Annotated in this window: 49 protein-coding genes and 1 pseudogene (1 of these 50 running past the window's edge); 4 read left to right on the top strand and 46 right to left on the bottom strand. The window is 73.5% G+C overall.

Features of this window, described 5'->3' with window-relative positions; genetic code table 11:
• The 12 genes from ACFQRF_RS26490 to argC form a co-directional block, all read right to left on the bottom strand.
• Positions 1-50, bottom strand: partial view of a GTP-binding protein gene (locus ACFQRF_RS26490; protein ID WP_379874046.1) — the start only. Its footprint begins 550 nt before the window's first position; the window shows 50 of its 600 coding nt (coding positions 1-50); its start codon is at positions 48-50; its stop codon lies beyond the left edge, outside the window.
• A complete protein-coding gene (locus ACFQRF_RS26485; protein ID WP_379874060.1) occupies positions 31-339 on the bottom strand; it encodes a DUF742 domain-containing protein in 309 nt (102 codons plus the stop codon). The genes ACFQRF_RS26490 and ACFQRF_RS26485 overlap by 20 nt, the downstream gene beginning before the upstream one ends.
• A 185-nt stretch (positions 340-524) precedes the next feature.
• On the bottom strand, positions 525-959 hold the full coding sequence (locus ACFQRF_RS26480) for a roadblock/LC7 domain-containing protein (protein WP_379874045.1): 435 nt from the start codon (positions 957-959) through the stop codon (positions 525-527).
• A complete protein-coding gene (locus ACFQRF_RS26475; RefSeq protein WP_379874043.1) occupies positions 959-3,685 on the bottom strand; it encodes a sensor histidine kinase in 2,727 nt (908 codons plus the stop codon). Before ACFQRF_RS26475 ends, ACFQRF_RS26480 begins: the two co-directional genes overlap by 1 nt.
• A gap of 448 nt (positions 3,686-4,133) precedes the next feature.
• Entirely contained in the window at positions 4,134-5,555 is a 1,422-nt protein-coding gene (gene argH / locus ACFQRF_RS26470) for an argininosuccinate lyase (RefSeq protein ID WP_379874041.1), read from the bottom strand.
• A gap of 77 nt (positions 5,556-5,632) precedes the next feature.
• On the bottom strand, positions 5,633-6,835 hold the full coding sequence (locus ACFQRF_RS26465) for an argininosuccinate synthase (RefSeq protein ID WP_379874040.1): 1,203 nt from the start codon (positions 6,833-6,835) through the stop codon (positions 5,633-5,635).
• 73 nt (positions 6,836-6,908) lie between these two features.
• Positions 6,909-7,424, bottom strand: coding sequence for an arginine repressor (locus ACFQRF_RS26460; RefSeq protein WP_379874038.1), 516 nt, complete (start codon positions 7,422-7,424; stop codon positions 6,909-6,911).
• 98 nt (positions 7,425-7,522) lie between these two features.
• On the bottom strand, positions 7,523-8,455 hold the full coding sequence (gene argF, locus ACFQRF_RS26455) for an ornithine carbamoyltransferase (protein ID WP_379874058.1): 933 nt from the start codon (positions 8,453-8,455) through the stop codon (positions 7,523-7,525).
• A 50-nt stretch (positions 8,456-8,505) separates the two neighbouring features.
• The gene (locus tag ACFQRF_RS26450; protein ID WP_379874036.1) at positions 8,506-9,720 is read right to left on the bottom strand and encodes an acetylornithine transaminase; all 1,215 of its coding nucleotides are present in this window, start codon (positions 9,718-9,720) and stop codon (positions 8,506-8,508) included.
• Entirely contained in the window at positions 9,717-10,682 is a 966-nt protein-coding gene (argB, locus tag ACFQRF_RS26445; protein WP_379874035.1) for an acetylglutamate kinase, read from the bottom strand. Before argB ends, ACFQRF_RS26450 begins: the two co-directional genes overlap by 4 nt.
• Complete coding sequence (argJ, locus tag ACFQRF_RS26440; protein WP_379874033.1) at positions 10,679-11,830, bottom strand: bifunctional glutamate N-acetyltransferase/amino-acid acetyltransferase ArgJ; 1,152 nt, start codon at positions 11,828-11,830, stop codon at positions 10,679-10,681. Before argJ ends, argB begins: the two co-directional genes overlap by 4 nt.
• A gap of 103 nt (positions 11,831-11,933) precedes the next feature.
• Positions 11,934-12,962 (bottom strand): N-acetyl-gamma-glutamyl-phosphate reductase, encoded by a 1,029-nt coding sequence (gene argC, locus ACFQRF_RS26435; protein ID WP_379874032.1) that lies wholly within the window; start codon positions 12,960-12,962, stop codon positions 11,934-11,936.
• Positions 12,963-13,078: 116 nt separating this feature from the next.
• On the opposite strand from argC, the gene ACFQRF_RS26430 reads away from it, so the two are divergent.
• Positions 13,079-14,299: an SLC13 family permease gene (locus ACFQRF_RS26430; RefSeq protein WP_379874030.1), complete on the top strand. Its 1,221-nt coding sequence runs from the start codon at positions 13,079-13,081 to the stop codon at positions 14,297-14,299.
• Here the strand turns inward: ACFQRF_RS26430 and ACFQRF_RS26425 are convergent.
• The 16 genes from ACFQRF_RS26425 to ACFQRF_RS26350 form a co-directional block, all read right to left on the bottom strand.
• A complete protein-coding gene (locus tag ACFQRF_RS26425) occupies positions 14,292-14,819 on the bottom strand; it encodes a hypothetical protein (protein WP_379874029.1) in 528 nt (175 codons plus the stop codon). The two genes, ACFQRF_RS26430 and ACFQRF_RS26425, sit on opposite strands and share 8 nt — an antisense overlap.
• A 46-nt stretch (positions 14,820-14,865) precedes the next feature.
• The gene (locus ACFQRF_RS26420) at positions 14,866-16,308 is read right to left on the bottom strand and encodes an NAD(P)/FAD-dependent oxidoreductase (protein WP_379874027.1); all 1,443 of its coding nucleotides are present in this window, start codon (positions 16,306-16,308) and stop codon (positions 14,866-14,868) included.
• 203 nt (positions 16,309-16,511) lie between these two features.
• The gene (locus tag ACFQRF_RS26415; RefSeq protein WP_379874026.1) at positions 16,512-17,000 is read right to left on the bottom strand and encodes a MarR family winged helix-turn-helix transcriptional regulator; all 489 of its coding nucleotides are present in this window, start codon (positions 16,998-17,000) and stop codon (positions 16,512-16,514) included.
• Positions 17,001-17,144: 144 nt separating this feature from the next.
• Positions 17,145-19,652: a phenylalanine--tRNA ligase subunit beta gene (gene pheT / locus ACFQRF_RS26410; RefSeq protein WP_379874024.1), complete on the bottom strand. Its 2,508-nt coding sequence runs from the start codon at positions 19,650-19,652 to the stop codon at positions 17,145-17,147.
• A complete protein-coding gene (gene pheS, locus ACFQRF_RS26405; protein ID WP_379874023.1) occupies positions 19,652-20,770 on the bottom strand; it encodes a phenylalanine--tRNA ligase subunit alpha in 1,119 nt (372 codons plus the stop codon). Before pheS ends, pheT begins: the two co-directional genes overlap by 1 nt.
• A gap of 119 nt (positions 20,771-20,889) precedes the next feature.
• A complete protein-coding gene (locus ACFQRF_RS26400) occupies positions 20,890-21,963 on the bottom strand; it encodes a sensor histidine kinase (RefSeq protein WP_379874021.1) in 1,074 nt (357 codons plus the stop codon).
• Between the two features lie 523 nt (positions 21,964-22,486).
• Entirely contained in the window at positions 22,487-23,308 is an 822-nt protein-coding gene (locus tag ACFQRF_RS26395) for a TrmH family RNA methyltransferase (RefSeq protein WP_379874019.1), read from the bottom strand.
• 14 nt (positions 23,309-23,322) lie between these two features.
• Entirely contained in the window at positions 23,323-23,700 is a 378-nt protein-coding gene (gene rplT, locus ACFQRF_RS26390) for a 50S ribosomal protein L20 (RefSeq protein WP_114398267.1), read from the bottom strand.
• Positions 23,701-23,880: 180 nt separating this feature from the next.
• Complete coding sequence (gene rpmI / locus ACFQRF_RS26385) at positions 23,881-24,072, bottom strand: 50S ribosomal protein L35 (RefSeq protein WP_379874017.1); 192 nt, start codon at positions 24,070-24,072, stop codon at positions 23,881-23,883.
• A 295-nt stretch (positions 24,073-24,367) separates the two neighbouring features.
• Positions 24,368-25,090 carry a translation initiation factor IF-3 gene (gene infC / locus ACFQRF_RS26380; RefSeq protein ID WP_379874057.1) on the bottom strand — a complete coding sequence of 241 codons (723 nt, stop codon included), beginning with the start codon at positions 25,088-25,090 and terminating at the stop codon, positions 24,368-24,370.
• A 228-nt stretch (positions 25,091-25,318) separates the two neighbouring features.
• A complete protein-coding gene (locus tag ACFQRF_RS26375; RefSeq protein WP_379874015.1) occupies positions 25,319-26,164 on the bottom strand; it encodes a shikimate dehydrogenase in 846 nt (281 codons plus the stop codon).
• Positions 26,165-26,212: 48 nt separating this feature from the next.
• Positions 26,213-28,219 carry an endolytic transglycosylase MltG gene (mltG, locus tag ACFQRF_RS26370; RefSeq protein ID WP_379874014.1) on the bottom strand — a complete coding sequence of 669 codons (2,007 nt, stop codon included), beginning with the start codon at positions 28,217-28,219 and terminating at the stop codon, positions 26,213-26,215.
• Positions 28,212-28,694, bottom strand: a complete 483-nt coding sequence (ruvX, locus tag ACFQRF_RS26365; protein ID WP_379874012.1) for a Holliday junction resolvase RuvX — start codon at positions 28,692-28,694, stop codon at positions 28,212-28,214. Before ruvX ends, mltG begins: the two co-directional genes overlap by 8 nt.
• Before the next feature lie 76 nt (positions 28,695-28,770).
• A complete protein-coding gene (gene alaS / locus ACFQRF_RS26360; protein WP_379874010.1) occupies positions 28,771-31,443 on the bottom strand; it encodes an alanine--tRNA ligase in 2,673 nt (890 codons plus the stop codon).
• Positions 31,443-31,745, bottom strand: a complete 303-nt coding sequence (locus ACFQRF_RS26355) for a DUF6167 family protein (RefSeq protein WP_379874008.1) — start codon at positions 31,743-31,745, stop codon at positions 31,443-31,445. The genes alaS and ACFQRF_RS26355 overlap by 1 nt, the downstream gene beginning before the upstream one ends.
• Positions 31,742-32,134 carry a DUF948 domain-containing protein gene (locus ACFQRF_RS26350; protein ID WP_379874007.1) on the bottom strand — a complete coding sequence of 131 codons (393 nt, stop codon included), beginning with the start codon at positions 32,132-32,134 and terminating at the stop codon, positions 31,742-31,744. Before ACFQRF_RS26350 ends, ACFQRF_RS26355 begins: the two co-directional genes overlap by 4 nt.
• Before the next feature lie 524 nt (positions 32,135-32,658).
• Here ACFQRF_RS26350 and ACFQRF_RS26345 point away from each other — a divergent pair.
• Both ACFQRF_RS26345 and ACFQRF_RS27760 read left to right on the top strand, forming a co-directional pair.
• Positions 32,659-34,251, top strand: coding sequence for a serine/threonine-protein kinase (locus tag ACFQRF_RS26345; protein WP_379874005.1), 1,593 nt, complete (start codon positions 32,659-32,661; stop codon positions 34,249-34,251).
• Positions 34,252-34,738: 487 nt separating this feature from the next.
• Positions 34,739-35,496: pseudogene (locus ACFQRF_RS27760) on the top strand (IS982 family transposase); the annotation flags it as partial.
• Between the two features lie 50 nt (positions 35,497-35,546).
• Here the strand turns inward: ACFQRF_RS27760 and ACFQRF_RS26335 are convergent.
• The 5 genes from ACFQRF_RS26335 to ACFQRF_RS26315 all read right to left on the bottom strand — a co-directional run bounded on the left by ACFQRF_RS26335 (position 35,547) and on the right by ACFQRF_RS26315 (position 42,818).
• The gene (locus ACFQRF_RS26335; protein ID WP_379874001.1) at positions 35,547-36,878 is read right to left on the bottom strand and encodes a replication-associated recombination protein A; all 1,332 of its coding nucleotides are present in this window, start codon (positions 36,876-36,878) and stop codon (positions 35,547-35,549) included.
• Positions 36,879-36,936: 58 nt separating this feature from the next.
• Complete coding sequence (locus tag ACFQRF_RS26330; protein WP_379874000.1) at positions 36,937-37,629, bottom strand: phosphatase PAP2 family protein; 693 nt, start codon at positions 37,627-37,629, stop codon at positions 36,937-36,939.
• Positions 37,630-37,756: 127 nt separating this feature from the next.
• Entirely contained in the window at positions 37,757-39,820 is a 2,064-nt protein-coding gene (locus ACFQRF_RS26325; protein WP_379873998.1) for a SpoIIE family protein phosphatase, read from the bottom strand.
• A gap of 371 nt (positions 39,821-40,191) precedes the next feature.
• Positions 40,192-41,946, bottom strand: a complete 1,755-nt coding sequence (gene aspS / locus ACFQRF_RS26320; protein WP_379873996.1) for an aspartate--tRNA ligase — start codon at positions 41,944-41,946, stop codon at positions 40,192-40,194.
• 188 nt (positions 41,947-42,134) lie between these two features.
• On the bottom strand, positions 42,135-42,818 hold the full coding sequence (locus ACFQRF_RS26315) for an MBL fold metallo-hydrolase (protein ID WP_379873994.1): 684 nt from the start codon (positions 42,816-42,818) through the stop codon (positions 42,135-42,137).
• Between the two features lie 552 nt (positions 42,819-43,370).
• Here ACFQRF_RS26315 and ACFQRF_RS26310 point away from each other — a divergent pair.
• On the top strand, positions 43,371-44,603 hold the full coding sequence (locus ACFQRF_RS26310; RefSeq protein ID WP_379873993.1) for a DUF349 domain-containing protein: 1,233 nt from the start codon (positions 43,371-43,373) through the stop codon (positions 44,601-44,603).
• A gap of 79 nt (positions 44,604-44,682) precedes the next feature.
• Here ACFQRF_RS26310 and ACFQRF_RS26305 read toward each other — a convergent pair whose 3' ends face one another.
• The 13 genes from ACFQRF_RS26305 to pgsA form a co-directional block, all read right to left on the bottom strand.
• The gene (locus ACFQRF_RS26305) at positions 44,683-46,866 is read right to left on the bottom strand and encodes a RelA/SpoT family protein (protein ID WP_379874055.1); all 2,184 of its coding nucleotides are present in this window, start codon (positions 46,864-46,866) and stop codon (positions 44,683-44,685) included.
• 715 nt (positions 46,867-47,581) lie between these two features.
• The gene (locus ACFQRF_RS26300; RefSeq protein ID WP_379873991.1) at positions 47,582-48,112 is read right to left on the bottom strand and encodes an adenine phosphoribosyltransferase; all 531 of its coding nucleotides are present in this window, start codon (positions 48,110-48,112) and stop codon (positions 47,582-47,584) included.
• Between the two features lie 175 nt (positions 48,113-48,287).
• Positions 48,288-48,671 (bottom strand): preprotein translocase subunit YajC, encoded by a 384-nt coding sequence (gene yajC / locus ACFQRF_RS26295; RefSeq protein WP_379873989.1) that lies wholly within the window; start codon positions 48,669-48,671, stop codon positions 48,288-48,290.
• Positions 48,672-48,945: 274 nt separating this feature from the next.
• Complete coding sequence (ruvB, locus tag ACFQRF_RS26290) at positions 48,946-50,049, bottom strand: Holliday junction branch migration DNA helicase RuvB (protein WP_379873988.1); 1,104 nt, start codon at positions 50,047-50,049, stop codon at positions 48,946-48,948.
• Between the two features lie 9 nt (positions 50,050-50,058).
• Positions 50,059-50,667 (bottom strand): Holliday junction branch migration protein RuvA, encoded by a 609-nt coding sequence (gene ruvA / locus ACFQRF_RS26285; RefSeq protein WP_379873986.1) that lies wholly within the window; start codon positions 50,665-50,667, stop codon positions 50,059-50,061.
• A 70-nt stretch (positions 50,668-50,737) separates the two neighbouring features.
• Complete coding sequence (gene ruvC, locus ACFQRF_RS26280) at positions 50,738-51,286, bottom strand: crossover junction endodeoxyribonuclease RuvC (protein WP_379873985.1); 549 nt, start codon at positions 51,284-51,286, stop codon at positions 50,738-50,740.
• A 210-nt stretch (positions 51,287-51,496) separates the two neighbouring features.
• Positions 51,497-52,246: a YebC/PmpR family DNA-binding transcriptional regulator gene (locus ACFQRF_RS26275; RefSeq protein WP_379873983.1), complete on the bottom strand. Its 750-nt coding sequence runs from the start codon at positions 52,244-52,246 to the stop codon at positions 51,497-51,499.
• Complete coding sequence (pdxT, locus tag ACFQRF_RS26270; protein WP_379873981.1) at positions 52,243-52,851, bottom strand: pyridoxal 5'-phosphate synthase glutaminase subunit PdxT; 609 nt, start codon at positions 52,849-52,851, stop codon at positions 52,243-52,245. The genes ACFQRF_RS26275 and pdxT overlap by 4 nt, the downstream gene beginning before the upstream one ends.
• 139 nt (positions 52,852-52,990) lie before the next feature.
• The gene (gene pdxS / locus ACFQRF_RS26265; protein ID WP_379873979.1) at positions 52,991-53,959 is read right to left on the bottom strand and encodes a pyridoxal 5'-phosphate synthase lyase subunit PdxS; all 969 of its coding nucleotides are present in this window, start codon (positions 53,957-53,959) and stop codon (positions 52,991-52,993) included.
• A gap of 145 nt (positions 53,960-54,104) precedes the next feature.
• A complete protein-coding gene (locus ACFQRF_RS26260; RefSeq protein ID WP_379873977.1) occupies positions 54,105-54,671 on the bottom strand; it encodes a hypothetical protein in 567 nt (188 codons plus the stop codon).
• 18 nt (positions 54,672-54,689) lie between these two features.
• Positions 54,690-55,841: a glycosyltransferase family 4 protein gene (locus ACFQRF_RS26255; protein ID WP_379873975.1), complete on the bottom strand. Its 1,152-nt coding sequence runs from the start codon at positions 55,839-55,841 to the stop codon at positions 54,690-54,692.
• A gap of 76 nt (positions 55,842-55,917) precedes the next feature.
• A complete protein-coding gene (locus ACFQRF_RS26250; RefSeq protein ID WP_379873973.1) occupies positions 55,918-56,841 on the bottom strand; it encodes a phosphatidylinositol mannoside acyltransferase in 924 nt (307 codons plus the stop codon).
• Positions 56,842-56,857: 16 nt separating this feature from the next.
• Positions 56,858-57,478, bottom strand: coding sequence for a phosphatidylinositol phosphate synthase (gene pgsA, locus ACFQRF_RS26245; protein ID WP_379873972.1), 621 nt, complete (start codon positions 57,476-57,478; stop codon positions 56,858-56,860).
• Positions 57,479-57,671: the final 193 nt, after the last annotated feature.

Below are 57,671 nucleotides of genomic sequence, written 5' to 3'. Positions count from 1 at the left end.
AGGGGAATGCCGGCGTCGCCGGTTCCAGGGTCAGAGCCTACGGATGCCATCGAGTACCGCCTGGAGTACGTGCTTTTCGGGAAGTTGCGCGGTGGGCAGCGGCGCGCGGGCCAGCATGGCCCCCCTGGCGATGAGGTCGCTCACCAGGACCTTGACCACGGTCAGCGGAATGTCGAGGCGGGCGGAGACCTCCGCGACCGACACCGGGGAGGTGCACAGGTCCAGGATCTCCAGGTGCTCGGGTTCCAGCCCCGTGGTCTCCGGGGGTCTTCGGGCGGCGACCACGACGGTGATCATGTCGAGCTGGGACTGGACCGGCCGGGTGCGGCCGCCCGTCATCGCGTAGGGGCGGACCAGGGGGCCCGCGGCGGCGTCGGTGATGGAGAAGTCGTCGTCGCCGGGCCGCGCCGCCCCGCGGCGCCGCCCGGGCAACCGGTCCACGGGCGTGCGAGGTCGGCGGACCTGGTCACGGGGGGCACGCGGCTCCGGGAGCGGCGTGTTCTCCCAGCCGTCTTCCGCGGCGATCATGCTCCGGTTCCGCCCGGGGACCCGGCGGTCTCGGGGAAGCGCGGGGCGGAGCTGAGGAACTGCCCGACCCGCTTGATCCGCATGTTCATCTCGTAGGCGACCAGTCCGACGTCGGCGTCCTCCGTGGCCAGGACGGCCAGGCAGGCGCCCTCACCGGCGGCGGTGACGAACAGGTAGGCGTGCTCCATCTCGACGATCGTCTGCCGGACGGCACCGCCGCCGAAGTGCCGGCCGGTCCCCCGCGCCAGGCTCTGGAACGCCGAGGCGACCGCGGAGAGGTGTTCGCCGTCCTCGGTGGACAGGTCCCGGGAGCGGCCGATGAGGAGACCATCGGCCGACAGCACGATGGCGTGGTCGGCGCCGACGACGCGGTCCACCAGGTCGTCGAGCAGCCAGTTCAGGTCACCTGTGACGTTGCTCATCTCCACCATTATTCGCTCTCGTGGGAGTGGTCGCCGCTCGGCCGGCCGGTCCGGCCGTCGGCCGGTCCGGTGTCGGCCGGACGGTCACCGCCCCCGGGGCGGTCGGGTGCCGAGTGGGGTCCCGCGTCGGTGCCGGCCGGGACCGGCGCCGGCCACTCCGCCGGCCCGTCCTCGGTCTCGCGGGCCCGCCGGGTTCCGCTCTGGAAGGCGCTCAGCATGCGGCGCACGTCCTCGGGGGAGCGGGCGCTGCGCGCCGGTGCGCCGGCCGTCGCGGTGGGGACGTGGTCGTCCCGAAGCTGGGGGGCCAGGTGCGTCTGGCGGCGGCGCTTGGGGAGCGGGGGCCGGCCGCCGGTGCCCGTCGTGGCCGGGCCGACCGCCGGGCCGACCGCCGGGTCGCCGTTCGTGCCGGGGGTGTCGGCGGGCGCGGGTGCCGGGACGCCGCGGGGGCGCCGGGCGGGCAGCGGCGGCCGGGCGGCGTCCTCGGGCGGTGTCGTGTGCTCGTCCCATGCGGCTGCGGCCTCCTGTTCGCGCCGGGTGGACCGGTCCTCCTCCTGACCGGTTCCGTTATACGGCACGGAGTCCAGCGACCGGGCGGAGTTGCCGGAAGTGCCGGTCACCGGCCTGGCGTGCCGTGGCGGCCGGAGGCCGTCCGGGGCGGGCTCGGCGGAGTCGTCGTGGGCCGGCCGGGGAGGCGTCGCGCGGAGCCGCAGCGGCGCGCCGGGCCGCTGTTCGGCCGCCTCGGCGTCCTGGGGCGCCAGCAGGTCGCCGGCGCGCTCCTCGGCGGCCGGCGCCGGGAGGCCGCCCTCGCGCCACGCCGGCTCGGCCGGGCGGGCCGGCCATGTCGGCGCCGTTCCCTCCTGGGTGGCGATCAGCGCGGCGGGGATGAGGATGACGGCGCGCGTCCCGCCGTAGGGCGAGGGGCAGAGCTGCACGGCGATGTCGTGTTTGGCGGCCAGCCGGGCGACCACGAAGAGCCCGAGCCGGGAGTCCTCGTTCAGCGCCATGACGTCGAATTCGGGGGCGTGGGACAGCGTCCGGTTGGCGGCGGCGTAGTCCTCCTCGCTCATGCCGAGGCCGCGGTCCTCGATCTCCACGACCACGCCCTTGGGCACGATCTCGCTGTGGATGTCCACCTTGGTGTGCGGCGGAGAGAAAGCGGTGGCGTTCTCCACGAGTTCGGCGACGAGGTGGATGATGTCCGCCACGACCGCGCCGCGCAGGGTCAGAGTGGGCACCACCCGCAGCTTGACGCGCGCGTACTCCTCGGTCTCGGAGACCGCCCCGCGCAGGATGTCGACCAGCGGGATGGGGTTGCGCCAACGGCGGCCCGGCTGGGCGCCGCCGAGGATGATGAGGTTTTCGGCGTTGCGGCGGCCGCGGGTGGCGAGGTGGTCGAGCTGGAAGAGGTCCTCCAGGAGGTCGGGGTCGTCCTCCTCGCGCTCCACGCGGTCGAGGAGCTGGAGCTGGCGCTGCACCAGTGACTGGTTGCGGTGCGCGATACCGAGGAAGACCCGGTTGACCCCGGCCCTGATCTCGGCCTGTTTGACGGCGGCGGAGACCGCGGTGCGCTGGGCGTTGTTGAACGCGTCGGCGACCTGCCCCACCTCGTCGGCGCCGTAGTCGAGGGTGGTCAGCTCCCGGTCGACGTCCACGGGCTCGCCGTCCTGGAGCCGCCGCACGATCTTGGGCAGGTCGTCGTTGGCCAGGCTGAGGGTGTCCGCGCGCAGCCGGGCGAGGCGGTGGGTGAGCCGGCCGGCGGACCGGGAGGCGACCGCGTAGGCGAGGGTGCCGGCGATCATCGCGATGACGCCACCGCCGATCGCGACGGTCAGGATGCGCGCGGCGGCGGAGTCGGCCGCGGCGACGGCCGCGTCCACCTGCAGGTCGGCGAGGGCGATGAGTTCGGCGTCGACGGTGTCGGCCGCCTCCCGCCAGCCGTCGACCGCGGCGGGGAGCGCGTCGGAGCGCTCCTGTTCGCCGGTGACCGGATCGGTGGCGATCTCGGGCTCCTGCTCGCTCACCGCCTGCGCCACGGCCGCCAGCTCGGCCCACTGTGGGCTGTCGTGCAGGGCCTCGTGGGTGTCGGCGGTGTCGCCGGTGAGGTCGGCGCCGACGGAGTGGAGGTGCGCCTGGTGGCTGGCGACCAGGCCGGTGAACTGGTTGCGCTCCCCGGGGGTGAGTTCGCCGGCGGCGATGCCGGCCGAGAGCAAGGCGTCGGACCGGGCGAGCAGTTCCTGGGTGTGCATCAGGTCGGCCGCGGTGGCGGCGGCGGCCACGGCGGGGCCGTCCTGAAGGTTGCGGCCGCGGGCGTCGTAGAGCCGGTGGCCGCGCTCGACGAGGTCGCTGTACCGCTCGATGGCCTCGTCGTCCCCGATGCCGCGCCCCGTCACCTCCTCGCGCAGGACGGGACGCTCGTCCAGCAGGGCGAAGAGCGCGTCGGCCTGCTCGGCCTCGGCGCCACCGTAACCGGGCTGTTCCTCGCGGGTCCCCATGGCGCGGATCGCCTCGTCGCTGGCGGAGACCTGCTCCTGGAACGCCTGCTGCCGGCGGTCGGAGGGGGCGGCGAGGTACTCGGCCGCCAGCCGGCGCTCCTGCTGCAGCTCCACCATCGCGTGGAAGAGGAGAACGCCGCTCTCGCCCTCGGCGGTGGCGGCCCGCAGTGAGAACGCCTGCGCCAGGGTGGCGCCGCTGAGGGAGAGGAACAGCAGGAGGAAGGTGATGCTGGGTATCAGCACGATCCCGTTGAGCTGGGATCTGATGCTGCGACCGCTGCCAGCCGACCGGCCCATTCAGCTCCTCCCACCGCGTGGCGTTCCGGCGCCGGACGCGGCTCGACAGGGGGTGACGTCGAACAGGATGCGGAGGAGGAGGGTCAGGGCAGCTCTTCCGTACGCGGCCGTTGGCCGCTGGCGTCTCCCCCGCTCGGCATGGAGCCGTCCTGTCGCCTGTACCGGAGAGCGTGTGCCCTCTGGCCCACAGGACCTGGACGCTACAGCATCGACAGCGCCGATGGCGCCGGTTTTGCCGAAAACCACGCTGAAAGCTTCACAATTTGCGGCATTCGCGTTATCGGCCGGGTTCGACGGCACTTGTCGTCATATCATGGCCCGGCGGGCCGGCGGGCCGGCGGGCCGGCGGCTCCGCGGTGCGCGCGGAGCCGCCGGTGTCGCGTTGCTTGCCGGGTCAGCCGGCGGTGAACGCCCGATGCCGCTCGACGGCCGCGCCCAGGCGGTCCAGTTGCTCGGCGACCCGCTTGGGCGCCGTGCCGCCCTTGCCGGCGCGCGACTCCAGCGACCCTTCGACGGTCAGCACCTCGCGCACCCGTGGTGTGAGGGCCGGGGAGATCGCGGCGAACTCGGCGTCGGAGAGGTCCGGAAGGTCGACGCCGCGTTCCTCGCAGGCGCGCACGCACGCGCCGGCCAGCTCGTGCGCCTCGCGGAACGGCACGCCCTCGCGCACCAGCCACTCGGCGATGTCGGTGGCCAGCGAGAAGCCCTGCGGCGCGAGTTCGGCCATGCGCGGCCCGTTGAAGGTCAGCGTCGCCACCATGCCGGTGAAGGCGGGCAGCAGCAGCTGGAGGGTGTCGACGGCGTCGAACACCGGCTCCTTGTCCTCCTGCAGGTCGCGGTTGTAGGCGAGCGGGAGGCCCTTCAGCGTGGTGAGCAGGCCCGCCAGATCACCGACGAGCCGCCCCGCCTTGCCGCGCGCCAGCTCGGCGATGTCGGGGTTCTTCTTCTGCGGCATGATCGAGGAGCCGGTGGCGAAGGCGTCGTCCAGGGTCACGAAGGAGAACTCCTTGGTGGACCACAGGATGATCTCTTCGGCGAGCCGCGACAGGTCGACGCCGATCATCGCCGCGACGAAGGCGAACTCCGCCACGACGTCGCGCGCCGCCGTGCCGTCGATGGAGTTCTCCGCCGATGTGGAGAAGCCGAGGTCGGCCGCGACCGCCTCGGGGTCCAGGCCGAGCGAGGAGCCCGCGAGCGCGCCCGAGCCGTACGGCGAGACGTCGGCGCGCCGGTCCCAGTCGCGCAGCCGCTCGACGTCGCGGATGAGCGGCCAGGCGTGCGCGAGCAGGTGGTGGGCGAGCAGCACCGGCTGCGCGTGCTGCAGGTGGGTGCGCCCGGGCATGGCGACGTCGATGTTGCCGCGCGCCTGCTCGGCCAGCGCCGCGACCAGGTCCAGGACGCCGTCCGCGAGCAGACGGGCCTGCTCGCGCAGGTACATCCGCACCAGGGTGGCGATCTGGTCGTTGCGGGACCGCCCGGCGCGCAGCCGGCCGCCGAGCTCGGGGCCCACCCGCTCGATGAAGCCGCGCTCCAGGGCGGTGTGCACGTCCTCGTCCTCCAGCACGGGCTGGAACGCGCCGGAGGCGACGTCGGCCGACAGCCGGTCGAGGCCGGCGAGCATCTCGGTGAGCTCGTCGGCGCTGAGCAGCCCGGCCGCGCGCAGCACGCGGGCGTGCGCCCGGGAACCGGCGATGTCGTGCTGGGCCAGCCGCCAGTCGAAGTGGGTGCTCAGGGAGAGCCTGGCCAGCGCCTCGGAGGGGCCGCCGGCGAAGCGGCCGCCCCAGAGCCGGGTCACCGGCTGCTGCGGGTTGGTCATGAAAATGGTCTCGTGTTCGTGTCGTCGGGGCGGACGGCGGGGCCGGTCGCGGCCGGCCCCGCGCACGGTCGTGCGGGCTACTGGGCGAGCTTCTGGTCGCGCAGGCTGGCGATCTTGGCCGGCATGCTCCAGACGTCGATGAAGCCGCGGGCCAGGCTCTGATCGTACTTGTCGCCGGTGTCGTAGGTGGCCAGTTCGTAGTCGTACAGCGACGCTTCGCTGCGGCGGCCGGTGACGACGGCGCGGCCGCCGTGCAGCACCATGCGGATGTCGCCGGAGACGTTCTGGTTGGCCTCGGCGATGAACGCGTCCAGGGCCTTCTTCAGCGGAGAGAACCACAGGCCGTCGTACACCAGCTCGCCCCAGCGCTGGTCGACGCCCCGCTTGAACCGGGCCAGCTCGCGCTCGACGGTGACGTTCTCCAGCTCCTGGTGGGCGGCGATCAGCGCCACGGCGCCGGGCGCCTCGTAGACCTCGCGGCTCTTGATGCCGACCAGCCGGTCCTCGACCATGTCGATCCGGCCGACGCCCTGCGCACCGGCGCGGCGGTTCAGCTCTTCGATGACCTGCAGCGGGGTGAGCTCCTTGCCGTCGACCGCGGTGGGCACGCCGGACTGGAAGGTGATGACGAGCTCGTCGGCCTCGCGCGGCTCGGCCGGGTTGTCGGTGTAGGCGTAGACGTCCTCGATGGGACCGTTCCAGATGTCCTCCAGGAACCCGGTCTCGACGGCCCGGCCCCACAGGTTCTGGTCGATGGAGTACGGGGACTTCTTGGTGACGTCGATGGGCAGGCCCTTCTCCTCCGCGAAGGCGATGGCCTTGTCCCGGGTCATGCCGGAGTCGCGCACCGGGGCGAGCACCTTCAGCTCGGGGAACAGCGCGGCCAGGCCGGCCTCGAAGCGGACCTGGTCGTTGCCCTTCCCGGTGCAGCCGTGGGCGACCATGGTGGCGTTGTGGTAGCGGGCGGCGTCGGCGAGGTGCTTGACGATCAGCGGCCGGGACAGCGCCGAGACCAGCGGATAGCGGTCCTGGTAGAGGGCGTTGGCCCGCAGCGCCGGGACGCAGTACTGGCTGGCGAACTCGTCCCGGGCGTCGGCGACGACCGCCTCGACGGCGCCGCAGTCCAGGGCGCGTTGCCGGACGACCTCTAGGTCCTCGCCGCCCTGGCCGCAGTCGATGGCCACGGCGACGACCTCGGCGCCGGTCTCCTCGGCGATCCAGCCGATGGCGACGGAGGTGTCGAGCCCTCCGGAGTAGGCGAGTACGACCCGCTCGGTCATGACACGTTCTCCTTCGACGATGGTGTGGAGCGCGCCCGGTCGCGGTGCGCGCGATGTCCGGATGTGCCGGCGGTCAGGGCCGCCGGCTGGCCAGCCGCAGCAGGGCGGCGGCGAGTTCGGCCCCGCCCTGGGGGTCGCGGGAGATCACCAGGATGGTGTCGTCTCCGGCGATGGTCCCGAGGATGGCCGGGATGTCGGTGTGGTCGATCGCCGAGGCCAGGTACTGCGCCGCGCCCGGCGGGGTGCGGACGATCACCATGTTGGCCGACGATTCCGCCGAGACCAGCAGGTCCTCGGCGAGGCGGGTGAGGCGTGAGTTGGTCAGGTGCTCCAGGTCCAGGGTGTCGGGGCGCGCCCGCTGGAGGCGCTCGCCGCCTTCGCCCGGCAGGACGTAGACCAGGTTGCCGTCGACGGTGCGGAGCTTGACCGCGCCGAGTTCGTCGAGGTCCCGCGAGAGCGTGGCCTGGGTGACCTGCACTCCGGACTCCGCCAGCAACCGGGCCAGCTCGCTCTGGGAGCGGACGTCGTTGCGGGTGAGCGCCTCGGTGATCCGGGCGTGGCGGGCGGCCTTGGTCAGGGGCGCCGACACCGCGTGGTCGTTGGTCGCGGGCCGTTCTGTCCCGGCACCCGGCGAGGGGCCGTGGTGGCGGTCCCCGTCGCCGTGGTGCCCTCCGGCAGAGCGGCCCGTCATCGTCGCTGGTCTCCGCGGCCGAGCAGGAACGCCAGCAGCGCCTTCTGCGCGTGCCTGCGGTTCTCGGCCTGGTCCCACACGACGCTGTGCGGGCCGTCGATGACGTCCGCCGCGATCTCCTCGCCGCGGTGCGCGGGCAGGCAGTGCAGCACGACGGCGTCGGAGGCGGCGACCCCGAGCAGGAGTTCGTCCACCATGTAGGCGCGGAACGGCTCGACGCGCTCGGCTGCCTCGGCCTCCTGGCCCATGGAGGTCCAGACGTCGGTGGCGAGCACGTCGGCGTGGGCGGCGGCGGTGACCGGGTTCACGATCACCTCCGCGGAGCCGCCGGTCCCGGCGGCGATCTCCTGGGCGCGCGCCAGCACGGCGGCGTCGGGGTGGTAGCCCTCGGGCGCGCTGATCCGGACGTGCATGCCGGCGAGGGCGCCGCCGAGGAGATAGGAGTGCGCCATGTTGTTCGCGCCGTCGCCGAAGTAGGCCAGCGTGAGACCGGCGAGCCGGCCCTTGTGTTCGCGGACCGTCTGCAGGTCGGCGAGGATCTGGCAGGGGTGGAACAGGTCGGTGAGGGCGTTGATCACCGGCACCCGGCTGACGGAGGCCATGGCCTCGATGCGCGCCTGCTCGAAGGTGCGCCAGACGATGGCGGCGCACTGGCGGTCGAGCACCCGGGCGGTGTCCTCGATGGGCTCGCCGCGGCCGAGCTGGCTGGTCTGGGCGTCGATGACCAGCGGCTGCCCACCGAGGTCGGCGACGCCGACGGCGAAGGAGACCCTGGTCCGGGTGGAGGGCTTGTCGAAGATCAGCGCGACGGTCTCGGGGCCGGCCAGCGGGCGGTGCGCGAACCGGTCCTTCTTCATCGCGTCGGCGAGGTCGAGGACGGCGGCCTGCTCGGCGGCGGTGAGGTCGTCGTCGCGCAGGAAATGCCGCACGCCGGGGGCGGTCTCGCCCGGGGATGCGTGCGTGGTCGGCTCGGGCACGGTCAGGCTCCCTTCGTGATGGAGTCGGTGGCGTCGGCGGCCTCGGCGAGGATGGTGGGCAGGGCTCCGGTGAACTCCAGGACCTCGTCCCGGGTGATGGTCAGCGGCGGGGCGATGCGGACGGTGTCGGGCGCGACCGCGTTGACGAGGAATCCGTGCGCGGCGGCCACGGCCTGCACGTCCGCGGCGACGGGTGCGGCGAGCTGCACGGCCCGCCACAGGCCGGCGCCGCGGACCGCGGTGACCAGGGAGGAGCCGATCTCCCGGACCTGCCCGGCGAGCAGGTCGCCCTGCGCGGCGGCGTTGTCCAGCAGCTTCTCCTCTTCGATCACGTCGAGGACCGCCAGCGCCGCGGCGACGGCGACCGGGTTGCCGCCGAAGGTGGACCCGTGATCGCCCTTGCGGAAGGCGCCGCCGAAGGGGCCGAAGCCGACGCACGCTCCGATGGGCAGCCCGCCGCCGAGGCCCTTGGCGAGCGTGAGGACGTCGGGGCGGACGCCGGCGCCCTGGTGGGCGAACCAGTGCCCGGTGCGGCCGACGCCGCTCTGGATCTCGTCGAGGACGAACACCGCGCCCGTAGCGTCGCAGATCTCCCGGACCTCGGTCAGGTAGCCCTCGGGCGGGGTGACGATCCCGGCCTCGCCCTGGGTGGGTTCGACGAAGACACCCTGGCAGCGGTCGGTGACGGCGGCGCGCAGCGCGGCGCCGTCACCGTAGGGGACGAACCGGACGTCCAGCCCGAAGGGGCCGAACGGGTCGCGGATCGCGGGCTTGCCGGTGAGGGCGAGGGCGCCCGTGGTGCGCCCGTGGAACCCGGCGACGGTGGAGACGACGTAGTCGCGGTCGGGGCCCGCGGCGCGCCGGACGAGCTTGAGGGCCGCCTCGTTGGCCTCGGTGCCGGAGTTGGCGAAGAACACCCGGGCGTCGCCGCCGAGCAGGGCGACCAGCCGCTCGGCGAGCCGCACCTCGCCCTCGTGCAGGAACAGGTTGCTGGTGTGGGCGAGCAGTCCGGCCTGGCGGGTGACGGCCTCGACGAGAGCGGGGTGGCCGTGTCCGAGGGCGGAGACCGCGATGCCGGCGATGAGGTCGAGGTAGCGGTTGCCGTCGACGTCCCAGACGTACCGGCCCTCGCCGCGGGCCAGCGCGACCGGCGGCGTGCCGTAGTTGGGCATGAGAACGGCGGCGAATCGGTCCTGGAGTTCGGTCGTGGCGCTCACGCGGGGTCACCTCCGGGGGCGGTGGCCGCCGAGGCGGCCGTGCCAGTGCTGGCGCCGGGGTCTTCGCCGGCGGATTCGTCGGCGTCGGCGACCACCATGGTGCCGATGCCATCGTCGGTGAAGATCTCCAGCAGCATGGCGTGCGCGATGCGGCCGTCCAGCACGTGCGCCTGCGGGACGCCCCCGCGGACCGCGCGCAGGCACGCCTCCATCTTGGGCACCATGCCGGCGGAGAGGGTGGGCAGCAGGCCCTCCAGTTCCCCGGCGGTGAGCCGGCTGATCAGCTCGGTGTTGGCCGGGTAGTCGGCGTACAGGCCCTCGACGTCGGTCAGCACGATGAGTTTGCTGGCCTCCAGCCCCACCGCGAGCGCCGCGGCGGCGGTGTCGGCGTTCACGTTGTACACGCCCTCAGCGGAGCGCGCGATGCTGGAGACCACGGGGATGTGCCCGTCGTCCAGCAGGGTGCGCACGGCGCCGGGCCGGACCGCGACGACCTCGCCGACCAGGCCGATGTCGACGGGCTCGCCGTCCACGATGGCCGGCTTGCGCTCGGCGGTGAGCAGGTGGGCGTCCTCGCCGGACATGCCGACGGCGAACGGGCCGTGCCGGTTGATCAGCCCGACGATCTCGCGGTTGACCTGGCCGACGAGCACCATCCGCACGATGTCCATCGTCTCGGGCGTGGTGACCCGCAGCCCGGCGGTGAAGGTGCTCTCCACCCCGAGCCGGTCCAGGTGGGCGTTGATCTGCGGGCCGCCGCCGTGCACCACCACGGGGCGCAGGCCGGCGTAGCGGAGGAAGACGACGCTCTCGGCGAACCGGGCGCGCAGTTCGGGGTCGGACATGGCGTGGCCGCCGTACTTGACGACCACGGTGCGGCCGTGGAAGCGGCTCAGCCACGGGAGGGCTTCGATGAGCGTGCCGGCCTTGTCGAGGGCCAGCTCGTGCGCGCGGGAGATCATGTGGAATAGGCCGAGTTCTCGTGCACGTATTCGACGGTCAGGTCGGTGGTCCACACCGTGGCGGCGGAGCTGCCGGCGGAGAGATCGACGGTGACGGTGACCTCGCGGGGCTTCAGATCGACCTTGTCGCGGTCGTCGCCCACGGCGCCGCCGCGGCAGACCCACACGCCGTTGATGGCGACGTTGAGGTGGTCGGGGTCGAAGGCGGCGTCGGTGGTCCCCACGGCGGCCAGGACACGGCCCCAGTTCGGATCCTGCCCGTAGATCGCGCACTTGAACAGCGCGTTGCGCGCGATGGCCCGGGCGACGGTGACCGCGTCGTCCTCGCTGGCGGCGCCCACCACCTCGATGGCGATGGACTTGGACGCGCCCTCGGCGTCGGCGATGAGCTGGCGGGCCAGGTCATGGCAGACCTCGGTGAGCAGGGCGCCGAACTCCGCCTCATCGGGGGCGCTGCCCGCTGCGCCGCTGGCGAGCAGCAGCACGGTGTCGTTGGTGGAGGTGCAGCCGTCGGCGTCGACCCGGTCGAAGGTGACGCGGGTGGCGGCGCGCAGCAGGCGGTCGCACTGCTCGGCGGTGAGGTCGGCGTCGGTGGTGATGACCGAGAGCATGGTGGCCAGGGACGGCGCGAGCATGCCGGCGCCCTTGGCCATGCCGCCGATGGTGTAGCCGGAGCCGCGCCGGAACGCGATCTTGGCGACGGTGTCGGTGGTGCGGATGGCGTCGGCGGCGGCGAGTCCGCCGTCGCGGGCGGCGGTGGCGACGGCCTCGTCGGCACCGGACAGCAGTTTGGGCATGTCGAGCCGCTCGCCGATCAGACCGGTGGAGCACACGGCGATCTCGCCCGCGGAGTCGGCCAGGGCGGCGGCCACGCGTTCGGCGGTGGCGTGGGTGTCCTGGAAGCCGGGCGCACCGGTGCAGGCGTTGGCGCCGCCGGCGTTGAGAACGACGGCGCGGACCCGGCCGCCGCGCAGCACCTGCTGCGACCACAGGACGGGGGCCGCCTTGACGCGGTTGCTGGTGAAGACCGCGGCGGCGGCGCGCGACGGGCCGTCGTTGATGACGACGGCGACGTCGCGCGCGCCGCCGGGTTTGAGACCGGCGGCCACGCCTGCGGCCCGGAAGCCGCGGGGTGCGGTGACGCTCACTTTGCTGCCTTTCGCTCGCTGCTTGGCCCGTGCCGGGGCGCAGGCGCGGGGAACGATCGAGGACGTCGGAGGGATCGGAGGGCGCCCCTGCCGGGGCGGGCGGTCACGGCGCGACCGCGCTGACGGGGAGGCCGGTGGTTTCGGGCAGGCCGAGCGCGAGGTTGGCGCTCTGCACGGCGCCTCCGGCGGTCCCCTTGGTCAGGTTGTCGATGGCGGCGACGGCGACCAGCCGCCCGGCGGCCTCATCAACGGCCACCTGCACCAGCGCGGTGTTGGCGCCGAGGGTCATGGAGGTGGCCGGCCAGGTGCCCTCGGGGAGCAGGTGGACGAACGGCTCGGCGGCGAAGGCGCTCTGGTAGGCGTCGCGTACCGCGGCGGCGGTGACGCCGGGCCGCAGCGGCGCGGTGCAGGTGGCCAGGATGCCGCGTGCCATGGGGACGAGCACCGGGGTGAAGGAGACCGTGACGGGCGCGCCGGCGACGGCGGACAGGTTCTGCGCGAACTCCGGGGTGTGCCGGTGCGTGCCGCCGACGCCGTAGGCGGTGGCCGACCCCATGACCTCGCTGCCGAGCAGGTGCGGTTTGGGCGCCTTGCCGGCGCCGGACGTGCCGGACGCGGCGACGATCACGGCGTCGGGCTCGGCGAGGCCGGCGGCGAAGGCCGGGAAGAGCGCCAGCGTGCCGGCGGTCGGGTAGCAGCCGGGGACGGCGATACGCCGCGCGGTGCGCAGCCGTTCGCGCGCCCCGGGAAGTTCGGGCAGCCCGTACGGCCAGGTGCCGGCGTGCGGGGTGCCGTAGAAGCTCTCCCAGGCGGCGGGGTCGGCGAGCCGGAAGTCGGCGCCGCAGTCGACGACCACGGTGCCGTCGCCGAGCTGCTCGGCGACCGCCGCGGACCGGCCGTGCGGCAGCGCGAGGAAGACGAGATCGTGCCCGGCGAGCGAGTCGGCGGTGGTCTCCTGGAGCACACGGTCGGCCAGCGGGAGCAGGTGCGGCTGGACCTCGCCGAGGCGGTTCCCGGCGTTGCCGCCGGCGGTGGCCGCTCCGACCTCGATCTCCGGGTGGCCGAGCAGCAGCCGCAGCACCTCTCCGCCCGCGTACCCGCTGGCACCGGCGACCGCCGCCGTGTATCCCATCGCCGCTCTACCCCCGTTGCTCGTCGGCCGAGGCTTCCATATTGCAGGCTGTCGTAATTTTATGCAAGCCGCTGCATAAGAATTGAGGAGCACGGCGGCCGGCTCTACATCCGACAATGGGACGACGGGTACTGGACGGGAGGGCGCAGGTGCGGCGGATCGGAGGTCTGGACGCGGTCGCGGCCGGGCTGTTCGCCCTCGGTGTGCTCTGCGTGCTGACCGGGGCGCTGCCGTGGGCGGACGCGGCGGAGACCATGCGCCGGACCCTGCCGATCCTGCTGTTCCTGGCGACGGTCATCGTGCTGGCCGAACTCGTCGCCGAGGCCGAGGTGTTCGACGTGCTGGCCGACCGGATGGCGGTCCTGGCGGGCGGTCGCCCCGCCGCACTGTTCGCGCTGTGCGTGCTGCTGGCCTCGGTCACCACCATCACGTTGAACCTGGACACCACCGCCGTGCTGCTCACCCCGGTGATGCTGGCCGTGGCGCGCCGCACCGGTCTGTCCCCGCTCCCCCTGGCGATGACGGCGCTGTGGCTGGCCAACACCGCGAGCCTGCTGCTGCCGGTCTCCAACCTGACCAACTTGCTCGCCGCCGACCGGGTCGCGCTCAGCGCACCGCGGTTCGCCGCCCTGATGATCGGCCCGCAACTCGCCGCGATCACGGTGACCGCGGCATGCCTGTGGGCGGGCTACTGGCGCGGCGCGATCCATGCGAACGCCACCGGTGGCCGGTACCGGTCGCCGCCCGGGCACCGCCCGCGCGACCCGGTGCTGTTCCGGCTGGCACTCGCCACCTGTGCGGTCTTCGCCGCGGGCGCCGTCAGCGGGGTGGGCGTCGCCTGGGTGTCGTCCGGCTGCGTCGCCGTGCTGGCCGGCGCCTTCCTGGTCCGAAGACGCACGGCGCTGCGGGTCCGGCTGCTGCCCTGGCGGCTGCTGGTACTGGTCACCGGCCTGTTCCTCACCGTGCAGACCATCGCGGCCAATGGCCTGGGCGAGATTCTGCGCGCGCTGCTCGGCGACGGCTCCGGACCGGCCGGCGTCATCCGCGCGGCGGCCACCGGAGCCGTCGCCGCGAACCTCTTCAACAATCTGCCCGTCTACCTGGCCGCCGAACGCGTCCTGCCCGCCGGCGACCTGGACCGCCTGCTCGGCCTGCTCATCGGCGTGAACGCCGGCCCCCTCGCCCTGCCGTGGGCGTCGCTGGCCACCCTGATCTGCCTGGGGCACCTACGCCGTCACGGGGTGCGGGTCCCGTGGGCGCGGTTCGTCCTGACGGGCGCGGTGACCGCCACACTGGCGGTCACCGCGGCGACCGGGGCGTTCCTGCTGGTCAGGTGAGGGGCGGCCCGATCTCCACGCTTCGGACTCGTGTCCCCGCTCCCGGCGGCGGGGGAACTGGCCCGAAATCGCCGTGCTCATCGTCGCCGCGCATCAGGATGGCCAGCAGCTCAGGATCCGCGTACACCTCGGCGGTGTGCTGCCACTCGGTCACCAGGTGGAGGACCGGGGCCGGGTCGTCCAGCTCCTCGGTGGCCCGGAGCAGGTCGGCGAGTTGCTGCAGGAACTCCTCTCCCGCCTCCCTGGGCAGGAAGCGAATCCAGGGGAAGACCTGAGGGGCCACGTCGGCGACGACCAGCCGCCTGACGTCCGCGTGCTGCATGAGTTCGGCCAGGAGCTTGACCGCGATGTCGACCGTCCTGGTGCGCGGGTCATCGGCCGGAACCTCACGCAGCACCAGATCGACATCGTCCCGGCGTCGTAGCCGCAAACCGTGGGGACGGGCTTGCGCCAGCTTGGCCATGGTGGCCTTTGGCCTGTTGATCAGTTCCGGGAACGGCACCTCGGGCATCGCGTACATGACCTTCGATCTACTAAAAAAGTCGGTCGCCGTCCCGGAAACCGCCTCACCGCCCCGACAGTTTCTCCGCGAGCGAGGCCAGGGTGGACGTCTGCGAAACGTGGTGCGCCTCCCGGCGGTCGGCGGTGCGCAGCAGGCCCTGGGAGACCTGCGTGCCGATCCAGCGCAGCGGCCCGGGCTGCCAGCCGCGGGCTCTTCGGCCGACCCAGGGCAGGCGGGTGAGCTCGCTCTGCCGGTCCAGGACGAGGTCGCGCAAGGTGCGGCCGGCGAGGTTGCTGGCGGTGACCCCGCTGTCGACGTAGCCACCGGCCCAGCCCAGGCCGGTGGCCGGGTCGAGGTCCACGGTCGGGCACCAGTCGCGGGGGACCCCCAGGGCGCCGGACCAGGCGTGGGCCACCGGGGCGTCGGAGGCGGCGGGGAACAGGCGGGCCAGTGCGCGCCAGAGTTCGGCGATGGCCTGCGGCTGGGTGGCACCGTTGGTGTCGCTCCCGGCGCGAATCCGGTACGGGGCGCCGCGGCCGCCGATGGCGATGCGGTCGTCGGCGGTGCGCTGGGCGTAGACGTGCGCGTGCGCGGCGTCGCGCAGGACCTCGCGGCCCTCCCAGCCGATGTGCCGCCAGGTGTCGGCGCTGAGCGGCTCGGTGACGATCATGGCGCTGCCCACCGGCTGCCAGCGCGCCCGCTGGCCGTGCAGCGACGCGGTGAACGCCTCGGTGGCCACGATGACGTGCCCGGCGCGCACGGTGCCGTGCTCGGTGACCGCGGCCGCCGGCTGGTCGCCGTCCCGGGGCCGGATCTCGGTGACCGGGGTGTTCTCGAAGATGTCGGCGCCGAGCCGCTCGACCGTCCGGGCCAGCCCGAGCACCAGCCGGGCCGGCTGTATCCGTGCGGCGTGCGGGCTGTGGGCGGCGACCACCGTGCCGTCCACGCGCAGCCGGGGCTCGTGGTCGTGTTCGAGCAGGTAGATGTCCTCGGGCCAGTAGCCCCACTCCTGCAGGAACCGCACCTCTTCCTGGAGCCGGGCGCGCTGGGCGGGGTTGGTGGCGACCACGCGCATGCCGCCCTTGACGATGTCGGCGTCGATCTCCTCGGCGGCGGCGACCTGGATCACTTCGTCGACGGCGGCCATCATGGCGCGCTGCAGTGCGATCACCCCGCCCTTGCCGTGGGGGGCGGCGTAGCGCTCCCGGGAGCCCGCCAGGTGCGCGGACAGCCATCCGCCGTTGCGGCCCGAGGCGCCGAACCCGGCGAACTCGCGCTCCAGGAGCGCGATCCGCAGGTCGGGCTGCGCCTTCTTGAGGTAGTAGGCGGTCCACAGTCCGGTGTAGCCGGCGCCGACGACGCAGACGTCGTAGTCGGCGGACCCGGGGAGCGCCGGGCGGCGGTCGGGCAGGCCGGTCTGGCGGAACCAGAAGGAGACGCCGCCGTTGCGGAACTCCGACGAACGGGGCACTGCGCGCATCTGGGCCGCGCTGGCGACGAGTTTCAACGGAATCTCCCCTGGCTCGACAATGCTGGACGCGTCCGCTCCCGGCGCACGGCCGGCCGGTCCCCGCTCGGACCACGGACGATGGCGGTGGATCCGGTGGTGACGGATCCAAGATCATCGCCAGCGTAGCGGGCGGGTTTGCGTGGTTTGCGGGTTCTCCCGCACTCCTCGGACGATCACGCCGCAGAGCCGGTTCCGCTCCGTCAGCCGACCGCGCGCGCCGAACTGTCCCGGAGCTCGCGGGCACGGGCGGCGAACTGCCGGACGCCCTCCGCTCCGAGCGGCGCGAGCAGGTGCGTGCGGAGCAGGGCGACGTGCTTACGCCGCGCCTGCTCGGCCAGCGCGAGCCCCTCGGGGGTCAGCGCCGCATAGGTCACCCGGCGGTCGGAGGGGCAGGACTGCCGGGCCAGGTACCCGCGGCGTTCCAGGCGATCGGCCAGCTTGGTGAATCCGCCGCTGCTCAGCGACACCTGACGGGCCAGCTCGCTCATGGGCAGCCGGTTGCCCGGTGAGCGCTGCAGCCGCAGCAGCACCTCGAACCACGGCCCGGACAGATCCTTGCCGCACGGATCGATCCCCTCCAGCAGCAGCGGGGACGTCAGGTGCAGCGCCTCGTAGAACAGGCCCCAGGCCGTGATGAGCTCGTCGTCGTCCGGTTCCGCTGCGGCCACCCGATCGCCTTCGACGGTCATGTTCCCCTCCCCCGGGCCACGGGCACGTGGCCGACACCCCTCAGTGTAACCGGAAGTATCTTTCCAGGAAGAAGACAGGCCGGCCGAAAGCGCCGGACTCCGGCCGGGGGCCGTGCCCGGCACCCCGGCCGGCCGATGTGCCGGCTAGCCGCGCAGGGCGGCGCCGGTCCGCTCGGTGGCGGCGGCCACCGCGGCGGCGCGGGCGGCGGAGACCTCCTCCGCCGTCAGCGTCCGGTCCGCCGCACGGAACCGCAGCGTGTACGCCAGGGACTTGCGGCCGGCTCCCGCCTGCTCGCCGGTGTAGACGTCGAACAGCCGCAGGCTCTCCAGCAGTTCGCCCGCGCCGTCGCGCAGCGCGGCTTCGACCTCGCCGGCCGGCACCGCCGCGTCCACCACGAGCGCCACGTCCTGGGTCGCCACCGGGTAGGCCGATACCTCCGGGGCGGTCGGCGGCGCGCCCGCCCGCTCGACCCGGTCCAGCACGAGCTCCATGGCCGCCGTACGCGCCGGCAGGCCGAACGCCGCGATGACGCGCGGATGCAGCTCGCCGGCGTACCCGGCCGCCACCTCCCCCTCGGCTCCCACGACGTACAGCGCGGCGCACCGGCCCGGGTGCCACGGTTCGTGCTGCGCCGCGCGCACGACGAGCTCGGTGCCGGCCGCCAGCGCCACCTCGCGCGCGGCCTCGATCGCGTCCGCCCACGTGGCGGGGCGGCCCTGCCCCCACCAGCCCGCCGGCTCACGTTCCCCGGTCAGCACCGCGGCGACGTGCCGCGGCTGCTCGGGCAGCGCCGCCTCGACCGCAGCCAGTTCCTCGGCGGTCGGCCCGCGGTCCACGGCCAGCATCGGCGCCCGGTCCGGTGCCCCCGCGCGCGGGTGGTACACCAGCCCCGTCTCGAACAGCGCGACGTCGCCGAACCCGCGGCCGACGTTGCGCGCCAGGGCCTTGAACAGCCCGGGCAGCAGCGTCGTGCGCAGCAGCGGCTCGTCGTCGTTGAGCGGGTTGGCCAGCCGCAGCGCGCGGCGCCGGTCGTCCCCGGCCGGCAGCTGCAGGCCGTCGAGGTCCCGCTCCCCAACGAACGGGTAGCTGAGCACCTCGACGAAGCCCGCCCCGGCGAGCCCGCGGCCGACCGCCCGGCGCAGCCGCTGCCCCGGGGTCAGCCCGCGCCCGGCCGGCGCCCGCGGCGGGATCGACGGGATGTTCTCGTAGCCTTCGAGGCGGATGATCTCCTCGGCGAGGTCGTTGGGGTCGCTCAGGTCCGGCCGCCACGACGGCGGGGTCGCCAGGAGCGTGCCGCCGTCCTCGGCCTCGGTGACGGCGCACCCGATCTCGCGGAGCCGGCGGGCGGCCGCACCCGGCGGGTAGTCCACCCCGGCGACCCGGGCGGCGTGCCGTTCGGCCAGCGCGATCGGCTCCCGGGCCGCGCCGAGGTCGAGGTGGGTGACGGCGTCCTCGACGACCGCACCGCCCAGCTCGGCCAGCAACCGGACCGCACGGGTGGCCGCGGCCAGCTGGACCGCGGAGTCCACCCCCCGCTCGAACCTGCGGGAGGACTCCGAGGAGAGCTGGTGACGGCGGGAGGTCCGCGCGATGTGCGCGGCGTCGAAGTGCGCGGCCTCGATGAGGACCTCGGTGCTCTCCAGGCCGATCTCGGTGTCCAGACCGCCCATGACACCGGCGATGTTGATCGGCCCCGACTCGTCGGTGATGAGGATGTCGTCGGGATCCAGGGCCCGCTTGACGTGGTCGAGCGTCTCCAGCCGCTCGCCGCGGTGCGCGGCCCGCACCGTGATCGGGCCGCGCACCCGGGCGCGGTCCCAGGCGTGCAGCGGCTGGCCCAGCTCCATCATCACGTAGTTGGTGACGTCGACCGCCAGCGAGATGGAGCGCACCCCGGTCATGGCCAGGCGGCGGCGCATCCACAGCGGGGTCGGCGCGTCGGGGTCGAAACCGGTGACGCCGCGCAGCACGTACCGGGAGCAGAGCGCCGGGTCGGCCACCGATGCCGGGTAGCCGGCGGCGCCGTCCGCCGTCTCGGGCAGCGGGACGTCGGCCGGGTCGCGGAACTCCACCCCGTAGGCGATCGCCGCTTCGCGCGCGACTCCGCGGATCGACAGCGCGTATCCGCGGTCGGGGGTGACGGCGATGTCGAGGACGTCGTCGCGCACCCCGAGCGGCCCGAAGGCGTCGGTGCCCGGCTCGGCGAACCCTTCGGGCAGCACGATGATGCCCGCGTGGTCCTCCCACAGGTTCAGCTCCGCGGCCGAGCAGATCATGCCCTCCGACATCCGCCCGTAGGTCTTGCGCGCGCCGATCGCGAAGCCGCCCGGCAGCACCGCTCCGGGCAGGGCCACCACGACGAGGTCGCCCTCGGAGAAGTTCCGCGCGCCGCAGATGATGTTCTGCGGTTCGCCGGACCCATTGGCGGCGCCGACGTCGACCTGGCAGTAGCGGATGGGCTTCTTGAACCCGGTGAGCTCCTCGATGGCGAGCACCCGGCCCACCACGAGCGGGCCGGTGACGTCGGCCCCCAGCTCGTCGACGGTCTCGACCTCCAGCCCCGCCGCGATCAGCCGGGCGGCGAGCTCGCGTGCGGTGACGCCGGCCGGCAGGGGCGCGTACTCGCGCAGCCAGGAAACAGGGACGCGCATCAGATCTCCATCCCGAACGCCGAGGTGAACCGGACGTCACCCTCCACCATGTCGCGCATGTCGCGGACCCCGTGCGCGAACATCAGGGTCCGCTCGACCCCGAGGCCGAACGCCCAGCCGCTGTAGCGCTCGGTGTCGACCCCGGCCGCCACCAGCACCCGCGGGTTGATCACGCCGCAGCCGCCGATCTCGATCCACCCTTCGGAGCCGCAGGTGCGGCAGGGCGCCTCGGGGTTGCCGACCGAGGCGCCGCGGCAGACGAAGCACTCCATGTCCACTTCCGCCGAGGGCTCGGTGAAGGGGAAGTAGGACGGCCGGAACCGGGTGCGCAGTCCCGCGCCGAACATGCCGGCGACGAACTCGTCGATGGCGCCGCGCAGGTGCGCCATGGTGATGCCCTCGTCGACCACCATGCCCTCCAGCTGGTGGAAGACCGGCGTGTGGGTGGCGTCGAGCTCGTCGGTGCGGAACGTCCGGCCGGGCGCCACGACGTAGACCGGCGGCTCCCGGTCGAGCAGCGAGCGCACCTGCACCGGCGAGGTGTGCGTGCGCAGCACGAGCCCGGAGTCGCCACCGCCGGGCGATTCGACGAAGAAGGTGTCCTGCATCGTGCGGGCCGGGTGGTCCGGAAGGAAGTTCAGGGCGTCGAAGTTGAACCACTCCGCCTCGACCTCGGGCCCTTCGGCCACCTCGAAGCCCATGCCGACGAAGATGTCGGCCATGCGTTCGGCGATGGTGGTGAGCGGGTGCCGGGCGCCGCGCGGCCGCCGGTTCCAGGGCAGCGTGACGTCCACGGCCTCCTCGACGAGGACGCGGGCGTCGCGCTCCTCCTCCAGCTCGGCCTGGCGGCGCTTCAGCGCCTCGGAGACGTCCCGGCGGGCGCCGCCCACCCGCTTGCCGGCTTCGGCGCGGGCGGCGGGCGGCAGCGCGCCGATCTCGCGGTTGGCCAGCGCGAGCGGCGAGCGGTCGCCGGCGTGCGCGAGGCGGACCTCCTTGAGGGCGGCCAGGTCGCCGGCCGCGGCGATGGCGGCCAGCGCCTCCTCGCGCATGCGGGCGACCTCGTCCGGGTGCAACGGGGTCACCTCGACGGGATCAAAGGAATTGTTCGGTGCAGACATGGTCAAGTAGCCTCACCGCCCGCGCCGTGGGGCCGGGCGGCCGTCACGGCCCGCCGCGGCACGGCGGGCGCAAGCCGACAAGGTAGCTGGTGTCGCCCGCCGCCTGGTGTCCGGTCCGCTCAGGCGAACTCGGGAGTGCCGGCGGGCACGGTAAATCGGAACTCGGCGCCGCCGCTGGGAGCGCGCCCGACCGTGATGGAGCCGCCGTGGGCCTCGATCAGCCCCTTGACGATGAAGAGACCGAGGCCGGTGCCTCCCCGGCGCTTGCTGCGCCAGAACTGCCGGAAGACGCGCGGAACGGCATCGGGCGCGATGCCCTCGCCCTCGTCGCGCACGGACACCGCTGCGCCTCCTTCGTGCGGCTCGATCACAATGGTGACAGTACCAGCGCCGTGCCGTACCGCGTTCTCCACCAGGTTCGCCATGATCTGCTCGACCTTGTCGGCGTCCAGCCAGAGTTCGGGCAGCGGGCCGTGCACGGCGAGCCGGAACCGCTCCACCGGATCGCCGGACGCGACACGCCCGGCGACGACCTTGCGGGCGCACTCGGGAAGGTCGACCACCTGCCGGTGCAGTTCCAGCCGCCCCGATTCGATCCGCGAGACGTCGAGGAGTTCGGCGATGAGCCGGGTCACCCGGTCGGCGTCGGCGTTGACGGTCTCCAGCATCATGAGCTTCTGGTTCTCGGTGAAACGTTCCCACTTCGCCAGCAGCGTGGCGGTGAAGCCCTTGACGCTGGTCAGCGGGGAGCGGAGCTCGTGCGCGACGGTGGAGACCAGGTCGGCGCGGTCACGCTCGCTCCGGACGCGGTGGGCGGCGTCGCGCAGGGTCACCACGAGCCGCACGACGTCGCCGCCGCGCTCCTCGCGGACGTAGCGCGCGGACATGAGGATCTCACGGCCGTCGGCGAGCAGCAGGGTGCGTTCGGGCTGGCGGGTGCGGATCCGCAGCCCTCCGTAAGGGTCGCTGTACTTCCACCAGTCGCGGCCCTCGGCGTCGTGCAGCGGCAGGACGTCGCGGAAGTCCCGGCCCAGCGCAGCCGAGGCGGGCACCCGGGTGAGCCGGCTGGCCATGCGGGTGAAGATCACCACGCGGCCGTGGCGGTCGGCGACCAGCACCCCGTCGGGCAGGTCCTCAGGAGAGAGCCCTTGAGCATGCCGACCGGCTCCATCCGCCGACTGGTCGCCGCGCACGACCGCCTCCCCAAGCCATATACGAACATCCGCGCCGCTGGAGTGCGCAACCGCCCATGTTGTGTGCCGACCGTCACCGAACGGCCACGCTCCGGCCATGACACCGAAGGTCAGTACCCGCTGCCCGGGCCGGCTACGCGCCTGACCTCGCATCTCGCCCCTCCCCGTCCCACGCGGTCCGTCGGACGGGCCGCCGGAGCGGCCGTGAGGTGAGAGCTTGAGCGTATCGGCAACTGAGGGTAGGCGAGCAACATCACGACGCCCCGATATTGCCCCTATTTTTCGGTGATTCTGGGGTGAACCACCACACTCTGTAGCCGAATGTCCGGCGATCAGGGCGGGGAACAGGGGGGATACCGGGCTACCCGGATTAAGGGTCGTGAGTCTCCGCGCGCATAACGGGCCCATGGCCACTCGGCGGTGGCCGGGACGGGGAGCCCACGGATGGCGGGACGGCCGGACCGGTGCCGATCGGCGCGGCGGCACCCGACGGTGCGGCGGGACCGGGGAGCGGCGGGTGCGGCTAGCCGGGGACGGGGGCGCGGCGCTGCTCGCGGGCGGTGGTGTACAGGCACACCGCGGCGGCCGTGGCGAGGTTCAGGCTCTCGGCGCCGCCGTAGATGGGGACGCGCACCGCGGCGTCGGCGAGCGCCAGCGTCTCCTCGGGCAGCCCCCACGCCTCGTTGCCGAAGATCCACGCGACCCGGCCGGACAGGTCGCCGCCATCGGCCGCGGAATCGAGGTCGCGCTCGCCGGTGCCATCGGCGGCGAGGACCCGGGCGCCGGCCGCACGCAGGTGCTCGACGACCTCGGCCACCCGTGGCCCGACCACGACCGGGAGGTGGAAGAGGCTGCCGGCCGAGGCGCGCACGCACTTGCCGTTGTAGGGGTCGACGGAGGCGTCGGTGAAGATCACGGCGTCGGCCCCGGCGGCGTCGGCGGTGCGCAGCACGGTGCCGGCGTTACCGGGGTCGCGCACGTGGGAGAGCACCGCCACCAGGCGAGCGCCGGAGACGGCGGCCAGCGGCACGTCGACGAAGGAGCAGACGGCGAGCAGCCCCTGCGGGGTCACCGTCTGCGCGAGTTCGCTCATGACCTCCAGGGTGACCCGGTGGACCGGAACCCCGGAGGCGGAGGCGGCGGCGACGAGGTCGGCGTGCCGCTGGGTGGCCTCGGCGGTCGTGTACAGCTCGTGCACGACACCGGGACGGGCGAGCGCCTCCCGCACGGCCTGCGGGCCTTCGGCGAGGAAGCGCCGTTCCCGCTGCCGGAAGGCGCGCTTGGCGAGCCGACGAGCCCCCTTGATCCTCGGGGACCGGATGCTGGTGAACTCGTGGCCCGCCATCACGACCGCCGTGCTCAGGCCGCGGACTGGGCGGGAGCCGGCAGCGCCTTCTTCGCGGTCTCGACCAGGGTCGCGAACGCGGCGGCGTCGCTGACCGCGAGGTCGGCGAGGATGCGGCGGTCGACCTCGATGCCGGCGGCCTTCAGGCCCTGCATGAACCGGTTGTAGGTGAGGCCGTTGGCGCGGGCGGCGGCGTTGATGCGCTGAATCCACAGGCGGCGGAACTGGCCCTTGCGGTCCTTGCGGTCCCGGTAGGCGTAGGTCATCGAGTGGAGCATCTGCTCCTTGGCCTTGCGGTACAGCCGCGACCGCTGGCCGCGGTACCCGCTGGCGCGCTCAAGGACGACCCGGCGCTTCTTCTTGGCGTTGAGAGCCCGCTTCACGCGTGCCACTGTGACTCCTCTTGGGTAACCGGGGCGCGTTCTGTGCGCCACCGGGCGGCCGTTCCGGTTGGGCGAACCGGCGGCCGATCGGATCGGACGTGCCCGCCGGGGGGCTGGGGTACCGCTCGGGGGCGCGCGCGCCCGTGGCGGCTCGGGCCCACGCGCGGCGGACCCCGGACGTTCGGCGTGCTAGCCGAGCAGCTTCTTGATCTTCTTCGCGTCGCCCGTGGCCAGCACGACATCAGCGCTCAGGCGGCGGGTGCGCTTGGTCGGCTTGTGCTCCAGGAGGTGGTTCTTGTTGGCACGGCGGCGCATGATCTTGCCGGAGCCGGTCACCCGGAAACGCTTGCTGGCTCCACTGTGTGATTTGTTCTTCGGCATGGTCGCCGTCGTCTCCTTCGACTACTCACTCGGCGTGCCGCCGGGGGCCGGCGGCACGGAACCTGGATCGCTCTGTGCTGTGTGCTGGTGGGCGCGGGCACACCACGAAGGGCGCTGCCGAACGCCCCCACCGGCACACACGGGCGCGGGGGCGACCCCGCACCGCTCCACCCCGAAGGGCGCCACGGCGCGGAATCCCCCCGCTCGTCGTGGGCGGGTGGGGCCCAGGTGTCCGTCGGACCCATGGCCTGCCGTCCGGCGACCGGTGCGCGGCACCGCCGGCGGACGGCGGCGGTCAGCTCCCCTGCTCGGCTCCGGCGGCCGGACGCGGTACGCGCCGGGGCCTGCCCTCGGCCGCGGCCCGGGCCTCCGCCTTGTGCTCGGAGCGCCGCTTGTGCGGGCCGATCACCATGACCATGTTGCGGCCGTCCTGCTTCGCCTGAGACTCGACCTGGCCGAGCTCCTGCACGTCCTCGGCCAGCCGGCGCAGCAGCCGGAACCCCAGCTCGGGCCGGGACTGCTCCCGGCCGCGGAACATGATCGTCACCTTGACCTTGTCGCCGCCCTTGAGGAACCGCACCACGTGACCCTTCTTGGTCTCGTAGTCGTGCGGGTCGATCTTCGGGCGGAGCTTGATCTCCTTGATGATCGTGTTCGACTGGTTCTTGCGCGATTCGCGCGCCTTGACCGCGGACTCGTACTTGAACTTGCCGTAGTCCATCAGCTTGGCGACCGGCGGGCGGGCGGTCGGCGCGACCTCCACGAGATCGAGGTCGGCCTCCTGCGCGAGACGCAGCGCGTCCCCGACCGGGACGATGCCGACCTGCTCGCCGTTGGGTCCGACGAGTCGGACCTCTGGAACCCTAATACGGTCGTTGATGCGGGGCTCAGCGCTGATGGGACCCCTCCCTAGCTCTGTCGTGTCGCTGTGTGTGTTGGGGGGCCGCCCGAGTCCGTTCGGACCACAAAGCAAAACCCCGCCAGCGGGTGCAAGCGGGGTGATCCACCGGAAGCACACTCCGGCCGGCGACCAGGGTCGCCACCGGTGTGCCACGACGCCGAGCGCCGACGATCGACGCGGATCACCGCGCTGCCGGCTCGGTTCCGTGTACCGGACCTACACGGGGCTCGCCCCGGTAGGTGGGAGGATCGGCCTCCGCTTACGTGTCCGGCGCCGAGACGCCGGATCAGGTCAGACCCCTACTGTATCAAGGTTCCGGACCACTCGGGTATTCCCGGAACCCGGCTAGGCGGAGGCGGTCGCGCGTCGCCGCAGCTCCGCGGCACCGGCGGCCCGCATCGCCTCGACCGGAGCCCGCGGCACGCCCGTCATCAGCTCCACCTGGACGGCCGCCTGGTGCAGCAGCATCTCGAACCCGCCGACCACCGTCCGCCCGGCGTCCTCCGCCGCGGCGGCCAGCGGGGTCGGCCACGGCGCGTAGACGACGTCGAAGACCGCGGCGCCCCCGGCCGCCACCGTCGCGGCGAGCGGATCGGCGGCACCGGCCGGCACCGTGGAGACGACCAGGTCGACGTCGAGGTGCCGCTCGATGCCGGACAGCGGCGCGAAGTCCACCACGGCCGACATCCGCTCGGCGGCGGCCGAGAGTTCCGCGGTACGGCCCAGGTAGCGCGCCAGCGCGGTGACCGCGTGCGGTTCGGTCGCGCCCAGCTCGCGCAGCGCGGCCAGCGCCGAGGCGGCCGTGGCGCCGGCGCCGATCACGGTCGCGGTGCGCACCCGGCCGATCCCCGCCTCGCGCAGGGCCGCGACGATCCCCGCGACGTCGGTGTTGTGCGCGTGCCGCCGGCCGCCGCGGAACACGATGGTATTGGCGCCGCCGACCGCGGCCGCAGGCTCGTGCACCGTGTCGGCCAGCGAGAGCGCGGCCCGCTTCAGCGGCATGGTGAGCGACAGCCCGGCCCAGGACGCGTCGCATCCGTCGAGGAAGGCGGCCAGCCCCGGCTCCGCGCACTCGTGACGCTGGTACTCCCATTCACCGGCCAGGCCCAGCTCGGCATAGGCCGCGGTGTGCAGCACCGGCGACAGCGAGTGCGCGATGGGCGAGCCCAGCACCGCGGCGCGCTTCACCATCTCCGTGGTCTCCCTTCCGTCCCCTCGCGCCGTGCCTCCGGCGCACCGCTACTGCCGGCTCTGATTGAACCGGTTCACCAGCTCCCAGAACTCCGCCTCGGTCTCGGCGAACTCGGTGACGCCGTTCTCCGGATCGGTGGCGACGAAGAACCGCCAGTTGCCGTCGGCCGGCTCCAGCGCGGCGTTGATGGCGTCCGCGCCCGGGCTCACGATCGGGCCGGCCGGCAGCCCCTCGCGGAAGTACGTCTCGTACTCGCTCCCCGAGTCCTGGCACGCCTGCTGCTGCTGGGCGTTCATCGCGATGCCGTACTCACCGATGGCGTAGAAGCAGGTGCTGTCCATCTGCAGCTTCATGCCCTCGTCCAGGCGGTTGTAGACGACCCGGGAGATCTTCGGCATGTCGTCCTTCCCGCCGGACTCCGCCTGCACGATCGCCGCCACCGCCATGATCTCGTTCGGCGTGTAGCCGAGCGCCTCGGCCCGCTGCTCCAGTTCCAGTTCGGCCGCGGCGTCCTCGTACCGCCGCACCATGTGATTCAGGATCTCGGCGGCGGACATGCCGGAGTCGATCATGTAGGTGTCCGGGAACAGGTAGCCTTCCGCGCCCTTTTCCGCATACGACGGCAACTCCAGCGCGGCGGTGTCCTCGTAGGCCGCCTCGAACTCCTCCAGCGGGATCTCGGTCGCCTCGGACAGCTCGGCGAGGATCTGGCTGGCGCGCAGCCCCTCGCGGATCGTCACCCGGACCCCGATCCGGGACTCCGGATCCATCAGCAGTTCCATGGCCGCGTCCGCGCTCATCTGCTCGCGCAGCCGGTAGGTGCCGGGCGCGAGGTGCGCGCCGTCCAGCGCGTTGGTGAACGCCCGCACGCTGGCGACGACCCCCGCCTCCTCCAGGGTCTCGCCGACGTCGGTGCCGGTGTCGCCCGAGCCGACGACGATCTCGACCTCGCCGCTGCCCTCCCCGTCGTAGTCCGGCGGGAAGACGTAGTTGCGCGCCAGCACGGCCCCACCGGTCCCGGCTCCGGCGACGAGCACGACCACCAGGACCAGGACGGCCGGCGACAGCCGACCGCGCCGACGGCGGCGCTTGGTGGCGCGCCGGCCGCCGCCTCGGCGGCCCGCCGACGGCTCCGAGCCGGACCGCCGGGCACGCCGGGCGGCGCCGCGGCGACCGCCCCGGCCCTGCTCGGACTCGTGCTCGCGATCCTCGCGCTCGGCCTCCTCCTGCTCGTCCCACGCCTCGTCGTCGGGGCCGTCGTCCGGCTCGGGTTCGGCCGTGCGCGCGCGGCGGGAGCCTCCCGTGGCGAGTGAACGGTCAGAGGAGCCTGCCGTGGCGAGTGAACGGTGCGAGCCGCGGCGGGGCGGCTCCTCCTCGCCGAGTCCCAGGTCGAGTCCGGCCACCGGGGTGCGGTCGACGGGGGTCGCGGCCGGGCGCCGCCGACGCCCGGCCGCCGGGGCGTCCTTGGGTTCCACCGGCTGTCCGAGCGCCATGAGCCCGTCCATCGGAGTGGGCCGTGGCTCGTCATCGGTCCGGGCGCGCCGGCCGCGGGGCTCCGATTCGTCGAACGGTTCCGGTGCGGCGCGGCGGACGCCACGGCGGGGCGTGACCGGGCTCTCGGCGTCCAGGGCCGGGTCGGGGTCGAGCGACCGGCGGCGGAGCGGCGGCTCGGCCGGCTGCGCCGAGGCGCCGCGCCGCCGACGGCCGCGCGGTTCGGACGGCGTCTCCGCGGGGTCGCCGAAGTCGCGCGGACCCGTGGGCGGTCCCAGCGGATCGTCGTCCACGGCGGAGCCGGGGCGCCGCCGCCGCCCGCCCCGGGAGGCCGCCGCGGGCTCCCGAAGCTCGTACGCGGCGGCGTCCTGATCGTCCACCGGCTGCCGACCGGTGGGTCTGCGGCGCCGGAGCGGCTCGGCGTGCGGCCCGACGGGCGTGTCGTCCTCGGCTTCGTCGGGGCCGCCTCGCGCGGCGCGGCCGGCGGTGTCCTCGCCACCGCGCGAGTGCCGGCCGTGACGGGCGCGGCGCCGACGCGGCCCGTAGTCGTCGCGGTCACTCATCGCCGACTCCCACCAGATTTCCGGCCGCCTGGCCGGTCTGCCGTTCGGTGTCCAGGGCGCTCTGCAGCAGCACGGTGGCGGCGGCCTGGTCGATCACCGCGCGCCGGGCGCGGCCGCCGCTCGCACCGCGCCGGCCGAGGCTCGCCCCGCCCTGCAACTGCTGCTGCGCGGTGACGGTGGTCAGCCGTTCGTCCACCAGCCGCACGGGGACCGGTGCCAGGACGCGGGCCAGGGCCGTGGCGAAGGACCGCGCCTTGCGGGCGGCCGGCCCCTCCGTTCCGGACAGCGACGCCGGGTAGCCGACGATCACCTCGCGCGCCTCGTGTTCGAGCACGAGGCGGGCGATGCGGTCGAGGTCGCCCGGGCCGCGCCGGACGGTCTCCAGCGGTGTGGCCAGCGTGCCGCTGGGGTCGCTGCGCGCGACGCCGATCCGGGCGTCGCCCGGATCGACCGCGAGTCGTACGCCGTGCCTCAACTGGCGGGCTCCCCCGCGACGGGCACGGCAGCGGGCGTGCCGGCCGTTCCGCGGCCCGGCACCCGGTGTGCGAGCGTCATCGAGCCTCCGCCGCCTGCCGCTCGACCGCCCGCAGCGCGTCGTCGACGGCTCCGGCGTCGGTGCCGCCGCCCTGGGCGACGTCCGGCTTGCCGCCGCCGCCACCGCCGAGCGCACGCGCCGCGGTGCCGACGAGGTCGCCGGCCCGAAGCCCCAGCTTCTGGGCCGCCTTGTTGACGGCGACCACCACGACCGGGCGGTCCTTGGGAACGCTGGCGACCGCGACCACGGCCGCGCGGTCCTCGCCCAGCCGGCCGCGCACGTCCAGCGCCAGCTTGCGCAGGTCGTCCCCGGTGGTGCCGTCGGGAGCACGGTGGGTGACGACGAGCGCGGCGCCGTGCTCGCGGGCTCCCGCGGCGAGACCGGCGGCGGCCTGCAGCACCTGGGCGGCGCGCAGCCGTTCGATCTCCTTCTCCGCGGCGCGCAGCCGGGTGACGATGCCCTCGACGCGCTGGGGCAGGTCCTCGCGCGGGGTCCGGAGTTGCTCGGCGAGCTGGCTCACCAGCAGCGACTCCCGCGACAGCCGCCGGAAGGCGTCGATGCCCACCGCGGCCTCGACCCGGCGCACGCCGGAGCCCACCGAGGACTCGCCGAGCAGCTTCACGATGCCGAGCTGCCCGGTGGCGGCGACGTGCGTGCCGCCGCACAGCTCGCGCGAGTAGTCGCTCATCTCCACGACGCGGACCCGGTCGCCGTACTTCTCCCCGAACATGGCCAGGGCGCCCATGGCGAGGGCCTCGTCCAGTGAGGTCTGGAAATCGCGCACCTGGATGTCGCCGGCCAGGACGGTGTTGACCTCCTCCTCGACCGCGGCGAGCTCGGCGGTGTCCAGCGCCTTGTTCGCGGTGAAGTCGAAGCGGAGCCGCCCGGGCTGGTTCTCCGAGCCGGCCTGGCCGGTGGAGGGACCCAGGGCGTTGCGCAGCGCCGAGTGGATCAGGTGGGTGGCCGAGTGCGACCGGGAGACCGAGGCGCGGCGGTCGGTGTCGATGGCGGCGTGCACCTGGTCGTCGACCACGATCTCGCCGGAGCGCACCGTGCCGCGGTGCACGAACAGCCCGCCGATGGGCTTCTGCACGTCGTCGACGTCGACGACGCCGCGGCCGTCGACCGCGATGGTGCCCTGGTCGGCGAGCTGGCCGCCGCTCTCGGCGTAGAACGGGGTGCTGTCCAGCACCACCTCGACCTTGTCACCGGTGCGGGCGGCGGGCACCGCCTCGCCGTCGACGATGAGGCCGAGGACCCGCGCCTCGCTCTCGTGGTCGGTGTAGCCCAGGAAGCGGGTGGCACCGGAGTCGTCGAGCAGCCGGGCGTAGGTGCTGATGTCGGCGTTGCCGAGTTTCTTGGCGCGGGCGTCGCGCTTGGCGGTGTCCTTCTGCTCCTGCATGAGGCGGCGGAAGGTGGCCTCGTCGACGGTGAGCCCCTGCTCGCCGGCCATCTCCAGGGTGAGGTCGATGGGGAAGCCGTAGGTGTCGTGGAGCTGGAACGCGTCGGCGCCGGAGAGTTCGGCGCTGCCGGTGGCCTTGGTGCGCTCGGCGGCGCGGTTGAACAGCACGGTGCCGGAGCGCAGCGTGTCGGCGAAGTTGCGCTCCTCGGCGTCGATCACGCTGTGGATGCGGTCGGCGTCGGTGCGCAGCACCGGGTACTGGCCGCCCATCGCCTCGATGGCGGTGTCGGTGAGGTCGTGCAGGTAGTGCGCGTCGTCGCCGGAGAGCAGCCGCAGGTTGCGGATGGAGCGGCGCAGGATGCGGCGCAGCACGTAACCGCGCTTCTCGTTGCCCGGGCGGACGCCGTCGGCGACGAGCATGGTGGCGGTGCGCATGTGGTCGGCGACCACGCGCAGGCCGACGTCGGAGCGGTCGTCGTCGCCGTAGCGGACGCCGGTGAGGCCGGCGGCGCGGTGCAGGATCCGGCCGAGCGTGTCGGTCTCGTAGATGTTGTCGACGCCCTGCAGCAGTGCGGCCATGCGCTCCAGGCCCATGCCGGTGTCGATGTTCTTGCTGGGCAGCTCACCGAGGATCGGGAAGTCGTCCTTGCCGGAGCCGGGCCCGCGCTCGAACTGCATGAACACCAGGTTCCACACTTCGAGGTACCGGTTCTCATCGGCCACCGGCCCGCCCTCGCGGCCGTACTCGGGGCCGCGGTCGAAGTAGATCTCCGAGCAGGGCCCGCACGGGCCGGGCACGCCCATCGACCAGAAGTTGTCGGCCATGCCGCGGCGCTGGATGCGCTCGGCCGGCACACCGACGCGCTCGCGCCACAGCGCCTCGGCCTCGTCGTCGTCGTGGAAGACGGTGACCCAGAGCCGCTCGGCGTCGAACCCGAATCCGCCGTCGGCGACGGAGCGCGTGAGCAGGTCCCACGCGAACGGGATGGCGTTCTCCTTGAAGTAGTCGCCGAAGGAGAAATTGCCCAGCATCTGGAAGAAGGACGCGTGCCGCGCGGTCTTGCCCACCTCGTCGATGTCGATGGTGCGGACGCATTTCTGGGCGCTGGTGGCACGGTCGTAGGGGGCCGTGCGCTGGCCGAGGAAATACGGCTTGAACGGCACCATGCCGGCGTTGACCAGCAGCAGGGTGGGGTCCTCCGCGATCAGGCTCGCGGACGGCACCACGGTGTGTCCGTTCGTCTCGAAGTAAGCGAGGAAGCGGCGAGCGATTTCTGCCGTCTCCATCAGCGGCCGTCCTTCAGTGTCGTGGGCTTCGTTTGCGGTGCCGGGAGTGGCCTCGGCGAGGCCGGTCGGGCGGCCGGTCTCGACGCGTGGTAACGACGACGCAGTTCGGCCTCGTGTTCTTCCATGGCGTCCTGGACGTCCTCGTTGAACTCGCGGAGAGCGGCGCGATAGTCGGCGACGTGGCTCTCGACGCGGTCGGCGATGCCACCCGGGCTCCACGCGCGAGCGGTGCGGTTGAGCTTGTGCACAAGATACCCGCCGAGCGCCGCTCCGGCGACAAAGCTGAACAGGCGTCCGATCACGTGTCCCCCCTGCGGCGCCGGGTGCGGACCAGGGCGAGCGCGCGGCGCTGTCCGAGCACCTGCCGCACGCCGTAGGAGAACGACGCCACCTTCACGAGGGGGCCGGTCACCACCGAGCGGGTCAGTGCCGTCACGCTGGCCACGTCCTCGGTCGTGGTGGACACGTTCGCGGTGATCTCCTCGACGCGGTCCAGGGAGGTGTTGGCGCGCCGCACGGTCGCCGCCATGTCGTCCAGCAGCGGGCGGGCCCGCTCGCCGAACTCCGACACGGCCTTGGTGGTCTCGTTCAGCAGACGGGTGAGCCTGACGAGGGCCACGCACAGGAACGCGACCAGAACCGCCCAGACGACCGCGGCGATCAGGGCGGCGACTTCTCCTCCGGTCAGCATGCGGACTCCGCTTAACGGTCGGGGGTGTGGCGTCGGCGAGCGGGACGGGGACCGGCGGCGCGTCGTCACCGAGGACGACGGTGACGCCACCGGTGTCCGCAGGCGGGGCGGCGCCGCGTCGTGAGTCCCCACGCGGTGCGTCCCGGCCGGCGGAACCAGAAGCTCGGAATAGGCCCGACCCTATCGCGTCCACGGATGGGGCAACCCCCTTCTCCCGTCGCGCGTCCTCAAGAGATTATTCACGCGTCCGGGTGCGTACCGGCAGCACTCCGTCACGCTCCGCCACCCGCCGAGGTGGAACCGGTGCCCGCGGGGGCCCGCCGCGGCGGTGAGCACGGTCACGTGACGATCGGTGAACGGATTCGCATGACGGACAATGGGGATGGTCCACGGTTCGTTACGATTGCGCCGCGCCGGGTTCCGCCCCGCCCGATCCGCCAGACGGCGGAGCCGGGCCCGCTCCGGCCCGGCGGACGCCGGCACGCCCCGCCGCCCACCCGGACCCACGCGCAGACAGGATCCCGATGAGCCGCCGTTCCGAACGGACGATCTCCGTCCTGGTTCCGCCCGACCTCTCCCCGCTCGCCCCGGAGGACCCGCGGACGATCGGCCGCTACGTGCTGATCGGCCGCATCGGCTCGGGACAGACCGGCACGGTCTACGCGGGGGTCGACCCGGAGGCGGCGACGCCACGAGTACTGGCGGTCAAGACGGTGCGCCCCGCCCGGGTGCCCGACGAGGCCACGCGCGGGCGGCTGGACCAGCGGCTGCGCGTCCTGGCCACCGTGGACGGGCGCTGCTACGTGCCGCCACTGGAGTTCGACGCGTTCGGCGACCCCGCCTGGCTCGCGATGCCCTACGTCGGCGGGGTGCCGCTCGCCCAGTTCGTGCGGCGGCGCGGCACGCTGTCGCAGGGACGGCTGGTCGCGCTGGCGGCCGCGGTGGCCGAAGGGCTGGCGGCGCTACACGGCAAGGGGCTGGCGCACGGGGACCTGAAACCCGGCAACATCGTGCTCGCCGCTTCGGGGCCGCGGCTGCTGGACTGCGCGCTGCCGGGGGACGAGATCACCCGCCGGTTCGCCCCCGGCTGGCTCGCGCCGGAGCGGCACCGGGGCGAGCCGCCGCGCGCGGTGGGCGATGTGTTCGCGTGGGGCGCGGTCACCGCGTTCGCCGCCACGGGCCGGTTCCCGTTCGGCATGGGCGAGCCCGAGACCGTGGCCGCCCGGGTGCTGTCGGAAGAGCCGGACATCGCAGGCGTCCCGGATGAACTGGCGTCGCTGGTGCGCCGTGCGCTCGCCAAGGAGCCGGACGACCGGCCGACGGGACGGGAACTGCTCACCGGAGTGCTCGCCGCCTGGGAGGCGGCCGCCAGCGCCGCCGCTCCGGTGCCCGGTGACACCGGAGCGGCGCCGGGCACCGCCGTCACCCGGCTGCTCAACCGGGAGTGGCCGGGCATCTCCGAACCCGCGTGGCTGCCCCGCGTCATCCACCTTGACGACCGCCGGGAGCGCCCGGAGCGCCGCAGGGGCCGCGCCGTACTGATCGCGGTGGGAGCCGCCGTGGCCGCGGCAGCCATCGGCGCCGGCGCGTGGGCGGCGGCCGGCGCGCTCGGGGACCGGCCGGAGCCGCAGGCCACTCCGTCGGCCGAGCCGTCCCCGCAGAGCGGCGGCTCCACCGACCCCGAGGCGGCGGCGAGCCCGGCGCAGCGCACCGCGACGGTCCGCTTCGGGGCGATCCCGCAGCCCGACCCGGTGGACGGGCCGTGGGTGTACACCGAGGTCGCGCCCGTGGACGGCACGCCGCCCGGGAACGCGGGGCCCGTCACGTCCGAGGAGTGGAGCGCCCGCTGGAGCGACGTCACCGACGCCGCGCAGCCCGAGGAGGCGCGGATCGCCCCCGACGCCGAGGTGCTGTGCGCCCAGTTCTGCCTCGCCGCGGGCGAGTCGGCCAGCGACGAGCAGGGCCGCGGCGGCTACCCGGTGACCGGACAGGACTTCATCAACTACCTGAGCTGGGGCGGCGTGGTGATCGCGGAGGTCACGTTCGCCGAGGAGCCGGGACCGGACGGCGTGCCGGAGATCGTGGCGATCACCGAGCTCTTCCCGCCCACCGGCTAGATATACTGACCACAGAGATTGGTAACACCAGCCCCGGCGGAATCAACGAAGAGGGCCTCCGGTAACGGTGTGGACGCCTGACGTCCCACCACCTGGAAGGCCCTCAACGCCCCACACCGCCCACGCCAACGCCCGCCTGCCCCCTGCCGGTCGCCCGGCCCTGGCCCACTGCGTCGTCGAGGACGGATGGCCCCGCACCGCGCGGCCGAACGCTTCCAGGCCGCGGTGACCACCGCCCAGCGCTGGGCGGGCCGCTACCGCGCCCACGGCCCCGCCGCCACCGCTCGGCTGCGCGCACCCCCGCCCGCCGCGAACACCGCGTGGCCGAACTCCGCGCCCTCAGAGGCCCAACGCCGAGAGGCGTTCGCGAGCCGGCCGCATCATCACCACCGGTTCCACACCGCGATCGGCGGCCCACCCGCGTCCCTAACCTCTCGGGTCAGTACACCTAGATCGTTGCTGGGAGATCACGGAACCGGCTGCGGGCATGGCGAAGGGCGCCCACGATCGATGTGCGACCAACGACCTGGACGCCCTTCTCACCGCACGCTACGACCATGTCCTGGCCTCCCCGCCCATCGAGGCGCAGACCCGGGCGGCCCCACCTGCTCACCAACGCCGACCCCGTCCGCGTCGCCACCGCCCAGATACCGCCGCGCCGCGACACCGAGCACCACCGGCCGCGCGTAGCGCCCTCGCGGATCGGGCACCCGTCCCCGCGCCCGCCCTGCCGGTCCGAGGACAACCGGCACCTGCCCGCCCCGGCCCCGGTGCTCTTCGCGGTGGCCCTGTGGCCGACCCGCACCACCCCCACCTACCAGGAAACTCTGGTCGATTGACGGCATCCCGGTGCGCTGCGGAACCTCCCGCGTCACGGTGAACCGCTCCGGCCCGGGCGAAGTGGCCGGGCACGGCATGGACGAGTCCCACCACGCCTTCCACCGGGGCGCCGAACTCATGCTCACCACCACCGACGGCGCGGTACGCGCGTTCTCCCCGGCCGGCCCCAAGGAGCCCGGCGAACGCGAGCAGGCCCGCCACCTGCTCCACGCCCAGGAATGTGCTCCAGGGCCGGGGGCGAGAAGGCCGCCGTCGGCCTGGGCCACGTGCTCATCCGCCCGGCCCGCCGCGACGAGCACGCCCCCCGGCGTCTACCCGGGCCGGCCGCACATGCGCATCGAGGCGGTCATCCGGAGACGGAAGAACCAGCCCGGCCCGCAACGCCACCAAGCGCGCACCAACGATCTAGCCCCGGCTCCGGAGGGCGGCACGCTGGCCGCTGAAGCCCACGGGGCTCAGCGTCCGTCGGGCTCGGATCGCAGCACGCTCCTGATCCGGTCCAGGACCTCGCCGAACCGCCGTTCCGCGCCGTGGGTCGTGGGCCGGTAGTACTCGCGGCCGGCCACCGAGTCGGGAGCGTAGCGCTGTGCCGCCACTCCGCCGGGGTAGTCGTGGGCGTACTTGTACCCCTGCCCGTGGCCCAGCTCGCGGGCACCGCGGTAGTGCGCGTCGCGCAGGTGCGCGGGAACCGCGCCGACCCGGCCGGCGCGCACGTCGGCGGCCGCCTCGTCGATGGCGGTGACGACCGCGTTGGACTTGGGGGCGAGCGCGATGTGGATCACCGCCTGCGCGAGGTTGATCCGTGCCTCGGGCAGCCCGATGAGTTCCACGGCCTGGGCCGCCGCGACCGCCACCTGCAGGGCGCTCGGATCGGCCATGCCGACGTCCTCGCTGGCGTGCACGACGATCCGCCGGGCGATGAACCGCGGGTCCTCGCCGGCCTCGATCATCCGTGCCAGATAGTGCAGGGCCGCGTCGGGGTCGCTGCCGCGCATGCTCTTGATGAAGGCGCTGATGACGTCGTAGTGCTGGTCGCCCGAACGGTCGTAGCGCACGGCGTGCCGGTCGACCGCGCGTTCGACGTCGTCCACGGTGATCTCGGGACGGGTGCCGGCCACCAGCGCCGCCGCCTCCAGGTAGGTGAGCGACCGCCGGGCGTCGCCGCCGGCCAGCCGCACGAGGTGGCCGGCGGCCTCGTCGCTGAGCGTGTGCCGGCCGGACAGGCCGCGCTCGTCGGTGAGGGCGCGCGCCACGACCGCGCGCACGTCGTCGTCGGCGAGCGGCTCCAGGGTGAGCAGCAGCGAGCGGGAGAGCAGCGGGCTGACCACCGAGAAGAACGGGTTCTCCGTGGTGGCGCCGATGAAGCTCACCCAGCGGTTCTCCACCGCCGGCAGCAGCGCGTCCTGCTGGGTCTTGTTGAAGCGGTGCACCTCGTCCACGAACAGCAGGGTGCGGGTGCCGCGCATGCCCATCTGCCGCCGCGCCTCGTCGATGACGGCGCGCACGTCCTTCACACCGGCGGTGACCGCCGACAGCTCCACGAACCTGCGCCGGGTGACCCGGCTGACCACGGTGGCCAGCGTCGTCTTTCCGGTGCCCGGCGGGCCCCACAGGAAGAGCGACATCGGCGCGTCGTCCTCGACGAGCCGGCGCAGCGGGCTGCCCGCCCCGAGCAGATGCCGCTGTCCGACCACCTCGTCGAGGGTTCGCGGGCGCATGCGCACCGCGAGGGGCTCCTGACCGCGCTGGGCTTCGGCTCCGGCGTCGTCGAACAGTGTTTCGGACACGTCTTCCAGCGTAGGGCCTCCGCCGGACGCGGCCCGCCGCGCGATGGCGACGGTGCGCTCACCGGCCTCCGGGCCGCCCGGCGGGTGGCTCCCCGGGTCCGGTGCCGCCGCCGCGGGTGCCGCGCCGGTCCACGATCCCCCAGGCCAGCAGCCCCACGCCCCACCCGAGCAGGGCGCCGGCGACGGTGTCGGAGAGCCAGTGCACGCCCAGGTAGATCCGGCTCCACGCCATGAGCGCGGTCCACACCAGCGCGCCGGCCAGCACCCATCCCCGGTGCCGTGGCACGACGGCCACCAGGGCCATGCCCAGCACGGCCGCGAAGGCCGCGTGGCCGGACGGGAAGGCCGGTGAGTCCATCGGGACCAGTTGCTCGGCGGGCCGGACCCGGTCGAACACGTCCTTGAGCAGGGGGACCAGCACGGCGGAGGTGACGAGCCAGGAGCCGGCCACCAGCAGCGCGGCGGACCACCGGCGCGCGGCCAGCAGCGGGACGGCCACCGCCGCGACCAGGACCCCGGTCCCCGGCCACTCGCCAACGTGGTGCAGCAGCAGGGCGATCGGGGTGAGGGCCGCGGTGCGGGTGGTCAGCGCCTCGGCGGTGACGGCGGTGTCCACCGCCTGGTAGGCGGGCAGGCCGGCGCCTGCCACGAAGGCGGCGGCCAGCACGGCGAACGCGGCCAGCGCGACGGCACCGGCGATGATCGGACGTGGCCCGGTCACGGCCGGCTCCGCCGTCTGCTCGTTCGCCACGAGATACCGCTCCTCCGCTTCGCCGTGTGGCTGCGCCGCCGCCTTCCCGCCTCGCGGATCCGCAGCACCGCGCGGCGCGGACGGCGCTCTTCGACCGTACCGGCCGCCGCGCGGGAGGGCCGCCGTATCAGCGCATCCGCGCGATGAGGATCGCGATGTCGTCGCCGCGCCCGGCGGGGGTCAGCTCGGCGAGGGAGGTGGCGGCGGCGTGCACGTCGGCCGTCATGCCGAGGAGCGCCCGTCCGACCCGTTCCAGCCCCTCGTCCATGGGGACCTCCGCGCTCTCCACCAGGCCGTCGGAGCACATGAGCAGCGTCTCGCCGGGGTGCAGCCGCCGGGTGCTGACCGGGTACTTGCTGTCGCCGTCGACCCCGACCGGCGGCCCGGTCTCCGGCTCCCACACCTCGAAGTCGTTCTCGGTGGCGATGACGAGCGGCGGCTGGCCGGCCCAGGCGGCCTGCATCTCGCCGCTCTCCAGGTCCAGGACGAGGTACCCGCAGGTGGCGAAGGGGATCTCACCGGTCTCGGTGAGCAGCCGGTTGGTCTCGGCCACGACCACACCGGGGTCGACCTGGTTGGTGGCGTAGGCGCGAAAGGCGACCCGGATCTGCCCCATGGCCGCCGCGGCCTCGACTCCGTGCCCCTGCACGTCGCCGACGACCAGGCCGACCCTGCGGTCCGGGAGCTGAATGGCGTCGTAGAAGTCGCCGCACACCCGCCACCCGGCGCGTGAGGGCAGGTAGCGGACGGCGACGTCGAGGGTGGGGAAGTCCGGCAGCTGGGGCGGGAGCATCCGGCGCTGCACGGCGTCGGCGAGTTCCAGCTCGGCCTGCTGGCGGTTGACCCGTTGCAGGGCCTGGCCGGCCAGGCCGGCGAGGGTAAGCATGAGCGCCCGCTCGTCGGGGGTGGCGTGGTGCGGCTGGGTCCAGGCGACCTGCCAGACGCCGAGCGCCACTCGGCGGTCGCCGAAGATCGGCACGGTGGCCCAGGACTGGGCGTTGGTGTGGTGCAGCATCTCCTGCACGGCGGGGAAGCGCTCGAGCACTTCGGCGCGGCTCTCGAAGAACCGCGGCTGGCGGTCCTGGATGACGGCGCCCATCGGATAGGAGGTGTCGCTGGCGTCGCGGCCCTCGATCCATTGCCGGGTGCCGTAGGACTCGGTGGCCGAGGCGGGGAGGCGGAGTTTGCCCGACTCCACCAGCAGGACCGTGGCGGTGCTGCCGCCGAAGATGGGCACGAACTCCTCGGTGAGCAGTCCGGTGACCTCCTCCAGGGTGGTCGCCGAGACCAGTTTCGCGGCCAGCTCGGTGACCTGGCGGCCCTGTGCGGCCTCGATCCGGCGGCGGTCGGCCAGCCGGCGCACGAGCTGCACGTGCTCGGTCACGTCGTCGATGATGCCGACGAGCCGGGGTCTGGCGCCGTCGACGAAGCGGGCGCGGGCGTGCAGCCAGCGTTCGTCGCCGACCTGGTCGAACATCCGGAACCGCTGCTCGTAGTCGCCGCCCTGGTAGGAGGCTTCCAGCGCGTCGCGCAGCCGGGCGATGTCGTCGCGGTGCACCCGGGCGAGGATCTCCTCGATGGTGCGGCTGTCGCCCGCGAGGAGGCGGCCGAGCGGTGAGGGGCCGAACAGCTCGCCGATCTCGCCGGTGGCCAGATCGAGCGTCCACAGCGCGGTGTCGGAGTTCTCGGTGCGCAGCTCGGTGATGGCCCGCAGCGTCTCCTCGTTCCGCATGGGGCCATGACAGAGCACGACGACGCCGGACGGTTCCGGCGGCTCCGTCTTCTCCTCCGCGTCCGCCCCTGCGGGCCGGTGCCCGAAGGCGAGGGGGCGGGGGCGTACGACGGTGCGGCGCGGCGTTCCATCGGCGCAGCGGAGCTCGACACCGCGCTGCGGCTCCTCCTCCGGGGTCTGCAGCGCCCGGCGGTGCAGCTCCCATCCGTGCCGCACGTCGGGCTCGGCGAGCAGCTCCGGCCAAGGGCGGTGCGCCACCTCGTCCTGGGTGAAACCGGTCAGGTCCGCGAAAGCGTGGTTGACCAGCAGAATGACTCCCGACCGGTCGGCCACGAGCATCGCCGCCGGCGCATGCAGAAACGCGGCCCTGGCCGGATCTCCCATTTCCGCCGTGAGGGCGGCATCGGTCAAACCCCCGGAACCGGCGAAGCCGTCGGTCGTGCCGGTTGTGCCGTTCACCTATAGATCATCCCTGTGTCGCACGAATGCCCCCACCCGCCTGCGCGGGCCTCCCCCAAGAACATCCGATTCGGCTTAGTTTAACGACATGACCGCCTGTCGCAGCAGGCAGAGAACAGCTGGTCCACCGCGGTCCGCGCTGCACCGGAACCGCTTTGTTCCTCCTTCAGAACATCGCACACAACACGCCACAGCAATACAAAATGCGACCAGGTGCGGAAAATCCCAGCCAATCGCCGGTCCCACCTGGTCGCCTTTTGCCGAAATCGTTACACCGACGTGACGGGTACCGCGCACCGTACCCGTCTCCCCTGCCGGCGGCACGCACGACGGCTGCCCGGGCCCACCCTACGGCACCCGGCGCCCCCGGCTCAGGAGGCGCCGTCGGCTCCGTCCGGCAGCTCCGGGACCGCGTCGATGCCGGCCTCACGCCGCTGCACCACGGTGATCGGGGTCGGCGCGCCGGTCAGCGGGTCGCCGCCGGAGGCCGTCTTGGGGAAGGCGATCACGTCGCGGATGGAGTCGCCGCCGGTCAGCAGCGTGACGATGCGGTCCCAGCCGAACGCGATCCCGCCGTGCGGCGGCGGGCCGAACTTGAACGCCTCCAGCAGGAAGCCGAACTTGGACTCGGCTTCGGCCTTGCTGATGCCGAGCACGTCGAAGACGCGCTGCTGGACCTCGGCGCGGTGGATACGGATCGAGCCGCCGCCGATCTCCAGGCCGTTGCAGACCATGTCGTAGGCGTAGGCCAGCGCGTTGCCGGGGTCGTCCTGGAAGGTGGCGGCCCATTCGGGCTTCGGGCCGGTGAACGGGTGGTGCACGGAGGTCCAGCCGCCCTCGCCGTCGTCCTCGAACATCGGGGCGTCGACCACCCACAGGAACGACCACTGCGACTCGTCGATGAGGCCGAGCCGCCTGCCGATCTCCAGCCGGGCCGCGCCCAGCAGTTCCTGCGCGGAACGGCGCGCGCCGGCCGCGAAGAAGACACAGTCGCCCGGTGCGGCGCCGACCGCCGCGGCCAGGCCGGTCCGCTCGGTCTCCGAGAGGTTCTTGGCGACCGGGCCGCCGAGCGTGCCGTCGGGCTGCACGAGCACGTAGGCGAGCCCGCGGGCGCCGCGCGCCTTGGCCCAGTCCTGCCACGCGTCCAGCTCACGCCGGGTCTGCGAGGCGCCGCCCGGCATCACCACGGCGCCGACGTAGGGAGCCTGGAAGACGCGGAACGGCGTCTCGGCGAAGTACCCGGTGAGCTCGGTCAGCTCCTGCCCGAAGCGCAGGTCCGGCTTGTCCGAGCCGAACCGGTCCATGGCCTCCAGGAACGGCATGCGCGGCAGCGGCAGCGGGATCTCATAGCCCAGCACCTCGCTCCACAGCCGGGCGACGAGCTGCTCGCCGACCGAGATGACGTCCTCCTGGTCGACGAAGCTCATCTCGATGTCGATCTGGGTGAACTCCGGCTGCCGGTCGGCGCGGAAGTCCTCGTCGCGGAAGCAGCGGGCGATCTGGTAGTAGCGCTCCAGGCCGCCCACCATGAGCAGCTGCTTGAACAGCTGCGGCGACTGCGGCAGGGCGTACCAGTGGCCGGGCTGCAGCCGCACCGGCACCAGGAAGTCGCGGGCGCCCTCGGGGGTGGACCGGGTGAGGTACGGCGTCTCCACGTTCAGGAAGCCGTGCTCGCGCATCACGTCGTGCACGACATAGCTGGCCTGGGAGCGCACCCGCAGCGCGGCGGCGCGCTCGGGGCGCCGGATGTCGAGGTAGCGGTAGCGCAGCCGCGCCTCCTCCGAGACCTCCTGCGAGCCGTCCAGCGGGAACGGCAGCGGCGCGGCCTCGCTGAGCACCTCGATCTCGGCGGCGGTGACCTCGACGTCGCCGGTGGGGATCTCCGGGTTCTCGTTCCCCTGCGGGCGGACCCGGACCTCGCCGGTCACCCTGATGCAGTACTCCGAGCGGAGGTCGTGCGCGAGCTCGTCCTCGCGGACCACGACCTGCACGATCCCGGAGGCGTCGCGCAGGTCGAGGAAGACGACACCGCCGTGGTCGCGGCGGCGGGCCACCCAGCCGGCCAGCACGACCTCGGTGCCGGCGGACTCCTTGCGTAGCGTGCCCGCGTCATGCGTGCGGATCAACGGTCTTCTCCTTCAGCTGTTCTTCGATGGTCTCATCATCGCGGCGGTGCGGGTGTCCGGCGGGGCCGGTGCCGGTATCTCGCCGCCGCGGCGCGGCAGCGCCGGAGGAGCCCGCTGGCGGGTGGTGGTTCGTCATGTCGGTCAACCGGTGGCTCGTGCGAGGTGGTGGAAGCCGCGATCCGGGCGGCTCAGCGGCCGGTGATGCCGCGCAGGAACGGATTGCCGCTGCGCTCGCGCCCGATGCTGGTCTGCGGCCCGTGCCCGGGGAGCACCACGGTGTCGTCGGGGCGGCTCAGGCAGACGCGGTCGAGGCTGCGCAGGATCGTGGGGTGGTCGCCGCCGGGGAAATCGGTGCGGCCGATGGAGCCGGCGAACAGCAGGTCGCCGGTGAACAGGATGTCCGGCCGGCCGGCGCCGGGGGTCAGGGCGTAGGTAACGGACCCGGGGGTGTGACCGGGCGCGTGCGCCACCGCGAACTCCAGCCCGGCGTGGGTCACGGAGTCGCCGTCGGCGATCTCCACCAGATCGGCGGGCTCGCCGGGTGCCGTGTCGCCGAGCAGGGCGGAGAGCTGGGCCGCCAGCCCGGCGTCGAGCCCGGCGGCGGGGTCGGTCAGCAGCGCGCGGTCGGCCGGGTGCAGGTACACGGGGACGCCGTGCGCCTCGCACAGTTCGGCCGCCGACCACACGTGGTCGAAGTGACCGTGGGTGAGCAGGATGGCCTCGGGGGTCAGCCGGTGCTCGGTCAGCAGCTTGGCCACGCCGTCCACCGCGTCCTGGCCCGGGTCGACGATCACGCACGGGCCATCGGCGTCGGCGGCGACCACGTAGCAGTTGGCGGCCAGGGGTCCGGCGGGGAATGCGGCGATGAGCACGACGGGCGCTGACCTCGTTTCCGGGTTCCTGCGATTGCTGGTGTGGTGCGTGTCCCTCGGGCCGGCGGGCGGCCGGGCCGCGGCGGGCGCTGCTGGTCCGGGACCGTCCGCGACGTGCCGGGGACCCGTCCGGCACTCCGAGCCTACCGAGGTCGCGGACGGTGGGCGACCGGGAATCCACGGGACGGTACCGGCGCTCGCCACCGATCATCACCATTCGGTCACCGCGGCCCCGCGGCCCCTTTGCCTGACGGCGGGACGGTGTCATATTGGTCGTGCCCGAGCGGTGGGCGCTGCGCGGCGTCGGCAGCGGTTTCGGCCGCGGCGACCGCCGGTGCCCGCCCGGCTGGGCGCACGGCACCGCGCGGCGACCGGCGGACTGCCGCTGAAATGCGACAACACAGGTCGATATCAGCGCATGCGTATAGATATCGTGCTTAGTCACGGCAGCATTCACCGACCTGGTGACCCGCGAGAGGCCGGGACGGTTCGCGCCAGCGCTGTCACGACCACACGGAGCCCTGGCAGGGCTCATGACTGCAGGAGGACACGGTGACCACGGACCCCTGGGGCCGCGTAGACGACGACGGCACGGTCTATGTGCGCACGAGCGAGGGCGAACGTGTCGTCGGGTCGTGGCAGGCAGGAGCCCCCGAGGAGGCACTCGCCTTCTTCCAGCGCAAGTACGACGCCCTGGTGACCGAGGTGGAGCTGCTGGAGAAGCGGCTCAACACCACCGACCTCTCCGCCGGCCAGGCGCTGTCCAGCGTGCAGAAGCTGCGCACGGCGGTCACCGACGCGCACGCCGTCGGCGACCTCGACGCCCTCATGCGACGGCTCGACCTGCTCACCGAGCGCGCCGAGAAGCGGCGGGTCGAGCAGAAGCACGCCCAGGAGCAGGCGCGCGGGGAAGCCCGCGCCATCAAGGAGCGGATCGTCGCCGAGGCCGAACGGGTGGCCACCGAGACCACCCACTGGAAGTCGGGCGGCGAGCGCATGCGCCAGCTGATCGACGAGTGGAAGGCCGCGCCGCGCACCGACCGCCCGACCGAGCAGGCGCTGTGGAAGCGCATGTCGGCGGCGCGCAACGCGTTCTCCAAGCGCCGCAAGCAGTACTTCGCCGGGCTGGACGAGCAGCGCGAGCAGGTGCGGGCCGAGAAGGAGAAGCTCGTCTCCGAGGCCGAGGCCCTGAGCAACTCCACCGACTGGGGCGTCACCTCGGGCTACTACCGCGAACTCATGCAGCAGTGGAAGGCCGCCGGCCGCACCGACCGCGCCAGCGAGGACCGGCTGTGGGCGCGCTTCAAGGCCGCGCAGGACGCGTTCTTCGAGGCGCGCAACGCTGTGTTCGCCGAGCGCGACGCCGAGCTGCGGGTCAACGCCGAGGCCAAGGAGCGGCTGCTGGAGGAGGCCCGCGAGGAACTGCTCCCGGTCCGCGACCCGCGCGAGGCGCGCGCCAGGCTGCGCGACTACCAGGAGCGCTGGGAGGAGGCCGGCCCGGCGCCGCGCGACTCCCGGGACCGGCTGGAGGGCGCCTTCCGCAAGATCGAGGAGGCCGTGCGCCGGGCCGAGGACCAGGAATGGCAGCGCACCAACCCCGAGGCCCGCGCCCGGGCCGAGGCCACGGTCGGCCAGCTGCGCGGCTCCATCGAACAGCTGGAGACCCAGCTGGAGAAGGCGCGCGCGGCGGGCAACGACCGCAAGGTCCGCGAGGCCGAGGAGGCACTGACCGCCCGGCGCTCGTGGCTGAACGAGGCCGAGAAGGCGCTGCACGAACTGAGCTGAGCCCCACCCGCCGGCGTCCGGCCGTCCGCGCCCGAGGGTGCGGGCGGCCGTCGCCGTTTCCGGGGACGGCCGGGCGCCGCTAGCTGCGCATCCGGTACACGTCGTAGACGCCGTCGACCCCGCGCACCGCGCGCAGTACGTGCCCGAGGTGGGTGGGGTCGGCCATCTCGAAGGTGAAGCGGCTCAGCGCCACCCGGTCGCGGCTGGTCTGCACGGTCGCCGACAGGATGTTCACGTGCTGGTCGGAGAGCACCCGGGTGATGTCGGACAGCAGCCGGGTGCGGTCCAGCGCCTCGACCTGCAGGGCCACCAGGAACATCGAATCCTCGGTGGGCTGCCACTGCACCTGGACCATCCGCTCGGGGTCCAGGGCGGAGACGTTGACGCAGTCCTCGCGGTGCACCGAGACGCCGTTGCCGCGGGTGACGAACCCGATGATGGCGTCGCCGGGCACCGGTGTGCAGCACTTGGACAGCCGCACCCACACGTCGGCGTCGCCTTCGACCACCACGCCCGGATTGCCGGCCGGGCGCGCCCGGCTGCGCCGCTGCCGGGTGGGGACCGAGGTCTCGGCCAGGTCCTCCTCGGCGCTCTCGATGCCGCCGAGCGACTCCACCAGCTTCTGCACCACGTGCTGGGCCCCGATGTGGCCCTCGCCGACCGCGGCGTACAGCGCTTCGACGTCGGAGTAGCGCAGGTCGCGCGCCAGCGCCAGCAGGGCCTCGCCGCTGAAGAGCCGCTTCATGGGCAGCTCCTGCTTGCGCATGACCCGCGCGATGGCGTCCTTGCCCTGCTCGATGGCGGCTTCGCGCCGCTCCTTGGTGAACCACTGCCGGATCTTGTTGCGCGCCCGCGGGCTCTTGACGAAGTTCAGCCAGTCGCGGCTGGGCGCCGCGTCCTGCGCCTTGGAGGTGAGGATCTCCACGGTCTCGCCGTTGGTCAGCTCCCGCTCCAGGGGCACCAGCCGGCCGTTCACCCGTGCGCCGACGGTGCGGTGGCCCACCTCGGTGTGCACGGCGTAGGCGAAGTCCACGGGCGTGGCGCCCTGCGGCAGGGAGATGACGTCGCCCTGCGGGGTGAAGACGAACACCTCCTGGACCGACAGGTCGAAGCGCAGCGACTCCAGGAACTCCCCCGGGTCCTTGCTCTCCTGCTGCCAGTCGATGAGCTGGCGCAGCCACGCCATGTCGCCGGTGCCCTTGGATCTTCCGCCGCCGTCACGGCCGCCCGCCCGGTCCTCCTTGTACTTCCAGTGCGCGGCGATGCCGTACTCGGCGCGGCGGTGCATGGCGCGGGTGCGGATCTGCAGTTCCACCGGGTTGCCCGCGGGTCCGATCACCGTGGTGTGCAGCGACTGGTACATGTTGAACTTCGGCATCGCGATGTAGTCCTTGAACCGTCCCGGCACCGGGTTCCAGCGCGCGTGGATGGTGCCCAGCGCCGCGTAGCAGTCGCGGACGCTGTCCACCAGGACCCGGATGCCGACGAGGTCGTAGATCTCGTCGAAGCCGCAGTTGCGGGCGATCATCTTCTGGTAGATCGAGTAGTAGTGCTTCGGCCGGCCGCGCACGGTCGCCTTGAGCTTGGCCTCGCGCAGGTCGGCCGAGACCGCCTCGATGACGTCCTGGAGGTAGACGTCGCGCCGGGGTGCGCGTTCGGAGACCAGCCGGGCGATCTCGTCGAACCGCTTGGGGTAGAGCGTGGCGAACGCGAGGTCCTCCAGCTCCCACTTGATGGTGTTCATGCCGAGCCGGTGCGCGAGCGGGGCGAAGATCTCCAGCGTCTCACGGGCCTTCTTCTCGCGTTTGGCCTGCGGCAGGTAGCGCAGCGTCCGCATGTTGTGCAGCCGGTCGCACAGCTTGATCACCAGGACCTTGATGTCGCGCGCCATGGCCACGACCATCTTGCGCACGGTCTCGGCCTGAGTGGCCTCGCCGTACTTGACCTTGTCCAGCTTGGTGACGCCGTCGACCAGCTCGGCGATCTCGTCGCCGAAGTCGGCGCGCAGCTCCGCGAGCGTGTAGTCGGTGTCCTCGACGGTGTCGTGCAGCAGCGCCGCGGCGAGCGTGGGCTCCTGCATCCCCAGTTCGGCGAGGATGGTGGCGACCGCGAGGGGGTGCGTGATGTAGGGGTCGCCGCTCTTGCGCTTCTGGTCGCGGTGGTGGTGCGCGGCGACCTCGTAGGCGCGCTCGATGAGCCGCACGTCGACCTTGGGATGGGTCGCGCGGACCGTCTTGATCAGTGGTTCGAGGACCGGATTCATGGTCACCCCCCGCTGCGCGCCGAGCCGCGCCAGGCGGCGGCGGACTCGCACGGTCGAGGACGAACTGGGCGCGGTGGTGGCGGCGGGCCGGGCATGGGAGGCGTCATCAGTCCGCTGGGGGTCGGAGGGCGGTGGTGGGCCGTCCGGGGCCGGGGCGGCGGCCGGGCCGGGCGGTTCCGGGGTGGTCTCGGCCGCGGGGGCCGGGTGGTCGGAGTCTCGGGGCGACACGTCCTGCGCGGCGCCCTCCCGACACTCGGGATCGCGCCGCTCGTCCGCGGGCGGGACGGCGGCACCCGTGGAGTCTCGCGCGGCCGTGAACGCGCCCGTGTCCGGGGGCACCGCTCCGGCCGAAACCGCTTCACTTCGCATGGGGCATACCTCCCGCGGCTCACCTCGACGGTCCGGGCCCGCCGGATCGCCGAGCAACCTCACCGGACGCCGCCCGAGGACGCTGCCCCGGAGGACCGTCGGCGCCGGGGCGGAAGGCGGCGGAGATGACGCGTTCCGCCCTCGTCACCGGCCGCCGGCTCCCGGTGTCGTGAACGACGACTTCTCCGCTGCTGACGTGCCGCTGTGGTGCCGTTGTGCCCGTCAGTCTATCGCCCCGGGCCGAGGATCCCCGCACGTCAGTCGTGCGGGGCGGCCGGCTCCGCGGGATGCGGGGACCGGCCCGCGGACCGCCCGTGGGCGCCCACCGCCCGCCCCCGCCGCAGATTCAGACCGTGCTCAGCGCGTGCAGTTTCACGTCGGACAGCTTCTCGCGGCCTCTGAGGAAGGCGAGTTCCATGAGGACCGAGAATCCAACGACGGTACCACCGGCCCGCTGGACCAGTCGCACCGCGGCCTGCCCGGTGCCGCCGGTGGCGAGCACGTCGTCAACGACCAGGACACGGCTGCCCGGGGCGATGGCGTCGGCGTGCATCTCCACCGTCGCGGACCCGTACTCCAGAGCATAGGACTCCCCCAGCGTCGCCGCGGGGAGTTTTCCGGCTTTCCGGATCGGCACGAAGCCGGCCCCGAGGCGCAGCGCCACGGGCGCGCCGAGGATGAAGCCGCGGGCCTCCAGGCCCACGACCACGTCCACCGTGTCGGGGTCGCAGGCGGCGGCGAGCCCGTCGACCACGGCGGAGAAGGCTTCGGGAGCGGCGAGCAGCGGCGTGATGTCCTTGAACACCACCCCGGGCTGGGGGTGGTCGGGGATGTCGCGGACGTGCGCTTCGATGAGGGGGGTGAGGTCGTGCGGCATGGCCTTCGCTGTTCTCGGGTGTGTCCCGGGCGGGACGGGCGGGGCGGGGGCGGGCACGACGGTACCGGCCCCGCCAGCGGGGCCGGTACGACCGTGTCTGGTGTGTCCCGCGGCCGGTCGGCCGCGCGGCCCCCGCTGGGGAGGCGGCGCCGGTGGCCGGCGGCCCGCGCGGGCGCTAGGGCCGCGGCTTGTCGTCGTCCGGTCCGCCGTTGCCGGGGTAGTCCGGACGGTCCTCGACCGGGGTGTCGTCGGACGGCTCCTGCGGCGTGATGACGTCGCCGATGCCGGCCTTGACGATGCGGATGCGGGTGCCGGGCGAGATCTCCAGCTCCACGTCCGCGTCGTGGACCTCGACGACGGTGCCGTAGATGCCGGCCTTGGTGAGCACCTCGGTGCCCGGGACCAGCGAGTTCTGCATCTGCATCTCCTGCTGGCGGCGCTTCTGCTGCGGGCGCCAGAACAGCAGGTAGAAGACCACGATGATCAGGACGAACGGGATGAGCGTCTGCAGCATGCCCGGTTGTTGGGCGGCTGCGGCATAAGTCATGAGCCCCTGCACGTGGGCGTCCTTCCTAGGGTGTCGCGGTGGCCGCGCGTGATACGGCGGCGCACGTAGGGCGTGCCCTGCTCCAACGAGCGGGAGGTGCCGCGCGTTCCCCGGCGCCACCTCGGGCGGGACGGATCGTCACGGCGCTGTGCTCCTCGTCCGGGTCCGGGCGCGTGCGGCCCCCTACCTGCCGGGCCGGTCTCCAGGCTACGCCCGGGTACCCCAACGGCCCGCCACCGAACGCGCCGACGGGCAAGATCGGCGTCCGTTTTCCGGCAACGCACGGTCAAGGACCACCGTTCTCCGGGCCGGGGGGCGTCGCGCCGGGCTGCTCCGCCAGGGCGGCGGCCGCGCCGAACGCGGCGTCCAGTGGCGGCTCGATGCCCATGTGCCGCCACGCCTCGGGGGTGGCCACCCGCCCGCGGGGTGTGCGGGCGACGAAGCCGGAGCGCACGAGGAAGGGCTCGGCCACCACCTCGACGGTCTCGGGCTCCTCCCCCACCGAGACCGCGAGGGTGGACAGCCCGACCGGACCGCCGCGGAACCGGCGCAGCAGGGCGTGCAGCACGGCCCGGTCCAGCCGGTCCAGTCCCTGCTCGTCCACCTCGTACAGCTCCAGGGCGGCGCGGGCGGTGGCCAGGGTGAGCCGGCCGTCGGCGCGCACCTCGGCGTAGTCGCGGACCCGGCGCAGCAGCCGGTTGGCGATTCGCGGCGTGCCACGGGAGCGGCCGGCGATCTCGGCCGCGGCGTCGTCGTCCAGCTTCGCACCGAGCAGCTCCGCGGAGCGGCGCACGATGCGTTCCAGCTCGTCGGCGCGGTAGAAGTCCATGTGCGCGACGAATCCGAACCGGTCCCGCAGCGGCGCGGGCAGCAGTCCGGCCCGGGTGGTGGCGCCGACCAGGGTGAACGGCGCGATCTCCAGCGGAATGGCGGTGGCGCCCGGACCCTTGCCGACCACCACGTCCACCCGGTAGTCCTCCATGGCGACGTACAGCATCTCCTCCGCGGGCCGCGCCATGCGGTGGATCTCGTCGAGGAAGAGCACCTCGCCCTCGTGCAGCGTGGAGAGCACCGCGGCGAGGTCGCCGGAGCGTTCGATGGCCGGCCCCGAGGTGATGCGCAGCGGCGCGCCCAGCTCGGCGGCGATGATCATGGCCAGCGTGGTCTTGCCGAGTCCGGGCGGTCCGGACATCAGCACGTGGTCGGGTGCGCGTCCGCGGCGCTGGGCGCTGTGCAGGACGAGGGACAGCTGCTCGCGGACCCGTTCCTGGCCGACGAAGTCCGCCAGCCACCGCGGCCGCAGCGCTCCCTCGGCGGCCCGGTCGTCCGGGTCGGCCTGGGGGGAGACGATGTCCCGGTCCTGTTCCGCGTGCTCGGTGTGGTCGGCCATGTCGTCCTCCTAGGCCCGGCTCAGCTTGCGCAGGGCGCTGCGGAGCAGGACGGCGACGTCGGCCGTGCCGGACTCGGCCTCGGCCGCCACGGCGTCCGCCGCGCGCTCGGCGTCGCGGCCGGACCAGCCGAGGTTGACCAGCCCCGACACGACCTGCGGCCGCCAGGCCGCCGGGGCGGGCGCCGCCTCCCGGGCCGGGTCCGGCTGGTCACCGGCGGCGGGGCCGAGCTTGTCGCGCAGTTCCAGCACGATGCGCTGCGCGCCCTTCTTCCCGATGCCCGGCACCCGGGTGAGCGCGCCGGTGTCCTCGGTGGCCACGGCGCGGCGCAGCGCGTCCGGGCTGTGCACGGCGAGCATGGCCAGCGCGAGCCGCGGGCCGACTCCGCCGGCCGTCTGCAGCCGTTCGAAGACGTCACGCTCGTCGGCGTCGGCGAACCCGTACAGGGTGAGGGAGTCCTCGCGGACAACCAGCGAGGTGGCCACGGTCGCCGGCTCGCCCACCCGCAGCCGCGACAGCGTCGCCGGGGTGCACTGCACGGTCATGCCGACCCCGCCCACCTCGATGACGGCCGATCCGGCGCTGCGCGCGGCGACCCTGCCGCTCAGGGAGGCGATCACGACTGCTGCTCCTCGTTCGTCGACGGTTCGTCCACTGCCGCCGCGCCGCCCGCGCGCGGGGGCCGTGCGGTCACCGGCCGCGGGCCTGGCGGGCGAGTTCGACCTTACGGGCGAACTCCTGCTGGGCGCGGGCCACGCGCTGCTGCGCGCCGCCCCGCCAGATGTGGCAGATGGCCAGCGCCACCGCGTCGGCGGCGTCGGCGGGCCGGGGCGGGCCGTCCAGGTTCAGCAGCCGGGCGACCATGGTGCCCACCTGGGCCTTGTCCGCGCGACCGCTGCCCGTGATGGCGGCCTTGACCTCGCTGGGGGTGTGCAGTGCCACCGGCAGGCCGCGGCGTGCGGCACAGGCGATGGCGATGGCGCTGGCCTGGGCGGTGCCCATGACGGTGCTGAGGTTGTGCTGGGCGAACACCCGCTCCACGGCCACGGCGTCGGGGCGGTACTCCTCCAGCCACTCCTGCACGCCGCGCTCGACGCCGAGCAGCCGGTCGGGCAGTTCCTGGTCGGCGGGGGTGCGCACGGCGCCGGCCGCGACCAGGGTGAGCGGCCGCCCGACCGACCCGTCCACCACTCCGACCCCGCACCGGGTCAGCCCCGGGTCGATCCCCAGTACCCGCACGCGCGCTCTCCCGTCCCGCTCCGGCCTCGAACGTCCGTTCGCAGAGCCTACCGGTCGCCGGTGTCACCGGGGATCCGGACACTCCCGCCCGGCCGCGAACGGGCGGACACCGGCGAGACGCGACGCGCCGGCCGGACCGGTGCGCGCGGCGGCGGACGCCGCGCACCGGTCCGGCCGGCGCGGTCGGGGCCCGGCGCGGTGCGGTCGGCGTCAGCCGATCCGCTCCATGATGTCGTCGGGGATGTCGGCGTTGGTGAAGACGTTCTGCACGTCGTCGGAGTCCTCCAGGGCGTCGACGATGCGCAGCACCTTCTTGGCGTTCTCCTCGTCGACCGGCACCTCCAGGCTGGGCAGGAAGTTGGTCTCGGCCGACTCGTAGTCGATTCCGGCCTCCTGTAGCGCGGTGCGCACCGCGACGAGGTCACCGGCCTCGGAGATCACCTCGAACGCCTCGCCGAGGTCGTTGACGTCCTCGGCGCCGGCGTCGGCGACGGCCAGCATGACGTCGTCCTCGCTGGTGCCCTCCTTCGGCACGATCACGACGCCCTTGCGGTTGAAGAGGTAGGAGACCGATCCGGCGTCGGCCATGGAGCCGCCGTTGCGGGTGACGGCCACCCGCACCTCCGAGGCCGCGCGGTTGCGGTTGTCGGTCAGGCACTCCACCAGCAGCGCCACGCCGCCCGGGCCGTAGCCCTCGTACATGATGGTCTGCCAGTCGGCGCCGCCCGCCTCTTCACCGGCGCCGCGCTTGCGGGCGCGCTCGATGTTGTCCAGCGGGACGGAGTTCTTACGTGCCTTCTGGATGGCGTCGTACAGCGTGGGGTTGCCCTCGGGGTCTCCGCCACCCGTGCGCGCGGCCACCTCGACGTTCTTGATCAGCTTGGCGAACAGCTTGCCGCGCTTGGCGTCGATGACGGCTTTCTTGTGCTTGGTGGTGGCCCACTTGGAGTGGCCGCTCATGCGTGTCCTTTCACCATGTCGACGAAGAGCCGGTGGATGCGCGCGTCCCCGGTGAGTTCGGGGTGGAACGACGTCGCCAGAAGGCTCCCCTGGCGTACCGCGACGATCCTACCGGCCCGTTCTCCACGCGGGACCTGCCCGAGCACCGCCACATCGGGCCCCACGGACTCCACCCAGGGTGCGCGGATGAAGACCGCGTCGAACGGTCCGCCGGTCACGCCCTCGACGGCGACCCGCGCCTCGAAGGACTCCGTCTGCCGCCCGAAGGCGTTGCGGCGCACCGTCATGTCGATGCCGCCGACGGTCTGCTGCCCGGTGATGCCGTCGAGGATGCGGTCGGCGAGCATGATCATTCCGGCGCACGTGCCGTAGGCCGGCAGGCCGGAGCGGACGTGCTTGCGCAGCGGCTCCATCAGGTCGTAACGCACCGCGAGCTTGGACATGGTGGTCGACTCGCCGCCGGGGATGACCAGCCCGTCGACGCGGTCGAGCTGCTCGGCGCGCAGCACCGCGACGCTGCGCGCGCCGAGCCCGTCCAGGACGCGCTGGTGCTCGGCGACGTCGCCCTGCAGGGCGAGCACGCCGATGGTGGGACTGGCGGACACGGGGCAACCTCACTTGTGTTGGCCGCGGGAGAACGCGGTCCGCCGCCCGGCGGACCGCGTTCCTCACCCTAGACGTTCGCGGACGGGGCACCGCGCGTCCGGCGCGGCGGAACGCACCGGACGCGGCACCGGCCGCCGGCTACCAGCCGCGGCCGGCGTAGCGCTGGCTCTCGTCGAGCTCGTCCAGGTTGATGCCGACCATGGCCTCGCCGAGGCCGCGGGACACCTTGGCGATGACCTCGGGGTCGTTGTAGTGCAGGGTGGCCTGCACGATCGCGTCGGCGCGCTTGGCCGGGTCGCCGGACTTGAAGATGCCGGAGCCGACGAAGACGCTCTCGGCGCCGAGCTGGCGCATCAGCGCGGCGTCGGCCGGGGTGGCGACACCGCCGGCGGAGAACAGCGGCACCGGCAGCTTGCCGAGCCTGGCCACCTCCTTGACGACCTCGTAGGGGGCACGCAGCTCCTTGGCCGCGCCGAACAGCTCCGCTTCGTCAAGGGTGCCCAGCCGGCGGATCTCGCCGCGGATCTGCCGCATGTGCCGGGTGGCCTCGACGACGTTGCCGGTACCGGCCTCGCCCTTGGACCGGATCATGGCGGCACCCTCGCCGATCCTCCGCAGCGCCTCGCCGAGGTTGGTCGCACCGCAGACGAAGGGGACGGTGAACGCCCACTTGTCGATGTGGTAGGCCTCGTCGGCGGGGGTGAGGACCTCGGACTCGTCGATGAAGTCGACGCCCAGGGCCTGCAGCACCTGGGCCTCGACGAAGTGGCCGATGCGCGCCTTGGCCATGACCGGGATGGAGACGGCCTCGATGATGCCGTCGATCATGTCGGGGTCGGACATGCGCGCCACACCGCCGTCGCGGCGGATGTCGGCGGGCACCCGCTCCAGGGCCATGACGGCGACGGCGCCGGCGTCCTCGGCGATCTTCGCCTGCTCGGGCGTGACCACGTCCATGATCACACCGTTCTTGAGCTGTTCGGCCATGCCGCGCTTGACACGGGTGGTGCCGACCGTGCTCTCGGTCGAGTTCTCAGCGGTGTTGGCCACGGTTGCGGACTCCAAGTTCTGAACGGACACGGATGCGCGGAGGATGAATCTGGACATCGCGCCGGCCGGGTGGCCGTTCCTGCGCTCTCTCCATGGTAAAACCTCCGCGAAACCCACTTTCATGACATGTCGGCATAAGACAGACAGGAGACTTTCCAGTGTGTCGAGGCCGGAGCCGCCCGGCGGGTGCGGCCGCTCCCCCTCACGCCGGCCCGCCGGCCCCATCGACGTCGGGCGGTTCGTCATCGATCTCGAAGAAGTCCGGCAGCGGCGCGCGGCCGGCCAGCCGCAGCGTCCGGACCAGCCGGCCGGCGCGGGCCTCGCGGGTGGCCGCGACCGCGTCGTTGTAGAACCGGCGCGCGATGTGCACCCGGCGGGCCGCGGCGGCGACCTCGCCGAGCAGGTCGTCGCCCCCCGACGCGGCGCCGGCGCCCAGCCCCTCCCGGAAGCCCGGCTGGCCGACCACCGCGCGCAGCGCCCGTGACAGGGCGCTCTCGGCCAGTTCCCGCTCGCGTGCCCCCTCGGCCCGCCGCGCCCGCCCGGCGGCGTCGGCGAGCAGCACCCGGGAGGCCGGCTCCAGCTCGCCGGCCGCGGCCAGCTCCAGCACGACCGCGCTGCGCCGCAGCAGCGCCGCGTCGAGGGCTGCGTGCGCCGTCTCCACCCGGGTGTGCAGCCGGTCCAGCCGGCCGGCCCGCCAGGAGACGTAGAAGGACAGCAGCACCAGCAGCGCGAACACCGTCGTGACGGTGGAGACGATGTCGGCGAGCATCAGGGGTTCTCTCCTCGCCTACTGGAGGCCGGCGCGGCCGACGGAGACGGGCCGGGCGTGGTCGGTTCCGGTGGGCACCACCGTCTCATAGACCCGCACGACGTCGGCGGCGACCGTACGCCAGTCGTAGCGCCGCACCGCGGACCGGGCCGCGCCGGACAGCTCGGCGCGGCGGTCCGGGTCGTCGAGCAGCGCGCCGGCCGCGTGCGCCAGGTGCGCGGGGTCGCCCGCGTCGAACAGCGCCCCGGCGGCGCCGTCGCGCAGCACGTGGCGGAACGCGGGGATGTCACTGGCCAGGACCGGCGCCCCGGCCGACATCGCTTCGGTGAGCACGATCCCGAAGCTCTCGCCGCCCAGGTTGGGCGCGCAGAAGACGTCGACGGAACGGTAGACGCGCGCCTTGTCGGCCTCGTCGACCCGGCCGAGCAGCACCACGCGGGAGCGCAGTTCCGGGTCGACTCGGGCCAGCGCCTCCCCGCCGTCGCCGGGACCGGCGACGAGCAGCCGCAGGCCGGGACGCCGCCGGGCGAGCAGGCCGAACGCGCTCAGCAGCACCGGCAGGCCCTTGCGGGGCTCGTCCATGCGGCCGAGGAAACCAATGGCGCCGCCGGGGCCCGGCCAGCCGTCCAGCGGCGCGGCGTGCTCGAACCGGTGCACGGCGACGCCGTTCGGGATGAGCACCGCGTCGCCGCCCAGGTGCTCGACGAGGGTGCGGCGCGCCGCTTCCGAGACCGCGATCCGGCCGTTGATCTTCTCCAGCGCGGTGCGCAGCGCGGCGGCCGACGCCGACATGGCCCGCGAGCGCGGGTTGGAGGTGTGGAAGGTCGCCACGATGGGGCCCTCGGCGACCCAGCAGGCCAGCAGGGAGAGGCTGGGCGCCGCGGGCTCGTGCACGTGCAGCACGTCGAACCCGCCGTCGCGGATCCAGCGCCGGACCCGGGCGGCGGCGCGGAAGCCGAACGCCAGGCGGGCCACCGACCCGTTGTACGGGACCGGCACGGCGCCACCGGCCGGGACGATGTGGGCGGGCAGCTCGGTGCCGGGCTCGCAGGGCGTCAGTACCGACACCTCGTGCCCCATCGCCATGAGCGCCTCGGCCAGGTCGCCGACGTGCTGCTGCACCCCTCCGGGGACGTCCCAGGTGTAGGGGCAGACCAGACCGACACGCATCGACTCACCGCACACTCGACCAGACGACCGGACCACCGGAGCAGCCCTCGGCCCGGCGGGGCCGGCACCGGGACTGTCAACCCAAGTTATCCGCGGACGGCGCCGGACGGTGGGATTCCGCGTCGGCGTCGAACACGCGCTGCAGCATGTGCCAGTCCTCGGGGTGCGCGGCGATGGCCTGCTCGAACACCTCGGCCAGCCGCTGGGTCATCTCGCGGACGCGGGTGGGCCGGTCCGGCGCGTCGGGGACCGGGATCTCCTCGTGCACCCGGATCCGCCAGTGCGGGCCGTCGTACCACAGCGACACCGGCAGCAGCGCGGCGCCGGTGCGCTCGGCCAACGCGGCCGGCCCGGCCGGCATTCGGGCCGGCTCCCCGAAGAAGGTCACCGGGACGCCCTGGGCGGTGAGGTCACGGTCGGCGAGCAGACACACCAGGCCACCGGCGCGCAACCGGCGGGCCAGCAGCCCGGCGGTGCTGCGCTCGCCACCGGTGAGGGGCAGCACCTCGATCCCCAGCGCGGTGCGGAACGCGACGAACCGTTCGAACAGCCCCTCGGGACGCAGCCGCTGGGCGACCGTGGTCGGCCGGGCGCCGCGCAGCGCGATCCACGCGCCCGCGTGGTCCCAATTGCCCATGTGCGGCAGGGCGGCGACCACCCCGCGCCCCGAGGCCAGGTGCCGGTCCAGCACCGCCACGCCGCTGGAGCGGGTGCGGTCGAGGATGGTCGCGCGGCTCATCGCCGGAATCCGGAACACCTCGTACCAGTAGCGGAGGTAGGACCGCATTCCGGCGCGCACGAGGGCGCGCAACCGTTCCGGCGGAGTGCCGGGGCCGACCACCCGGCGCAGGTTGGCCTCCAGGCGGCGTGCCCCGGCCGTGCGCCGCCGCCACGCGAGGTCGGCGATCCGGGTGAAGACCCAGCGGCCGACGGGCTCGGGCACCCGGCGCACCAGCGTCCAGCCTGCGGCGTAGGCCGCCGCGGCCAGCCGTTCGGCCATGCCCCTCTCTCCCCGGTCAGGCGCTGCCGGCCGCGCTGGCCTCCATGAGGCGGGCGCGGGTCTCCAGCAGGCGCTGCACGATGGTCACCGCGCTGAGGACGGCGAGCAGCCACAGCCCACCGGCGAGAACGTAGGGGACGCCCATGCCGTGCAGCCCGACGGAGACGAGCACGAGGATCAGCCGCTCGGTGCGCTCGGCGACGCCGACATCGCAGTTGACGCCCAGTCCCTCCGCGCGGGCCTTGATGTAGGAGACCCCGAATCCGGCGACCATGCAGAACAGCGCGACGCCGGCCAGCACGGAGTCCTGGCCCTCGGTCATGAACCACAGCAGCAGTCCGGAGAAGACGGCCGCGTCGGACAGCCGGTCCAGGGTGGAGTCCAGGAAGGCGCCCCACTTGCTGGTGGCGCCGGTGGCGCGGGCGACCGCGCCGTCGAGCATGTCGAAGAGCACGAAGAGCGTGATCACGAGGGTGCCGACGAAGAGGTCGCCGCGCGGGTAGCAGAAGAGCGCGCCGGCCACCACACCGGCGGTTCCCACGAGCGTGACCATGTTCGGGGTGACGCCCAGCCTGGCCAGCCCCCTGCCGATCGGGAACAGCAGCCGGGCGAGTGCGGGTCGCAGGATTCTCAGCATGACTGCTTCAGATCGTAAGGCGCTCGGGCCACCGTGTGGACGACGCCTCCGCCGGTGCGGCGCCCGGCATGGGCCCGCCCGGCGCGGCGGCGGCGCGCTCGCCGCGCCGGGCCGCGAACGGCACCGGACGGCCGCGCGCTCCGGCGGCGAGCCGTGATGCCGCTGGTACCGAGCGGTGCGGGCGGCCGGCGCG

It is taken from the genome of Marinactinospora rubrisoli, from assembly GCF_042664915.1.
In the GTDB taxonomy this organism is placed as follows: domain Bacteria; phylum Actinomycetota; class Actinomycetes; order Streptosporangiales; family Streptosporangiaceae; genus Marinitenerispora; species Marinitenerispora rubrisoli.
Note: the sequence above shows the minus strand (reverse complement) of the source record. Positions and strands in the feature narration are given on the sequence as shown.

What these genes read in the sequence shown, in the direction of transcription:
- ACFQRF_RS26485 (WP_379874060.1), bottom strand. Translation starts at nt 339, where the DNA reads ATGACGGGCGGCCGCACCCGGCCGGTCCAGTCCCAGCTCGACATGATC.
- ACFQRF_RS26480 (WP_379874045.1), bottom strand. Translation starts at nt 959, where the DNA reads ATGGTGGAGATGAGCAACGTCACAGGTGACCTGAACTGGCTGCTCGAC.
- argH (WP_379874041.1), bottom strand. Translation starts at nt 5,555, where the DNA reads ATGACCAACCCGCAGCAGCCGGTGACCCGGCTCTGGGGCGGCCGCTTC.
- ACFQRF_RS26465 (WP_379874040.1), bottom strand. Translation starts at nt 6,835, where the DNA reads ATGACCGAGCGGGTCGTACTCGCCTACTCCGGAGGGCTCGACACCTCC.
- argB (WP_379874035.1), bottom strand. Translation starts at nt 10,682, where the DNA reads ATGATCTCCCGCGCGCACGAGCTGGCCCTCGACAAGGCCGGCACGCTC.
- argC (WP_379874032.1), bottom strand. Translation starts at nt 12,962, where the DNA reads ATGGGATACACGGCGGCGGTCGCCGGTGCCAGCGGGTACGCGGGCGGA.
- ACFQRF_RS26430 (WP_379874030.1), top strand. Translation starts at nt 13,079, where the DNA reads ATGGGACGACGGGTACTGGACGGGAGGGCGCAGGTGCGGCGGATCGGA.
- ACFQRF_RS26425 (WP_379874029.1), bottom strand. Translation starts at nt 14,819, where the DNA reads ATGTACGCGATGCCCGAGGTGCCGTTCCCGGAACTGATCAACAGGCCA.
- ACFQRF_RS26415 (WP_379874026.1), bottom strand. Translation starts at nt 17,000, where the DNA reads ATGACCGTCGAAGGCGATCGGGTGGCCGCAGCGGAACCGGACGACGAC.
- pheT (WP_379874024.1), bottom strand. Translation starts at nt 19,652, where the DNA reads ATGCGCGTCCCTGTTTCCTGGCTGCGCGAGTACGCGCCCCTGCCGGCC.
- pheS (WP_379874023.1), bottom strand. Translation starts at nt 20,770, where the DNA reads ATGTCTGCACCGAACAATTCCTTTGATCCCGTCGAGGTGACCCCGTTG.
- ACFQRF_RS26395 (WP_379874019.1), bottom strand. Translation starts at nt 23,308, where the DNA reads ATGGCGGGCCACGAGTTCACCAGCATCCGGTCCCCGAGGATCAAGGGG.
- rpmI (WP_379874017.1), bottom strand. Translation starts at nt 24,072, where the DNA reads ATGCCGAAGAACAAATCACACAGTGGAGCCAGCAAGCGTTTCCGGGTG.
- ACFQRF_RS26375 (WP_379874015.1), bottom strand. Translation starts at nt 26,164, where the DNA reads ATGGTGAAGCGCGCCGCGGTGCTGGGCTCGCCCATCGCGCACTCGCTG.
- mltG (WP_379874014.1), bottom strand. Translation starts at nt 28,219, where the DNA reads ATGAGTGACCGCGACGACTACGGGCCGCGTCGGCGCCGCGCCCGTCAC.
- alaS (WP_379874010.1), bottom strand. Translation starts at nt 31,443, where the DNA reads ATGGAGACGGCAGAAATCGCTCGCCGCTTCCTCGCTTACTTCGAGACG.
- ACFQRF_RS26350 (WP_379874007.1), bottom strand. Translation starts at nt 32,134, where the DNA reads ATGCTGACCGGAGGAGAAGTCGCCGCCCTGATCGCCGCGGTCGTCTGG.
- ACFQRF_RS26345 (WP_379874005.1), top strand. Translation starts at nt 32,659, where the DNA reads ATGAGCCGCCGTTCCGAACGGACGATCTCCGTCCTGGTTCCGCCCGAC.
- ACFQRF_RS26305 (WP_379874055.1), bottom strand. Translation starts at nt 46,866, where the DNA reads ATGAATCCGGTCCTCGAACCACTGATCAAGACGGTCCGCGCGACCCAT.
- ACFQRF_RS26300 (WP_379873991.1), bottom strand. Translation starts at nt 48,112, where the DNA reads ATGCCGCACGACCTCACCCCCCTCATCGAAGCGCACGTCCGCGACATC.
- ruvB (WP_379873988.1), bottom strand. Translation starts at nt 50,049, where the DNA reads ATGGCCGACCACACCGAGCACGCGGAACAGGACCGGGACATCGTCTCC.
- ACFQRF_RS26275 (WP_379873983.1), bottom strand. Translation starts at nt 52,246, where the DNA reads ATGAGCGGCCACTCCAAGTGGGCCACCACCAAGCACAAGAAAGCCGTC.
- pdxS (WP_379873979.1), bottom strand. Translation starts at nt 53,959, where the DNA reads ATGTCCAGATTCATCCTCCGCGCATCCGTGTCCGTTCAGAACTTGGAG.
- ACFQRF_RS26260 (WP_379873977.1), bottom strand. Translation starts at nt 54,671, where the DNA reads ATGCTCGCCGACATCGTCTCCACCGTCACGACGGTGTTCGCGCTGCTG.
- ACFQRF_RS26255 (WP_379873975.1), bottom strand. Translation starts at nt 55,841, where the DNA reads ATGCGTGTCGGTCTGGTCTGCCCCTACACCTGGGACGTCCCCGGAGGG.
- ACFQRF_RS26250 (WP_379873973.1), bottom strand. Translation starts at nt 56,841, where the DNA reads ATGGCCGAACGGCTGGCCGCGGCGGCCTACGCCGCAGGCTGGACGCTG.
- pgsA (WP_379873972.1), bottom strand. Translation starts at nt 57,478, where the DNA reads ATGCTGAGAATCCTGCGACCCGCACTCGCCCGGCTGCTGTTCCCGATC.